The following is a 45418-nucleotide window of genomic DNA, read 5'->3' on the forward strand; positions in this document are numbered from 1 at the left end:
GCCTGTGGTGACCACGCGGACCGCGTCTTGCGCGTTCTCGGACCGGGCGGCAAGAGACGCGATCTGCAGGCGGGAGTGGTCATCGTTGAGTTGAAAGATCGCGACGACCCGTCCGTCCGCGAGCGTCCAGTCCGTTGCATCGATCTGCCAACACTCGTTCGGGCCGCATACCGGAACCGGACGTATGAGGTGCGGGGTCGTTTCTTCGGCTGGGCGGTGACGAGCCCGTTGCGGGTGAAGATCCGTGCCAGAGTCGCACGTGACGGGGAAGCGATTCCGAGCCGGTTCAGCTCGAACCCGACCGAGATGGGGCCATGGTCCCAGCCCGCCGCTTCCAACCGGGCCCGAGCCTCGATCGCAAGCGTTTCGATCGCCTCAGACGTTTTCCGCGGTGAGGTTCGTGGTCTGCTCGAGCGGGGCATCAACGCCTGCGGGAGGGCATCCTCCTGGATGCGTCTCCGCGTCGCATAGAACCATTCCCTGGACACCTTGTTCTCCGCGCAGAATCGGCTCACCGCCCCGCGCGGCGCGTCCTCGGGCCAGGAAGCGATGATCAACCGCAGATCAGTGCGAGAGGGGTCATAAGTCATCCCCTGATCGTGCAAGACGAGGAGAACTGTCAGGCAGGTCCCGAGACACAACTGTCAGAAAAGCACTGAGACTTCACAGCTCGATTTTCGCGTCGTAATGAGCCACAACTACCCACTCGCAAGCGGGGAAAGGGTGCGTTGTTCAGGGGAAAATAAGGAGCGGGAGATTAGCCTGGGGGAGTGACTGAGCCACTGCACTCCTCCGCTGTGCCCGTCGTCGGTGTCGTGATGGGGTCTGACTCCGACTGGCGCGTGATGAGCGACGCATCGCAAGCCCTGACCGAGTTCGGCATCGCGCACGAAGTCGAGGTCGTTTCGGCGCATCGCACACCCGACAAGCTCATGCAGTATGCGCGCGAAGCGCGTGGTCGTGGGATCCGAGTCATCATCGCTGGAGCGGGCGGTGCCGCGCACCTGCCGGGCATGCTCGCGTCGATGACGCCACTGCCTGTCGTTGGCGTGCCCGTGCCTCTTGCATACCTCGATGGGATGGACTCGCTACTCTCGATCGTGCAGATGCCTGCCGGCATTCCTGTCGCCACGGTGTCGATCGGCGGCGCGCGCAACGCGGGAATTCTCGCGGTCCGTATTCTTGGCGCATCGGATGACGCGATCGCGGACCGCATCGAGGGCTACGCGAAGACGCTCGAAGCTCAGGTCGCTGAGAAGAACGAACGGTTGAAGGACTCTCTGTGACCCTCGCCGCGCCACGCGCGACGGGCAGGTCCCGGAATCCGGTGATCGAGACGCGTCCGCTGCGCAACCCGGATGTCGCTGACCGTGCATTCATGGGAAGGCGTGGCTGGTGGCTGGTCGCGATGAACGTGCTGGTGCCTGGTTCCGCACAGGTTCTCGCCGGCGGCAATCGCAAGCTCGGCCGCATCGGCCTGGTCGCGACGCTTTCCAGCTGGTTTCTGGTTGTGCTCGTCGTCGTCTCCGCGGTCTTCTGGCGCCCCACACTCATCACCGTCGCCACGAACTGGTTCGTGCTGACCGCACTTCAGGTGCTCCTGATCGCATTTGCACTGCTGTGGGTCGTGCTCACCATCGACACAGTGCGTCTCGTTCGCATCGTGAGAGTACCGCCCATCTCACGACTGGCGATTCCCTTGGTGGCGCTGATTCTGCTCGGTCTCCTCAGCGGAGGAGCCGGTTACGCCGCGTCCGTCGCAGGGTCCAGCCGTGGCGTGATCAATGACATCTTCGGGCAGAGCGGGCCCAGCGTGGAGCCGAGCAACGGCTACTACAACATTCTCCTTTTGGGGGCGGACAGTGGCGACGGCCGCGATTCCATGCGTTTCGACAGCCTCTCCGTGGTGTCGGTCAACGCCACCACCGGTGCGGTGACGATCGTCGGTATCCCGCGCGAGCTCCCGCACGCGCCGTTCAGCGAGGGCAGCCCCATGCAGGCGCTGTACCCCGACGGCTTCCAGGGGCAGTCATCCTCGACGTGCGGATGGAACAGTTGGATGAACCACGTCCGCTACGCGGCCGAGGTCTGCCGCGACGACGAGGGAACAGGGCTGTATCCGGATGCGGCTTCGCACGGATCAGCGCCAGGAATCGAGGCCACCAAGGATGCGGCAGCGGGAATCCTCGGCATTGAGATCCCGTACTACATCTTCATCGACATGAACGGCTTTGCCGCCATGATCGATGCCCTCGGCGGCGTCGACATCAACGTCACGGAGCGTCTGCCGAAGGGCGGACCGCCCGAGGGCTGGACAGGCACCGACGTCAACGAATGGGCGATCGGCTGGATCGAGCCAGGACAGCAGCACATGAACGGCGACACGGCGCAGTGGTACGCCCGCTCGCGCTACACGACCGACGATTGGGACCGGATGCAGCGCCAGCGTGAGCTGCAGGTCGCGCTCCTGGATCAGTTCACTCCGCAGAACGTGCTGACCCGCTTCAACGAGATTGCGGCGGCCGGAACCGTGCTCATCGACACCGATCTGCCGAAGGACAAGCTTTCGGAGTTCTTCGAGCTGATGCTGAAGGCGAAGGAGCAGCAGGTCACGACGATCGAGCTCGTGCCGGAGTCTGGCATCGACGAGTTCAACCCGGACTATGCGTACGTGCGCGACCTGGTCCAGCAGACGCTGCATCCGCCGACCGAGACGCCGACGCCCACCCCGTGACGTATACACGTGGCGTATAGCCGCCACGTGTAGTCCGTTCCGGCGGCACGCCAATGGCCCACTGCTCCTCACCCCACGTCTGTGGTGGCGAACAGTGGGCCTTCCGGTGTGCACCGGACGGCACCGGACGACGACAGTCGGAGGGGGAGGGACTGCCGTCGCCCGGCGAGCGAACACCGCGAAAGCGGTGACGCGACCTAGGCGCGCTTGCGGCGCGTGGCACCTGCTGCGATGAGTACTCCTCCTGCCGCAAGGGCGACAGCACCGCCCCCGAGAACCCACGGCGAGACTCCGCCGCCGGTGAGAGCGAGCTCGAGTCCGCCACCGGTCAGCGGCAACTCCGTACCCACAGGGGCAACCCCGGGGTCGTGGTAACAGCTCACCGCGGCATCATGGCCTTCAGACACCGTGATCAGCGCGCTGTATGAGCGGCTGGCGGTGAATGCGAGCTCATAAGCTCCGGCGCCATCAGCGGGTGGACGGAACGAGAGCACCATCCCGCCCTCCGTGTTCGCGACGTTGCCCGAGTACGAGGCATTCGCAGCGTTCAGACCAGAGACTCCGACCGCGACGTTCTCACGGGGCTCGAAGTAACCGGAACCGAACACGACGGTCGAAGCTTCGCAGGTATCGACGACAGGAGAGTCGACGGTGACCTTCGGAGGCTCGGTGTACGAGTCGGCAGCGAACGGCGCGAGCTCATTCGGTGCAGCAGAGGCAACAGCAGGTGCGAAAAGCACGAGCGCGCCAGCGGTCAGGCTGATAACAGCCAGTTTCTTCAGCATGATTTCTCCCCCAGAGAGATACACGCGGAATCACATCCGAACACACCCCTGCGTTCGACTGCGTGGACCCTTCCTGCCCCCACGGCAAGATTGTAGAGTCCGATATTCCCCAGTGCTGTTGACATTAGCCCATGACGAAGGCGTTTGTCACTACTGGCAGACGATTTCCGTACGGACGATATCTGGGCTCTCGATCAAAGGCGTGTGTTGCACCCTCGTGAGACGGTCACCGGCGCCGGTTCCAATGTAGGAAACGGTGATTGTGGTCGACTCTCCAGGCGCGAGCAGAACGTCGTGCTGCACGACGCTGCGAGTGCCGAGTCGGGTCGTCTGCACGCCCTCCTCGGCGCCATCACGATCGATGGAGCGCACCTCGGCGCCCTCAGGGCCGTAGACAGCGATCAACGTGCGCACGTCACCGGCATCCACGCCGTAGTATCCGCCAGCAGTGACGTACTCCGGAAGCTCTTCCGCGGCGTTCGCGGGCGCGTTGTTCGTCCACGTCACCTGCACCTGCGTCGTTGGTTCTCCATCGCAGACGCCGACGGCCGTGCTGATGGCGGCATCGGTATAGAAGTTCATCTTGCCGCCGGTCGTGTCGTTGAACAGCACACCGACATAGGTGCCACGTTCGCCGTCCACAGGCAATGCACCACCGAGTGTGGATGCCGCGAGCAGCGACTCCTCCTCAGGATGGGCGCTCCAAATTCTGATCCGATCCTCGCCTGCCGATGCGGCGAGGGCACCGATCAGTTCCTGTGGTTCTGCGCCGCCGAGCGCCGCCGAGAAGAGAGCGTTCGCGGCCTGCGCGAACACCGCATCCTGCTCGACCGGATCGGGGAAGGTGGCGTAGAGCCCGGATAGCAGGATCGGGACGATCGTGTCGGCGTTCGCGGTGAAAGGTCCGAAGGCGATGTCTCCCGTCGCCTCGACCAGATGCTCGGCGACGATGGCGTCAATCGCGATGACTCCGTCGACGCTGTCGCCGAACTGTTGTTCCCAACGCAGAGCGAGTGTGGCGCCGGCTTCGGTGAAGTCCGGGATGCTGGTGATGTTCTGCATGTAGCGCCCAGGGCGGTCTTCGAACAGCGCGGTGGTGGAATCGCTCAGCGGCAGTGGCTCATCGAGTGGTGGGAAATCTCGAGTGGATGCCTGGCGCACAATGCTGATTGAGCCGTTCTCCGCACGAAGCAGTGCGAGCGATCCGACGATGCCGCCGCTGGAGCGGAGTTCTGCGTTGTTCTGCATCGCGACCACGTATGTTCGTGGCCCCTCGCCGCCGAGCATGGGTGGAAGCAACACTGATGCACCGTGCAGTGTTCCCACAACGGTGGCGGCCTCGGTGACGACGTCGCGCATCTTGTGTACGGCATCCGACAGCGGAGGCAGAGTCGCGTTGGCATCGATCTGCTGGGCTTGGGTGTCGGCGGCGCTGAGTACGGCGCTGGCGGCCGCGAGGGGGGCCTCGACAGCGGAGAGGGGAGCGAGGTCAAGAGTGGATCCGGTGAAGCCGAAACTGGCGAGATTCATGCTGCTCGCGACCTCGAGCACCGGGGTCACGGCGTCCGCGGCGATGCTGTCGGCGATCTCTGCAACCTCACGCACCGCCGTGAAGTTCGCGCCCAGCCAGGGGATGAACTCGAAACCGCGCCAGATGGGATCAGTGGTGAGACCGTGCGCTTTCGCGGCATGGCCCGCGATGCGAGGCGCAATACGCTCGGCCTTTTCCAGGTTGCCCTCAGCGATCGCGGTGCGCATCTGCGAGGCCGAGGCCTGGATGTTCTGCAGCTCGCTGACGGCGCTCGCTCCACGGATCACAACCCACCCGATGGCGAGCACCAGAAACGTCACCACTGCGCCGATGGTCCATCGCACCCAGCGTCGCCTGACCGGAAGTCGACCGTCGCTCACCTCAGCATTCAAGCACGAGGGGCGTCAGTCACGGGTTTTTCATATGCCACCGTTACTCTTTGGGTATGGGTGCCCAGTTGCGCGTCGTTCTCGACCAGATCGTGCAGATCGTCGACTCTGATCAGGCTGGTGCGTCTGCTGACCTCGCTGTCGGGCTCATCGCGACCGCGCCCAGAGGGTGTTCGGTCGAAGCGATCGTCCCATCAGGAGGAGCAGTCGACATCGCTGGCCTTGCTGGGGTGCGTTCGCTCGGACTGGCACGGCGTGAACTTGCCGCAACCTGGCAAATGGGCATCGCTCCCGGGGTCGGCGGCGGACTCATCCATGCGCCTACGCTCATGGCGCCGCTGATCAAGCACGACCGTCTGCACGACGATGACCAGGTCGCGGTGACGGTGTGGGATCTGAACGCCTGGGAAGCGCCGCAGACGCTCTCCAAGACGACTGTCGCGTGGCAGCGCGGGATGCTGCGTCGTGCTGTCAAGCACGCAGATGTGGTTGTCGTTCCCTCTCATGCGATGGTCGACCGGATCAGCCGGATCGCGAAGTTGGGCGACCGCGTGCGGGTCATCGCCGGCGCCCCGCCTGAGGGATTCTCCGTCCCTACTGATGCCGTCTCCCGCCGCAACATGCTGTCGCTGCCGGGGCGCTACCTCGTGCTCGCCGGCTCGCCTGAGGACCTGGAGCGTGGCTTCCGAGCGGCCGCTGCTGCCGATCTGGACGCGGTGGTATTGGATGCTGACGATGGTGCGGAACCCCGACTTGCCGAACTTGCCTCGGCTGCGGGACTTCCCGAGCGCCGCGCGCACATCCGCGGTGCGCTGTCGCGCGATGACCGCGCTGCGGTGCTCGGCGGAGCATCCGTATTCGTCGCGCTGAGTGCGCTGTCGGCGTGGCCGTGGCGGGCGATGGAGGCGATGGCGCTGAGCGTGCCGATCGTCGCCGTAGACAGCGGGGTGCACCAAGATGCGATCGCCGAGGGGGGTGCCCTGGTATCGGTCGATGAGATTTCGGATGCGGTGACAGACGCCGTCGGCGCCGGTTCGAAGCGCCTCGGCGTGCTGGCGGGAGACAGGGCGCGAGCCTTCTCGTGGGCAAGCTCCGCCGAACGTGTGTGGTCACTGCACGCCGACCTCTGATCGGCGCGGATCTCGCGGACATGCCGTTCCCCTGCGGGCCCAGTCGTGTCGAACCTGGATAATCGCACAACTTCAGTCACACTGGTTAGATGTCTCGACGCGCCCCCCGCTCTCGAAACGTGCTCAGGATCGCCCGATTCCTCACCGTCCTCGTCGCCGTCACCGCTGTGGTGGTCGGCACCGTGGCGCCGGTGACCGTGGCAACGGCATCCGCTTCGCAGAGCACGTCAGCCAGCCTCTCCCGCACATCGGCCAGCTCCGCACAGCTGAGTATCGTCAAGACCTCGTTGGACGGCTTCACGCCGGGCAACCTCATCAGCGATGCTGTGTTCACCAACGAGAACACGATGACCGAGGCTCAGATTCAGAGCTTCTTCAACAGCAAGGTGTCGAAGTGTCGAGCGGGGTACACCTGCTTGAAGGACTTCAAGATCACCTCTGTGACGCGTGCTGCCGATGCATACTGCAAGGGGTACAAGGGCGCCGCGAACGAGAGTGCTGCCCGCATCATCTATCGCGTCGCGCAGGCCTGCGACATCAATCCGCAGGTGCTGATCGTCATGCTCCAGAAGGAGCAGGGGCTGGTCAACCACACGTGGCCGAGCCAGTGGCGTTACGACATCGCGCTCGGGCAGGGCTGTCCAGACACCGCCGCGTGCGATCCCAAGTATGTCGGCTTCTTCCACCAGATCTATGGCGCCGCTCGCCAGATGCAGACCTACCTGGAGGGGCGGTACTTCACCTGGTATGCGCCGGGGAAGACCTGGAATCTTCGCTACCACCCGAACGCGTCATGCGGATCCTCGCCGGTCTACATCTCGAACAAGGCGACGGCGGCGCTTTACTACTACACGCCGTACCAGCCGAACGCTGCGGCTCTCGCTGCCGGATACGGCGAGGCGAACAACGCGTGCTCCAGCTACGGAAACCGCAACTTCTATAACTACTTCACCGACTGGTTCGGTTCAACGCAGACCGGCAAGCCGACCACACCGACGACGCCACCGGCACCGAAGCCTCCGGCCCCGACGACTCCTGCACCCACGCTCGGATCGATCGACACGTCATCGTTCGCCGTCGCGCTCGGTTCGAACGGGCAAGCGTGGGCGTACCCGTACGCAAAGGGCAAATGGGGCGCGAAGACACCGATAGCCTCCGGCCTCACAGGAGTCAAGAAGCTCATCGGCATCGCAGATCTTGATGGCGACGGGCACCGTGATCTGCTCGCCGTGGCAAAGTCCGGTCAGTTCTCGGTGCTGTACGGCAACGGAACGACGACGTTCGGCAAGCCCGTGTCGTTGTCCGGCGTCGGCGCCGGAGCAGTGCTCACAACCGGAGCAGGCGACTTCGACGGCGATGGGGTGCCCGACTTCTTCACCACGAACTCCGCCCATGATCTTCTGCTCTGGCGCGGCAATGGCTATGGTGCGTTCCTCAAGCCGATCAAGGTCGGTCGCGGTTGGGGCGCGATGAACCTCATCAGTGGCGGTGCTGACCTCTCCGGCGATGGCAAGGTCGATCTTCTCGCGCGAGACAAGAGCGGAAGGCTGTGGCTCTACCTCGGCAATGGATCAGGCAGCTGGGCAGATGGTTACCAGATCGGCAAGGGCTGGGGTTCGTTCCGGGATGTCGTCAGCATCGGAGACTTCACTGGAGATGGCAAGGGCGACCTGATGGGGATCGCCGCAAATGGTGATTCGCTGGTCTACGCCGGCACCGGCGGTGGGCGAATCAAAAACGGCGTGAAGGTCGGCACCGGCTGGGGCGCACTGGCCGTTGCTACCGGCGGCGCTCAGGTGAAATCTGTTCGCCCCCTCCCCACAGGCGTGGGAAACCTCGACAGCAGCGGTGGACGAGACGTGGTCGCCGTTTCTTCGAATAGCGATCTGCTTCTGTACTCAGGCAACGGAGCGGGCGGATGGTCCGGGTCACGTGTGTTGGGATCAGGCGGGTGGCAGAAGGAAGACCGGATGTATCCGATGGGGGATTTCAACGGTGATGGAATAGTCGATCTCGCGCGCATCGACGGATCTGGCAGCTTCCGGCTCCTGAGTGGTAGGGCCGACGGCACTTTCAGTCAGTCTGTTCCGATCGGGAGAGGCTGGACTTCGATCAGGATCATCGCGACCGGAATCGACTTCGATGGCGACCACCAGCCGGACGTGATTGCGAAAGCCTCGAATGGCGATCTGATGCTCTACCGGGGCAACGGCGCTGGCGGATGGGCAGGCAATAGCTCCAAGATCGGCAGCAAATGGTCGAAGATCGACATCGGCTTCTACGCCGGTGACTTTGACGGTGACGGCAAGGGAGACGTCATCGCTCGTGGCAAGGACGGCACATTGTGGCTTTATCCGACCAATGGGAAGGGCAGCTGGGGAACGGCGCGCCAGATCGGGCATGGCTGGGACAAGATGACCGCCATCGTCAGCCCGGGAGACTTCGACGGTGACGGCAAGAACGACGTTCTCGCTCGCACCGCAGATGGTCTGCTCTACCTGTATCGCGGCAATGGTGCAGGCGGATGGATCTCGGGCAGTGTGATCGGCCAAGGCTGGGACGGTATCGTCAGTATCGGATGATGTGCTGTCGATCTCGTCTCACAGCGAGGTGCCGTAAGCTGGTGGAGTTTGTGATGACTGATGTCGTCCCCGAGTGAGCAGGGCTTGTGACTGATACCCGAGATCTTTTCGTCAACGTCCCGCGTTCCGAGTTCGAAACCCCAGGCAAGAGCCGCGGGCTGATCGACATCGTGCGTTGGCGTTACTTGCTGAGCCTGCTCGTCACGACCGGTGTGTCGACGCGCTACCGCAACTCCGTGCTCGGTTGGACCTGGTCCTACGTGCGACCTGCGGCTCAGTTCATGGTCTTCTGGATCGTTCTCGGCGTCTTCATGAACCTCGATCGCGATATCCCGAACTACGCGGTCTACCTGTTCTCCGGCATCGTCGTGATCAACCTCTTCTCCGAAGGGTTCAAGAACGCCACGACCTCGATCGTGGGAAACGCACCACTCGTGCGCAAGGTCTTCCTGCCGCGTCAGTTGTTCGCTGTCTCCGCCGTCATCGTCTCGTTCGTGCACTTCCTCCCTCAGGTCGGACTCCTCCTGGTGGTCTGTCTGCTCATGGGCTGGATCATGCACCTGTCGATGTTCTCGATCCTCGCGATCCTTGCGGCGATGATCATCGTGATGCTGTTCTCGCTCGGTCTCGGATTGTTCTTCGGCGCGATCAACGTGCGGTACCGTGACGCGGAGAACATCGTCGAGCTGCTATTGCTGCTGGCCACCTGGGCGTCTCCGGTGCTCTACTCCTGGACGATGGTGCAGTCCGCTGTGGTTGACAAGCTGCATTGGCCGTCGTGGGTCGTCGATTTCTACCTGTTGAACCCGATCACGCAGAGTGTCGAGCTCTTCCACTATGCGTTCTGGCGACCAGCGACCGAGGGCATCGTCGCTGCCGCAGGTTACGACGGATTCCAGATGATGGAGATTCCTCCTGGGCTGGCATGGAATACGCTCTGGACGTTCCTCATTGCTCTCGCCACGCTGCTGCTGGGCCAGCTGGTGTTCCGGCGTCTCGAAGGAAGGTTCGCGCAAGACCTATGAGCGAGCAGACGATCAATAAGCCCAGCATCATCATCGATGGTGTCAAGAAGCGTTTCACCCTGAACCACGCCTTCTCTCTGAAGGACACCGTGGTCTCTTGGATCAAGCGACGCCAGCTCACCAGCCAGTTCGAAGCGCTCAAAGGCGTGGACCTCGTGATCGGTGAGGGGGAGTCGGTCGCGATTCTCGGACTCAACGGCTCCGGCAAGTCCACGCTCCTCAAACTCGTGTCCGGTGTGATGGAACCTGACGAGGGTCAAGTGCTCACTCGCGGACGCGTCGCCGGCCTGATCGAGGTCGGTGCGGGCTTCCACCCTGAGTTGACGGGGCGTGAGAATGTCTTCCTGAACGCCGCGATCCTCGGGATGAAGCAGCACGAGATCGAAGCGCGCTACGACGACATCGTCGCGTTCAGCGAGATCGAGCAGTTCATCGACCAGGAAGTGAAGCACTACTCCTCGGGAATGTTCATGCGCTTGGCGTTCTCCGTCGCGATCCACGTGGAACTTGACGTCCTTCTCGTCGACGAGATTCTCTCTGTCGGTGACGCGCCGTTCCGTGAGAAGTGCCGCTTGAAGTTCGAGGAGCTCATTTCTCGGGGCAAGACTTTGGTGGTCGTCACCCACGACATGGAGATGGTGCGTGAACTCTGTGTTCGAGGCGTGGTGATCAACAAGGGCAAGCTCATCTACGACGGTGAGATCGAAGGCGCCATCAAACTGGTGGACAAGTGATTCTCGACTGGATCAGCGCTGCTCCGGTCATTCTGGTCGCGGCCCTCGTCGTCTTTGTCCCAGGGCTTGTGTCGCTGGCAGCGGCAGGAATGCGCGGTCTTGCTCTGGTGGGGTTCGCCCCGGTGATGACCACAGCGGTCGCATCTCTTGCCGCCGTCGCTCTCAGCCTGCTGGGAATCGACTGGTCGGTGTGGAGTTTCGCTGCCGTTGTCGCGCTCGTCAGTGTTGCTGCCTGGCTGGTGGGCCGTTTGCTCCCGCTCGGCGGACAGCAGCGGCGTGCGACGCGGACGGCGAATCGCTGGTTGATGCCCACGGCTCTGGCCATCGGGGTCGTCATCGGCATCTGGCGACTGGCGTCGTACGTGTCTGATCCCTCCGCGATCTCCCAGACGAACGACGCGGTCTTCCATCTGAACGCGTTGCGATTCATTCAGGAATCGGGCTCGGCATCGTCTTTGGACGTCAACTCCTTCATCGGCGGTTCGGGCTTCTATCCGGCCGCGTGGCACGCACTTGCCTCCGTCATCGTGATGGCGACGGGTGCGAGCATTCCGCTTGCGGTGAACGCTCTCTCCGTCGTCATCGCGGCGCTGGTCTGGCCGGTGGGGCTGGCCTGGTTCGCCCGCGTCGCGACGGGTTCGACCGCGATCGCGTCCTACACAGCCATTCTGTCCGGTGCGCTGCAGCTGTTTCCACTGCTGTTGCTGCAGTGGGGAGTGCTGTACCCCAACGCGCTGTCAGTCGCTCTCATCCCGGCATCCGTGGCTCTTGTCCTGGTGCTGCCGTCGTGGTCGAGTGCGGAGCGCCCCTGGCGATCCGCACTACAGGGCGTCCTCTTCGTCGCGATCGCGACGAGTGCGCTCGTGTTCGCTCAACCTGCATCGGTTCTCATCTTCGGTCTGCTCTGCATGATCTGGTTTAGCTGGTGGATGCTGACGCGCACCACGGTTCCTCTCGCCATTCGCTTGGTGAGTATCGTCGCAGGCTGGATTGTGCTCGCCGGAGTATGGTTCGTCTTCTCCGGTAGCACGAGCGGATCGCATTGGCCGCCGTTCCGAGGCAAGTTCGACGTCTGGCTCGACATCCTCTTCAACGGCCAGCTGAGGATTCCGTTCGCGTGGGGCGTCAGCGTGCTGATGCTGATCGGGCTGGTCGTGGCACTGCTGCGAACGCGCTGGCGGTGGATCGCGGTCGCGTGGGCCGCAATCTCAGCGCTCTACGTGCTGGCAGCCACATTCGGGATCGCCATCGTTCGCGACGGCATCCTCGGTGCCTGGTATGCCGATCCATACCGGATCGCGGCACTTGCCCCGATCATCGTGATTCCGTTGGCAGCCATGGGCTTCGACGCGATCGTTCGTGTGGTCACAGCCCGCGGGCGGGCCAAGGGATCCGGCGCGGATGAGGCTCGTACGAAGACATCGGTCCTCGCAGTCACGATCATCAGCGTGCTCACCGTCGTTCTTGTGCTCGTGCGCCCGGTCTCGATGCCCGACTACGTCCTGGACCGGTTTGAACCGCAGCCACGCTACGAAGAGTCGGCAGTCAGCTATCTCAGCATGGATGAACGTGAGCTGTTGGAGACCCTCCCGAACTTCGTCGAGGATGGCGCCACAGTGATCAGCAATCCCAGCACCGGTTCCGGCTTCGGCTACATGCTCAGTGGGCTCGATGTGTACCCGCGCACCTGGGCACCGCCGACCACCGCTCACTGGCAGGAACTTGCGTCAGGTCTGCGTGACGCGGCCTCCGACCCGGCTATCTGCGAAGCACTGGTCACGTTCGGAAACCCCGAGTACGTACTCGATTTCGGACTCGGTGAGGCGTACTCCGGGCGCTATGAGATGCCGGGCATGACCGATTTTGCGGGTCAGGACGGGTTCGAACTCGTGACCCAGATCGGTGATGCTTCCCTGTGGCGCATCACCGCCTGCAGCTACTGACGACCAGCGTCGTCCTTTTCGACCGACTCGGCTTCCAACAGGGCGATCTTCCGTGCGAGCACCGTCAGTTGACGCTGCAGGACGGAATTGCGGCGATACTGCGTGTAGACGAAGGCCAGGAAGACGATGACGAGCCCGTAGAGGACCAGGTCTGTGCCTCGTCCGACACCGATCAGTTTGGCAAGCCAGGTGAGCCACTGCGGGAACAAGACCGACAGCACGGCGGCGATGACGAAGAGTCCCATCAGGAGTCGTCGGATCGCCAGGTGGCTGTCTGCTCCTGTGCGGCGCATCATGAAGACAGCGAGCACGACGATTGCTGCGATGAGCAGGATCTGGATCCACATGATCACTTCACCACCAGGTCGACGAGGATGTTCACTGCATTCAACACGCTCTGCCCCTTGGCTTTCGAATAGTCCGTGTAGAGAAGCTCAACCGGATACTCACGCCACGGCAGGTCGGTTCTGCTCAGCTCGAGCACGATTTCCGTTGCGTGCGCCATTCGATCCTGTTTCAGCTCGATGCGCTCAGCGGCGTCTCTACGGATGACGCGCAGTCCATTGTGCGCATCGGTCAATTTCAGGCTGGTCGTCATGTTCGAGACCCAGACGGCCGTTTTCAGGACGATGCGCTTGGCAAGACCGGGATTCGTCCGGTCATCCAGGAATCGCGATCCGAACACGATGGCGAGGTCATCCTTCCTCGCCAGCGCAACCATGGCCAACGCGTCCTCGATCCGATGCTGACCATCCGCATCGAACGTGACGATGAATTCGCAGGTCGGATGCCCCAGCGCAAACGTGATCCCGGTCTGCAGAGAGGCCCCCTGGCCGAGGTTGACCGGATGCTGGACGATTGTCGCGCCAGCGCGACGAGCAACGGCTGCCGACCCATCAGCCGAGCCATCATCGACGCAGACAACATGTGCGAAATGTGCCAGCAGCCCCTTGACGACACCACCGACGACTGACGCTTCGTTGTAGAGCGGAATGACAACCCAGGCATTCTGATCGGGTGAGGTGGATGCCGGGTGGTGCAAAGACATGGAACCATTGTGTCAGGTGTCTGCTTCGAGCCAGCCCTGAAGCCCACCTGACCGAATCTGGAGAATCATGCGCGAACGACGTCCGACCGTGGCGATCGCCACGAGGCTTTATCCCCCGGAAGCGACCGCCGCGAGTTTTCGCATGCGTGCGATCGCCGACGCGCTCTCAGAAGACCATGACGTCACCGTGCTCACCACGATTCCGCCTCACGTCGCTGGTGCGCCGACCATGCACGCCGATGAGCGCGGCGCGGTGACGGTACGCCGAGCTCCGGCCTTGCGCGATCGAAGCGGCGCCATTCGGGGATACTTTCAGTACCTCTCGTTCGACATCCCGGTGTTTTTTCGGCTGCTCGCCACGCGGGCTGATGTGATCGTCGCCGAAGCTCCGCCCACAACGGGTCTGGTTGCGCTTGTGGCGGCGTGGGTCAAGCGCAAGCCACTGGTCTATTACCCCGGCGACGTCTGGACGGACGGCGTCATCGCAATGGGGGCATCGAAACCCGTGATCGCGATCATGCGCTGGCTGGAATCTCGGGTGCTTCGAGGTTCGCGTCGTATTCTCTCGGTCTCGCCAGAGGTGACCCAGAGACTCATCGCCCTGGGAGCGGAGGACGCGCAGATCACTGAAGTCGGCAACGGGATCGATACGCGTGTCTTCAGTGCGGAGGCAGAGCCTCAAGACGCTGAGCGTCCTTATTTCGTCTACACCGGCACGATGTCGGAGTGGCAGGAGCCGGGGATCTTCATCCGTGCACTCGCTCTGTTGGACCATGATGTCGACATCCGTTTCTTCGGACAGGGCTCGGCGGAAGCGGGGCTGCGCGCTCTGGCAGCAGAGCTCGCTCCCGATCGTGTTCATTTCGGCGGAGTCGTCAGCCCGGCGGAATCCGCCTCCTGGATTCGCGGTGCGGCGGCCGCTCTGGTGAGCATCGTCCCCGGTATCGGTTATGACTTTGCACGTCCAACGAAGACCTACGCGGCGGGTGCGTGCGGCACACCGGTGCTCTTCGCCGGCGCCGCCACCGGCGGCCAGGTGGTACGTGACGGTGCGCTGGGAGAGTCTGTCGACTTCGTCACCGAGCAGGTGTCTGCGGCGATGGGACGCCTCATCGAGCAGGCACAATCGGGTCATACCGACCAGCTTCGGCAGACGCGTGCCAGTTGGATCGACGAGAACTATTCGCTGGCTGCAGCTGGCGACCGGGCGGCGCGCGCCGTGCGCGCCGCGACAGGCACCACCACGCGCGGAATCTGAGCGGCGATTCAGGCGCCCAACGATAGACTTGGTGACCGTCGAGCATCCGTGATGTGCGGTGTCGGCACAAGGAGAGTTCTGTGACCACCCCGTCCCGTGTGCGGATTGCCGAGTCGGCTGATGTCTCGCCCGACGCATCTATAGGTGCTGGCTCATCGATCTGGCATCTCGCTCAGGTTCGAGAACAGGCACAGCTGGGTGAGAACTGCATCATCGGTCGCGGCGCCTACGTCGGCACCGGCGTTGTCATGGGCGACAACTGCAAGGTGCAGAACTACGCGCTGGTCTATGAACCGGCGAGACTCGGCGACGGAGTGTTCATCGGACCAGCCGTCGTGCTCACCAACGACACCTACCCGCGTGCGATCAATGAGGACGGCTCGCAGAAGAGCGCTCATGACTGGGAACCGGTCGGGGTGACAATCAAGCGCGGCGCCGCGATCGGTGCACGTTCGACCTGCGTCGCTCCGGTGACGATCGGCGAATGGGCAACTGTCGCCGCAGGCGCGGTCGTCGTAAAAGATGTCCCCGCCTTTGCGCTGGTTGCCGGTGTTCCGGCCAAGCGCATCGGCTGGGTGGGTGAATCCGGTGTGCCTTTGACTGCCGGAGATACAGATGGCGTGTGGGTGTGCCCAAGCAGTGGTGCACGCTACATCGAGACTGACGGAATACTGACCAAGGAGACCGTGTGAGCGATTTCATTCCCCCCGCGAAGCCGATCATCGGTGATGAGGAACGTGAGGCTGTCGATCGCGTTCTTCGCAGCGGCATGGTTGCCCAGGGGCCGGAGGTTGCGGCCTTTGAGCAGGAGTTCTCGGCGCACTTCGTTCCTGGGCGCGCATCGGTTGCCGTGAACTCGGGCACCGCAGGGCTTCACCTGGGTCTGCTGGCCGCTGGTGTGGGCGCGGGAGATGAGGTCATCGTTCCCTCGTTCACGTTCGCCGCGACAGGAAACTCTGTCGCGCTCACCGGCGCAACTCCGGTGTTCGTTGACATCGAGCCGGAGACGTTCTCGCTGGATCCTGAGGCGGTTGCTGCGGCGATCACTCCGAAGACCAAGGGTATCCTTCCGGTGCACCTTTATGGGCACCCCGCACGTATGCGTGAGCTTGAGGTGTTGGCCGGTGCCCGTGGCGTCGCGCTGTACGAAGACGCCGCACAGGCGCACGGTGCTGCCCTTGATGGACGACCGGTGGGCTCGTTCGGCGAGTTCGCGATGTTCAGCCTGTACCCGACGAAGAACATGACCAGCGGTGAAGGTGGCATGGTGACCGCGGCGACGGATGAGATCGCGCGTCGCCTGAGACTGCTGCGCAATCAGGGCATGGAGCGGCAGTACGAGAACGAGATCATCGGGTTCAACGCCCGCATGACCGACATTCATGCGGCGATCGGCCGTGTGCAGTTGACGAAGATCGACGCGTGGACGAAGACCCGTCAGCAAAACGCCGCATTCCTTGACGCGAACCTGCAGGGCGTCGTCGTTCCGGTGGTCGTTGAGGGTGCGGTGCATGTGTATCACCAGTACACGGTCCGGGTGCCGGAAGACCGCGACGGCTTCGTCGCCGCGCTCAAGAGCGAACACAGCGTCGGCGCAGGCGTCTACTACCCGATTCCGAACCACCGTCTGCCGTCATTGGCGCCGTACGCACCCGGTCTTGATCTGCCGGAGACCGAACGGGCTGCACGTGAAGTGGCATCCCTGCCGGTGCACCCCTCGCTCAGTCAGAACGACCTCGAGCGCATCGTCGCCGCGGTGAACACCGTCGCGAAGGCAGGCGCCTGATGGCGCTGCGCGCCGGGCTCCTCGGCGTCGGCATGATGGGCCGCCACCACGCCCGGGTGCTCCGCGAGGTCGAGGGTGTCGATCTCGTGGGTATCGCCGACCCTGGGGGTGACCCACACGGTGTCGCCGGTGATCTGGCGATCCTTCCCGACATCGAAGCGCTGATCGCGGTGGGTATCGATATCGCCGTGGTCGCGGTTCCGACACGTTTCCATGAGGATGCGGCGCTGAAGCTGGCCGCCGCAGGCGTGCATACACTCGTCGAGAAGCCGATCGCGCACACGCTAGAGGCCGGTCAGCGCATGGTCGAGGCCTTCGCTGCTGCGGGACTGGTCGGCGCAGTGGGTCATATCGAGCGCTTCAACCCCGCACTGCAGGAGTTGCGTCGCCGGATCGCTGCGGGGGAGCTCGGCGCTGTCTACCAGGTCGCCACCCGGCGCCAGGGGCCGTTCCCCTCGCGCATCGCGGATGTCGGTGTCGCCAAAGACCTCGCATCCCACGATGTCGACCTCACCGCCTGGGTGGTACAGAGCGACTACGAGCGCATCTTCGCGCAGACGGCGTTCAAGTCGGGCCGCGAGCATGAGGACATGATCACGATCACCGGGCGCACCGCATCCGGTGTCATCGTGAACAACATCGTGAACTGGCTCAGCCCCATGAAGGAACGACTGACCGTGGTGACGGGGGAGAAGGGCGCCTTTGTGGCCGATACCTCTACTGGCGACCTCACCTTCTACGCGAACGGCACCATCCCGCTGGAGTGGGAGTCCGTCTCCAGCTTCCGCGGCGTCTCCGAAGGGAACGTCACCCGCTTCGCCTTCGCCAAGCGCGAGCCGCTGCGCGTTGAGCACGAAGCGTTCCGCGACGCGGTCTTGGGCGAGCAGACCGATGTCGTCACCATGCAGCAGGGGCTGCGCGCTTTGGCCGTCGTCGAAGGTGCGCTGGAGTCGGCGCGCGAAGGCACTGCCGTCACTCTTCTCGCATGAAACATACCGTCCACACTCTCCGTAGGCTGTTGCCGTTTCTGCCCTCATCGGCGCGGACGTTCCTCCTCGTCTTCGGTGTGGTGTCGGCTGTGCTGGCGATCATCGATGTCGTCGCGTTGATGTTCCTTGCGCTCGCCCTTGCATCGACCCTCACCAAAGAGGACATTGTGCTTCCGGTGATTGGTGCGGTTAGTTCCGATCAGCTGATCGGTCTCGTTCTGATTCTCGCTGTGATCGTGATCTTGAAGTCTGCGGCGAATGTGTGGCTGCAATGGATCGCGACGCGTAGATTCGCGTCATACGAACTCGCGATCGGTCAGGAGCTGTTCGGCGCGTATATTCGAGCTTCCTGGACGGATCGGATCTCGCGCAACAGCGCCCAGATCGTAGCGATGTCCGACACCGGCATCGCGAATGTGGTGGCTGGGTTCCTGTTGCCAATCACAACCGTTCCGGGACTGCTGGTCACCTCGGTGGGCGTGGTCGCGGTCATCGTGGTCTCCCAACCGATTACGGCGCTGGTCACGGTCGTGTATCTCGGCGGCATCGCGCTGCTGCAGTACATGGTCCTCAGTGGCAAGACGCGGCAAGCAGCTCGCGTAGCGCGCGACTCGGCGTTGCGTGTTGCCGCATTGATCTCAGGGATGGTTGCGTCGCTCAAGGAGATCACGCTTCGAGCCAAGGCCGACGAGGTGAGCGAAGTAGTGAGAGTCAATCGCGCGCAAACCGCTCAGGCCAGGGCGAACGCGAGCTTCCTCGCTGCCGTGCCGAGGTTCGTCTTTGATGCGGCGATCATCGGTGGGTTCCTGGTCGTCGGCGGCGTAGCTTTCCTGACCGGAGGACAGGATGCGGCGATCTCCGCCGTCGCACTGTTCGGCATCGCGGGGTTCCGCCTCGTTCCATCTCTGACGGGATTCCAATCCGTCATCACGCGGACCATCACGGCCGCGCCATACGTCGACGCGGTGATCGCCGACATCGAGGCCTCCAAGCAGTTCCTTGCCGATCAGGAGGTGCTCGGCAAGCAGCCGCTTCCCGGCGATCCGAGCTTGCTGGAGCTGACGGACGTGGCGTTCACCTTCCCCAGTAGCGACGTGCCTGCGGTGCGTGAACTCAATCTGTCCGTGCCGATGGGGTCAACCATCGGAATCGCCGGTGCGTCCGGTGCGGGAAAATCCACCCTGATCGATCTGCTGCTCGGATTGCTCACTCCCACGAAGGGACAGATTCGCATCGACGGTCTGCCTCTCGAGGACGTGATGGCGGCATGGCGTACCCATGTGGGCTACGTCCCGCAGGAAGTCACCCTGTTCGACGGCACGATCGCGCAGAACATCGCCCTCACCTGGGGCGACGAGATCGATCTCAAGCGCGTGGAGCAGGCGGCTCGTCGTGCTCAGCTCTGGCAGGTCGTCGAGCAACGTGCCGATGGATTGCTCACTCAGGTGGGCGAGCGCGGACTCACCCTCTCAGGCGGCCAACGTCAACGGCTCGGGATCGCGCGTGCGCTCTACAGCGAGCCGCTCATTCTGGTGCTCGACGAGGCGACCAGCGCGTTGGACACCCAGACGGAGTCGGAAGTCGCCGGCGCGATTCGCGAGCTTCGCGGTGACGTCACGGTGATCGCCGTAGCGCACCGACTGAGCACCATTCGGGATTCAGACATCGTTATCTTCATGCAGGACGGCACCGCCGCCGCGCAGGGCACGTTCGACGAAGTCGTTGCTCTGAGTCCGGCATTTGCGGCACAAGCGAGGCTGGCGGGGCTGGCATGACAAGGTCGATCGTGGCGTTGCGCCGTAACGGGCGCTTCGCCCTTCGGCTTCTGCTCGGAGCACTGCCTGATCGCATCGCCGTCCGGCTGCGTCCTGCGGATCGCCGGTTTGCTCTCGCCGATGTCCCGCCGCCGGTGAACGCGCCCCGCGGCGACGTGCGGCTCTACATCGCACCGGCGAATTTCGCTGGGCAAGGATACGGGATCGCGCGCGCAGCCGAGCGACTGCCCGGCGTTGGAGCAGTCAACATGCAGCAGCGTGTGGCGGGAGACTACGGGTTCCCCGCCGACTACACGCTGCCTGAGAAGGTCTTCGCATCATCGGGCGATTGGGGGCGACGCCAACGGGATGCGGTGGCACACGGATTCACGCACGTGCTCGTTGAAGCCGAACGATCCATGTTCGGTGTGGCGTTCGACGGGGTCCTGCGTCGTGAAATCGCATGGCTGCGCAGTCGCGGTCTGTGCGTCGCGCTTTGTAGCCATGGCACTGATCTGCGTCTGCCCAGCCGACACGCACAGATCGACGAATGGTCGCCATTTCGGGATCCGACGCTGGATCAAAATTGGGTCCGGGCATTGGAAGCGCGCACGCTGCGCAATCGTCGAATGGGGGAGAGTCTCGGTCTGCCCCTGTTCGTGACGACGCCCGAGCTTCTCCTCGACTGGCCATCAGCGCGCTGGCTGCCAGTCATCGTAGAGTCTGAGCGCTGGCGGACCGAGAACGAGCCGCTTCGTCGGAAGGTGCCGATCGTGCTGCACGCACCGACGAACCCGCTCGTCAAGGGCACGACGCTGATCGAACCCGTGCTGGAACGAATGGCAGCCGAAGGCCTGTTGGATTATCAGCGCATCATCAAGGTGCCCGCCTCGGAGATGCCAGAACGCTTTGCGGCGGCCGATATCGTACTCGACCAATTCGCGATCGGCAGTTACGGCACGACGTCTATCGAGGCGATGGCGGCGGGGCGTTTGGTGATCGCACATCTCCATGATCAGGTGCGGGAGCACATCCGTACGGTCACCGGCCGAGAGGTTCCCATCGTCGAAGCCACCCCGGCTACCTTGGAACACGTGCTGCGCGACATCATCGCGCGCCCCGAACACTATCGTGAGATCGCGCGTCTGGGCCCTGGCTTCGCCGATGCCGTGCACGACGGGAGACTGTCGGCAGAGGTCCTCGCACCGTTCCTCGGCGGATCCGGTCACCCTGTGAAGGACTCAGCATGACAAAATTGCGGCAGAGGCTTCTGGCGGGAGCCCGTGCCGCCGCCGGCATACTGCCCGACGGCATGCTGGCACGGTTGCTGCCCGGGTCGCTCGGATGGGACTCAGCAGCCATGCGGGTCGCCCACCCTCCACAGGGCAATGCAGTGAGATTGCTTGTCGGCCCGGTGAATTCGGCAGGCCAGGGATATCGCTGGTCACGCGCCGCAGAGGATTTCCTCGTCGATGTCGGAGCCGTCAGCGTGATGACGACGAATGCGGCGAGCGATCGATTTGATTTTCCTGTCGACGTGCGTGTACCCGAGAGTGCTTACGTGTTCGCGCGCGGATGGCAGCGACAGCAGCGAGCCGCGATCCTCGATGAGTGCACCCACGTGTTGCTCGAGTCCGGGCGCTTCGCCTATGGTTCGATCCCAGGTAAGAGCCCCCTGCAGATCGTGGAACAGCTTGCCACTCTGGGACCGGCGGTCGCGCTGCTGTGGCACGGGACCGACATCCGTCTTCCCAGCCAGCACGCCGTTTCCGAACTCGACTCGCCGTTCGGTCCGAATGGTGCGTATCCAGCTGGTTCCACCGAGATCCTTGAGAAGAACGCGATCGAGCGTATGCGGATGGTGACCGAAACCGAACTTCCGGTATTCGTATCCACACCGGGATTGCTGCATGTTCCGCGATCGCTTTGGTTACCCGTGGTGGTGGACGTCGAACGTTGGCGGACGCCGGAGGCGCCGCTGCAGCGAAAGGTCCCCGTGGTGACCTATGTTCCGAGCAACTCGCCGATGAAGGGCGACCCTTCCATCGACACGCAGATGCGTGAGCTTGAGGCATTGGGCCTGATCTCCTATCGGAGGCTGCAGGGGATACCGTCTCATGAGATGCCCGAGGTTTATCGCTCGGCGGACATCGTGCTCGATCAGTTCCGCCTCGGAGACTATGGCGTCGCTGCGTGCGAGGCGCTCGCCGCTGGTCGTGTCGTCATTGGGCACGTCAGCGCAGAGAACCGTGAGCGTGTGCGGCGACTGACCGGCCTTGAGTTGCCCATCGTCGAGTCGCGGTTCCCGGACATCGGCACCACCATCCGCCATATTCTGGAAGATCGTGCACTCTGGGCGCAGCGCGCAGCAGACGGCCCCACGTTCACCCGCGCAATCCACGATGGCGCCGCTTCCGCCCGCGCCCTTTCAGGATTCCTCGGGGCTGAGATTCGCGAATCATGACCGCTTTGAAGGAGCCAGTCCTGTCTGAAATCGTTCGCCCTCGTATCCTGTGCATCTCGTTCTCCGACATCAATTCAGACTCTCGTGTGCTGCGGCAGCTAGCCGTTCTCGCAGAGGCTGGCGACGTGACGACGCTTTCCTACGGCACGCGGCCTCCTGCGGCGAAGGATCACATCGAGATTGATCGGGCGCTGCCGTCGCTTCCGCAGACTCTGACAGGTGTGTTGAAGCTCGGCCTTCGGCGCTATCGCTCGGTTCAGTTGGAAGCGCCTGCGATGCGGATGGCCGCACAGCTGCTGGCCACACGCGAGTTCGACATCGTCGTCGCGAACGAGGCCCGGGCGCTTCCCCTTGCTTTCCACGTGTCCGGGTCGCCCCGGATCTGGTGTGACCTGCACGAGTGGGCCCCCGAGGAACGCACTCACGTCCTCTCGTGGCGTCTGCTGGTGGCGCCTTTCATGCGCTGGATGTGCGCGGAGTACCTGCCGCGCGTCGACGTGTCGACCACGATTAACGGCTCAATCGCCGCGATGTACAGCGACGAATTCGGCATCCAACCGGAGATTGTGCGCAACGCGATCGGATACCGTGACGATCTGAGCCCTTCACCGTTGGATCCCGATGTCGTTCGGCTCGTGCACAGCGGCGGCGCGGTTCCAGGACGAAACATCGAGGCGATCGTGGAGGCGGTGGATCTTCTGGGCGAGGGGTACACGCTCGACCTGTATCTGATCCCCTCGCGTGAGGGTGACAGGTATTGGCGCGATCTGCTGCAGAGCATCGCTGACAGCCCTCACACGACTCTGCACCCCCCAGTCCCGCCGGATCAACTCCCCGACGTGCTGAACGATCACGATCTTGGTGTGTTCGTGCTGCCGCCGCTCACGCCGAATCATCGCCACATGCTTCCCAACAAATTCTTCGACTTTGTGCAGTCGCGACTCGGGATGGTGTTCGGTCCGTCGGTCGAGACAGACCGTCTCATCATGCAGCATCAGTTGGGTGTCGTTACTGGCGGTTACACAGCGCAGGATATCGCGGCGTCGATACGTGGAATCAGTGCTGAGGGCATCGTCAAGTTCAAGAAGAACGCGGATGCGGCGGCGCAAGAGCTCTCATCATCGACAGATCTCGCAACTGAACGAGAGATTCTCCGCCGGCTATCCGCGGTGTGACAGGTCGCGATATTCGGTCAAGTACTGGCGTTTGTGCGCATGGAAGCAAGCACTGCCGCGCCTGGAGCGAGACCGTACACAGCTCGGGTGCTCGTCGAGGCCCAGCGATCGAGTAGGGTCCATGCTGCGAGGATCGAGTCGCGCTCGAGCGCGATGATCACATCTGCCGTCTCGGCAGCTTCCCGTAGGGGCACGCTTTGACGTGCGGCTCGTGCGAAACGACGTCCGCCGTCGAGTGGGCTCAGACGCTTCACGTTGCGCCCGACGACAGAGCTGTTGAGCGCGCGCGCCACTTGGCCGCTTGATGGTCCTGCATTTGGCCCGAGACGGATTTCCTGGGCCGCACCGGGAGCATCCGTCGACGTTGCGAAGACGATTGTCGTCTGGTCCGGACTGTCATCTTGGGTGAGGCCGAGGGTGGTGAGGGCCTCTGCAAAAGCGCCACTGGGGGCGAGGAGGAGGACTCTCATGCGCCTACGACCTCGTCTTGCGCCGTAACGTAGCCACGTAGCTCACTGATGCGCGGTGAAAGTTGGGCCGCGCGAGAGAACCGAGTCGCGAATGTTCTCGCTGCTTCGCGATCATCCTCTGTTTGCGACGCTGCTTCTTCGGCCGTCGCCACGAACGCGTCCGCGATTGCAGTGGGGGTCATCGCTGCTGTTCCATGCCATCCCGGGTACTGGGCGAGGGTCTTAGTCGTCTCATTGATTGGATCATGCACGGAAACGATCGGCAACCCGGTCGACGCGTACTCGTACACCTTGCCGCCGGTGATGTATCGCCCTGCTCCGAAGGTCAGAACCAGCGCATCAAACGTTGCGTACGTCGCGGCGATGTCGGCTCGTCCCACAGGTCCGAGGTATCGAATCTCGTTCTCCGCGAATCTTGCCATCGCCGAAACCATGTTCTCACCAGGGACACCGAGATGGTTGAGATATCCGTATAGATCCATGCGAGCGTCACGAACGAGCGGAGACCGCTCGCGCGCCAATGCCCACCCGTCCACCAGTTCGGTCATCGGGATGGCAGCGGAGATAGTGCCGATGTATCCGAAAACGAGCGATGGGCGAGCCTCAACGGTCACGCGAGGAAGAGCCAGGGAATGGTCATAGCCATTCTCGACAACGAGAAAACGATCTGCGTATTCGGGATACTGCTCGGCATGCCAATCCCGGATTGGTTGGTTCACGAACCACACCTCAGTCGCGCCGCCCACTAAAGCGTGTTCCCACTTGCCCGCCTTGCTGCGCTTATCTACGATTCGGCGCCCGGAGTAGATATCCAACGACCATGCATCGCGATGATCCATGACGTAGGGGACACCGTGCTCACGGTGCAGAACATGCCCCGGTATGAAATCGACGTTCGGGTTCGCGGTCCCGATGGTGAGATTCACCGGCGTCTCGGCGTGGATCTTTCGCGCCGCGTCTTCCAGGACAGGTCGCCACCCTCCATAGTTCCGCTCGGGGAACGCTTTCTGCCCGCGCCGGGCATGGAAACCGTTCCACAACTCCGGGGCCACGGCGCGGAATCGCGACCAGTCACGCAAGTCATTGACGAACGCACCCGACCGGAACGGGACGCGGATGATTCGGATCGACGGATGGATTTTCGCTTCCAAGCTCAAGTCGACACCGGTGGACATCTCGAAGATCTCGCGAGGAACAGTGAGTACCGTCACTCGCCAGCCCGCCTCGGCGAATGCGTTGGCAGTCGCCCAGGCACGGTAGACGCCACTGCCGCGCGAAGGAGGATACCCCCAGGCTACGTAGAGCAGATGCGGCTGGCTGTCATTATTTGGATTCGAAGTCGACTCCCCGTTGCTCACCCTTCGATCGTACCCGGACGGCCCTCACGCGCGTCCCAGCTAGACTTCCCAGGGTGAAGATCGCCAGCGTCGTAGGCGCGCGCCCGCAGTTCGTAAAACTCGCTGCTATCCATAAGGCGGCAAAGGCAGCCGGCGTCGAGCACATCATCGTGCACACGGGTCAGCATTATGATCCGATGCTGTCCGATGTCTTCTTCGAGGAGCTCGGTATCGGTGCCCCAGACGTGCACCTCGGAGTGGGGAGCGGAACGCACGGTGTGCAGACCGGTGCCATGCTCGCTGCTCTTGACGCCGTATTCGAAGAGCATCAGCCTGACTGGGTACTGGTTTACGGCGACACGAACTCGACTGTGGCAGCGACGCTCAGCGCAGTGAAGATGCACATTCCGGTGGCGCATCTCGAGGCGGGGCTGCGTAGCTTCAACAGGCGGATGCCCGAAGAGCATAACCGTGTGATGACCGATCACGCCGCAGATCTGCTGCTCGCACCGACGCAGGTCGCGGTCGAGCACCTCGCGAACGAAGGTCTCGCAGAGCGCACGATTCTGGTCGGAGATGTGATGACCGATGTGCTCTTCGATGTCCGCGATGAACTGGCGGGCCGCCCGTCTGCACTCCTGAAGGAGCTCGACCTGGAGCCGGGAGGCTACTACGTCGCCACCATCCATCGCGCGGAGAACACTGATGACCCTGCACGTCTCGCCACCGTCGCGTTAGCGCTCGCTGGACTCGACAAACCCGTCGTGCTGCTGGCTCATCCGCGTGTCGTCGCAAAGGCTGCCGCGCACGGTGTCGAGCTCACGCAGGGCTCGCTGATCGCGCACGCGCCGTTGGCATACGCCGACCTGATGGCGGCCACGCTGTCCAGTGCTGGCGTCATCACCGACTCCGGTGGCCTGCAGAAAGAGGCATTCCTGCTCGGCGTCCCCTGCACGACCGTGCGCACGGAGACCGAGTGGGTGGAGACGATCGAGCTGGGCTGGAACGTGCTCGCCAATACGGCCGAGGAGATCTCGGCCGGTGTGAGTCGTCCTCGCCCTAAGGTCACCGATGCCGCCCCGTATGGAGACGGGCACGCTGCTGAGCGCGTTATAGACGCCTTGCTCAACGCCGCCAGATAGACCGACGTTCAGTCGGCCAGGGCGTCGCGCACGCTTTTGCGTGCAACGACCTTGCGGTTCTGCCAAGCACGTAGCATCCGTTCGACGGGCCGTTCGATCCACACATGCAGCGTGCCCGCTGCAACGATCGAGCCGACCAGGAGAACCGCGAGCAACAGCAAGCCGGTCGCGCCGCTCACGCGGTGTCCGATGATCGCCAGCGTCAGGTAGATCAGAGTCGCGTGGATCAGATAAAAGGCATATGACCATTCGCCGAGGATCACGATGAAGCGAGAACGGAACGCGAGGGAACGTGCGTTGCTGAGATCGTTGGAAGCCGCAGCGCAGATCAGGAGCGAGAACAGAATGAGCAGTGACTCACTCGTGAACATGGCCATGACCTGCTGCAGGGGCCGAGTGAGGGCAAAGCGGTCAAGAACGCTGACTCCGACGAGGTACGCCAGGATCAGCGATACCGGCACCCACACGGAGACGTGAAGACGCCATCCGGCGCGGAATGCCCAGGCGAGGCACATTCCGACGAGGAACTCATTGAGTCGAAGAACGGGCCACGGTAGCAACGCGAACCAACCGGTCGGATTCGTGATGATGACGATGCGGCCGAGGATGCTCAGAACAGCGACTCCGACTGCGACTACAAGCGCGCCGCGTCCGGTGAGCAACCTCAGCACTTTGGTGATGAATGGATGCAGTGAGTAGAAGAACGCTTCGGCAGTCAGAGTCCAGGAAGCAGGGTTGCCCGCGAACATCACGGTAGCGTCGCGTGACCACCCTTGAAGCATCAACAGGCACAGAAGAAAAATCGCCCAGTCGACAGGCTTGACCCATGTCTGTGCGGGGTCGGGAGTGAAGCTGTAGAACACCGGGATGGCGATAAGCAGCGTCACCAGATGCAAGGGGTAGATGCGCGCGAACCGCCGCCAGTAGAAAGTGCCGATTCCGACGCTTTCTCGCCATGACCAGGTGAGCACGAATCCCGAGAGGATGAAGAAGAACGCGACGCCGAAGTTGCCGAAGCGAACGAAGTCGGCGATCGGGGGCGGCAGAGTGACCAGGTTCCGAATGTGGAACAAGAAGACCGCGAATGCTGCCCACCACCGTAACCCGGTCAGTGAGTCGAGCCGAGGCAGTGATGAGTGCTGCAGCGTACTGACCATAGACGCCCCAGTTTACGATGGTTGTCAGAATTCACCGCTATTGCGCCCGTAGACTGGAATCCATGCGCATTGCTGTCGTGGCCCTCGGAAAGATCGGGCTTCCCCTCGCCGTCCAGTTCGCCTCTTCAGGTCATGACGTGATCGGCGTCGATGTCAACCAGAAGGCTGTCGACACCATCAACGCGGGGCTGGAGCCCTTCCCGGGTGAGGCTCACCTGCAGGAGAAGCTCTCCGAGCTCATCCCGGCCGGAAAGCTGCGCGCGACGACGGACTATGCCGAGGCGATCCCCGGTGCAGACGTTGTCGTGCTCGTCGCCCCAGTGTTCGTCAACGATGAGACGTGGGAACCCGACTTCAAGTACATGGATGCCGCGACCGCGTCGCTAGCCGAGCACCTGACTCCCGGCACCCTGGTCTCCTACGAGACCACTTTGCCGGTCGGCACCACCCGCAACCGCTGGAAGCCGATGATCGAATCCGGCTCCGGGCTTACCGAGGGCGTCGACTTCCACCTCGCATACTCGCCGGAGCGCGTGCTCACCGGTCGGGTCTTCGCCGACCTGCGTAAGTACCCGAAACTCATCGGCGCGCTGTCGGACGAGGGCAACCGTCTTGCTCGTGAGTTCTACGAAGCCGTGCTGCAGTTCGACGAGCGCCCCGACCTTCCCCGCCCGAACGGCGTGTGGGATCTCGGTACCACCGAGGCATCCGAGATGGCCAAGCTCGCGGAGACCACCTACCGTGACGTAAACATCGGTCTGGCGAACCAGTTCGGCTTGTTTGCCGCGGCCAACGGCATTGACGTCTACAAGGTCATCGAGGCGTGCAACTCGCAGCCCTACAGCCACATCCACCGACCGGGCATTGCGGTCGGCGGGCACTGCATCCCGGTGTACCCACGTCTCTATCTGTCGACCGACCCTGACGCCGACATCGTGCGCGTCGCGCGCCAGTTGAACGCCTCAATGCCCGAGCGCCTGGTCGCTCAGGCCGAAGGCATCCTTGGATCGCTCCAGGGCCTGCGCGCCGTCGTGCTGGGGGCGGCATACCGTGGGGGAGTGAAGGAAACTGCGTTCTCCGGTGTCTTCCCGACCGTCAAGGCGCTGAAGGATCGCGGCGCCGAGGTCGTCGTGCACGACCCGCTGTACACCGATGAGGAACTTCGTGGGCTGGGTCTCGAACCCTATGCGCTCGGAGGCAACGTCGACCTTGCTGTGCTGCAGACCGATCACGCCGACTACCGCACGCTGGCACCGGCTCAGCTGCCCGGTGTGAAGCTGCTCGTCGACGGTCGCGCTGCGACGGATGCCGACCTCTGGGCCGGCACGCCACGCATAGTCGTCGGCACCGCAGCCTGAGTCGACGACGTCGGGCGGATTCTCAGCCGCGGCGGCGTCTGGCCCTGGCACCGAAGGCGTCGAGCGCGGCGAGCATCTCGGGCGCTTCCCAAATGCGGTTTCTTCGGCCCGTGCTGATTTTGGTGAGAACCTCGGCGTCGACGAGCCGGTCGATCGCACCCTGCGCGGCCACTTCGCTGATGCCGAGCTCGTCGGCGGTGGTCTTCGTGTTCACGACAGGCTGACGCAGCAGGTACTTCTTTACCACGTGCACCGAAGAGTCGCTCCGAGCAACTATCTGACTGTCCCAGCGTTTCGCTGCCGCCTGGATGTCGCTCACGAGTACGCGACCATTCGTCACAGCGGCGAACGCCGCCTCAGCGACGATCGTAACGATGACGTCCGGGCGCCCCGCCCGATACTCGGTGAGCGCATGGAAATACGTGTCAGTGTCCTGCAAGAGCCCCGCCGACACCGGCACGGTGACGTTGCGAGTCAGGCGGCCGTGACGGAGCGTTCCCTGCAGAAGCGCGCGTCCCGTTCGACCATTGCCGTCAGGGAAGGGATGGATTGTCTCGAACTGCGCATGCGTGATCGCAGCCTGAGCGAGCACTGGAACGTCGGTGCGGCGAGCGAAGGCGACCATGTCAGTGATCAGGGCAGGAACTCTGTCCTGATGCGGTGGTACGAACCTCGCGGTATGCGGAGACTTGCTCCCGCCTCCTATCCAGACCTGCTGGTCGCGCCAACGGCCGACGAACTCCGGCGCTGTGTCACGCAGCAGCGCATCCTGCATGGCGAGGATCGAGTCGACGTCGAGACGATCGGATAGCGCGATGGCTGCGTTCAAAGCGCGAACATTCGCGATGACCAAACCGGCGTTCCCAGATTTCGACTCACCGATCTCCGCAAGGGCAACTTGCTTAGCGCTGGAAGTCAGGTTCTCCACCTCCGAGCTGGAGGCGGACTCGCTGCGTAGCAAGATCGAGGCGAAGTGGGCAGCGATCATTCCCGCTTCGGCATCGAATCGCGTGAGCTCCTGGCTCGCATCGTCAGCCAGTGCGAGTGTCGTTGCTGCCAGTTCTACCGGTGCGGATGCGATGAACGCGGGGATGGCAGCCTGATAGTCACCCCGAGCCTGGAGCAAGGCCCGGCGAGAGCCGATCTCATCGCCGGTGCGTACCCACGGACGTGACTCATAGCCGATCGACGGCCAAGTGCCGGGTGTCGTGGGCTGTTCCACATGTGTGGCCATAACCTGTCCATACCAAAGGTTAGGTACTTAACCTTTGGTATGGACAGGTTTCAGGCGAGGTACGCCGCCAGTGCTTCTGCGCCATCGCGCGGAGTGAACCCGGTGGCGGTGATCTTCGTCAGATCCAGCGCGCTGTTCAACGGGCGTGGTGAGACCGGTGCCGTCGCGTTCGCGAAGTACTCGGCCGTAGTGACGTCGCTGACGCGCGCCGGATCGTTGTCGGTGATCCGGTAGACCTCGCGCGCGATGTCAGCCCAAGAGAGCGCCGCGCCGCTGCTGGTGACGTTGTACGTGCCGTAATCGGACTTCACGTCGAGCAGGTGCACGATCGCAGCGGCGATGTCCTCAGTGAACGACAGCCGCCCGATCTGGTCGCTGACCACGCTCGGGTCGATGCCGCGCTCCGCGAGTGAGGCCATCGTGCGGACGAAGTTCTTGCCCTCACCGATCACCCAGGAGGTGCGCACGATGTAGTGGCGTGCCGCGGTCTGTGCGGCGAGATCGCCCGCGGCCTTGGACTGTCCGTAGACGCCCAGCGGACTGAACGCGGCATCCTCGGCGTACTCGCCCTGGCCGGTTCCGTCGAAGACGTAGTCGCTGGAGACATGCACGAGCGTGATGCCGTGCTTATCGGCGACCCGTGCCAGTGCGGACACCGCGGTGGCATTGGCCTGCCAGGCGGCCTGGCGCCCTTCGGCGGTCTCGGCCACGTCGACGGCCGTGTAGGCAGCGGCGTTGATGATCGTGCCGTAGTCGCGCCAGCGGCGGGCTGTGGGAAGGTCGGGGGAGGTGACATCGAGCTCAGCGCGAGTGACGTACTCGACGTGCGCGGCATCTCCGAGTCTGGCCCGCAGCGCGAGGCCGAGCTGTCCGGCAGCACCGAGCACGAGGGTCTTGCGCGGTGCGATCGGAGTCACACCGGCCAGTCGCGGATGCACCTTGTCCTTGTCCGAGATCTCGACGTCGGACAGCGGGATCGGCCATTCGATGGCCGCGGTCTCGTCGGCGAGGTTCAAGAAGGCGTATTCGGCGGCCGGTGACCAGTGGTCGTTGACGAGATACGCGTATGCGGTGTTCGCCTCGAGTGTCTGGTACGAGTTACCCACGCCCCGCGGTACGAAGATCGCCCGTGACGGGTCGATCTCGGCCGTGAAGGTCACACCGAACGACGGGCCTTCGCGCAGATCTACCCAGGCGCCGAAGATCCGCCCGGTGGCGACAGAGACCCACTTGTCCCACGGCTCGGCGTGGATGCCACGCGTCGTGCCCACCGCGTCGTTAAAGGAGATGTTGTTCTGCACCGGACCGAAGTCTTCCAGGCCCAGCGCGGTCATCTTCTCGCGCTGCCAGTTCTCCTTGAACCAGCCGCGAGAGTCGCCATGCACTGGTAGCTCGAAGAGCACCAACCCGGGGATCGTGGTCTCGATCTGCTGCAGCGGCTTGCCGAAGATGTCGCTCACTGGCCTTTCCCTGCGTAGAAGGCTTCGGTGGTGTCTTTGGAGGGGGCCCACCAGTTCTCGTTGGCCCGGTACCAGTCGATGGTGGCGGCGAGTCCGGATTCGAAGTCGCCGAACGAGGGGGTCCAGCCGAGTTCGGTGCGCAGCTTGGTCGAGTCGATCGCGTAGCGCAGGTCGTGGCCGGCACGATCCGTGACCTGGTCATACGCGTCGGCGGGCTGTCCCATGATGGTCAGGATCAGTTCGACGACGTCTTTGTTGTTCTTCTCGCCGTCCGCACCGATCAGATACGTTTCCCCGTTGACGCCCTGATCGAGGATCGTGAGCACGGCGGAGGAATGGTCGTCTGCGTGGATCCAGTCGCGCACGTTCTCCCCGGCCCCGTAAAGCTTGGGGCGGATGCCGCGGATCACGTTCGTGATCTGACGGGGGATGAACTTCTCCACATGCTGGAACGGGCCGTAGTTGTTCGAACAGTTCGAGATCGTCGCCCGCACCCCGAAGGACCGCACCCACGCCCGCACCAACAGGTCGGATCCGGCCTTGGTCGATGAGTACGGTGACGACGGATTGTACGGGGTGTTCTCGGTGAACCGTTCCGGGTCATCCAACTCCAAATCGCCGTAGACCTCGTCGGTGGAGATGTGATGCAGGCGGGTGTCGTGCTTACGTGCGGCTTCGAGGAGCGTGTACGTGCCGACAATGTTCGTGTCCAGGAACGGACGCGGGTCATCCAGAGAGTTGTCGTTGTGTGACTCGGCGGCGTAATGCACCACCGCATCCGCCTGGGCGAACAGTTCGTCTACCAGGGGTGCGTCGGTGATGCTGCCGTGCACGAACGTGACCCGGTCCTCGGGCAGCCCGGCAAGGGATGCCCGGTTTCCGGCGTAGGTCAACGCGTCCAGCACGGTGACATGGTCGTCGGTGTTCTCGATCACGTGGTGAACAAAGTTCGACCCGATGAACCCGGCCCCGCCGGTCACGAGCAGACGGCTCATGCGTGTCCTCTTTTCAACAGATCCAACAAATACGTCCCATACCCGCTCTTCACAAGCTTCTCCGCACGTTCACGCAGCTCGTCATCGGTGAGATACCCCTGACGCCACGCGACTTCTTCCGGCACGCCGATCTTCAACGCCGTGCGGCGCTCCATCGTGCGCACATAATCCGCGGCATCCGTCATCTGATCAAACGTCCCGGTATCCAACCATGCGGTTCCCCGCGGCAGGACCTCGACCTGTAGCTTGTCGCGCTCCAAATACGCACGGTTGATATCCGTGATCTCATACTCACCCCGCGCGCTCGGCTGCAAATCCCGGGCGATCTGCACGACATCGTTGTCGTAGAAATACAGGCCAGGAACCGCGAAGTTACTCTTCGGCACGGCAGGCTTCTCCTCCAGAGAGATCGCCCGACCCGTGGAATCGAACTCGACCACACCATACGCTTCGGGTTCCGCCACCCAGTACGCGAACACGGCACCACCATCGATGTCCGCGAAACGCTGCAACTTACTGCCCAGACCGGGACCGTAGAGCAAGTTGTCGCCCAGGACGAGGGCGACGTTGTCGTCACCGATGAAATCCGCACCGATCGTGAACGCCTGCGCGAGGCCGTCCGGAGACGGCTGCTGCGCGAATGTCAGGCTGATCCCGAACTGCGAACCATCACCCAACAGGCGCTCAAAATGCTCCGCATCATGCGGCGTCGTGATCACCAAAATGTCGCGAATGCCCGCCAACATCAACGTCGACAACGGGTAATAGACCATCGGCTTGTCATACACCGGAATCAGCTGCTTAGAAACGCCCAACGTGATCGGATGCAACCGCGTACCCGAACCACCAGCGAGAATGATGCCTTTCACGTCTATATCGTGTCACACGACTCGCAGCGCACGCGCGGCGTTCGCTAAGGCTCACCGACTATTCTGAGTGTTTGATCACGGCCTGAAGGGTGCGCACCGCGTGGAGATGCTTGATTTGCTGTGGCCTGCGCTTGTGCTCCTCGGTATCTATGCCGTACTCGGCTGGTCGCTCGCCCTGCTGATGGGCCTGCGGGGGCTCTGGGCTGCGGCGACTGCGCCCATCTTCGCAACCACCGTCATCGGGCTCGGATCCACGATCGCCGGCTGGATCGGAGTCGGCTGGTCGATCTTGCCAGCACTCGCTACCGCGCTGGTGATCGCGGCCGGCATCGTGATCGTCAAACGCGCGACCCGAACGCACAGTACTGTGCGCTTCCCCGCACGCTGGCGCTGGTGGACGGTCGGGGTGCTCGTGGTTACCGCCGTGACCATCGCGTTGCTGGTCTTCCGCGTCATCGGACACGCAGATGCGATATCCCAGTCCTTCGACAACATCTTCCATCTCAACGCGATCCGCTACATCAGTGACACTGGCATCGCCTCGCCACTCGAGATCGGCCAGATGACGAGTCCGGGCGGGGGAGTACCGTTCTACCCGGCCGCCTGGCACGCGACAGCAGCGATCATCGCGCAACTCAGTGGCGCATCGATTCCCATCGTGATCAATGCTCTGAGCCTCACGATCGCCGCGATCATGTGGCCGCTCGGCGCTCTGTTGCTCGCCCGCATGTTGCTCGGCTCGGCGCCGTCCGTGATGGTCGGTGCCGGAATCGTGGCGGCATCCGTCCCCGCCTTCCCGCTGTTGCCGATGGATTACGGCGTGCTCTACCCGTACCAGCTCTCGCTCGCACTGCTGCCGGCGTCTCTCGCAGCGACGGCAGGGCTCCTGGGCATCGGTCATCATGCACGGTGCCTCGCGCCCGGCTGGTGGGGACTGATCGTCGTCGGGTCCGTGCCGGGTCTCGCTCTGGCACATCCGGGCGGCTTCGTCGCGTGGCTGGCCCTCAGCGTGCCGATGGTCGTCGTCTTCGGGGTGCGGCTGTGGCGCACATCGTCCTCGCTCCGGGGTCGCGCCTGGGTCCTCGGCGGCTCCCTCGCCTTCGCCGGCGCAGGAGTGGTGCTGCTCAAAGTCCTGCGCCCGCCGCTCGCTACCCGTCAGTGGGCGACCGAAGCGGGCCTCGGCGAAGCGATTGGAAAAGCGCTGTCCGTGCAGCTGTTCTACCCCGCTGCCGCTTGGCTCGTCGGCATCGCGATCCTCGTGGGGCTGTACTGGGTGATCCGCGAACGCAGCGCCGAGACGATCGTCGCGGCCGCAATGTGGGCGATCGGTGCCGGATTATTCGTGGCCGCCATGTCGTTCACGTGGGGCACGCTTCGCGACGCCCTCACCGGCAGCTGGTACAACAACTGGCCTCGCCTTGCCGCATTGTTCGCCATCGCGCTTCTGCCGCTGGCGACGCTGGGCATTGCACGCACCGCGGATGCTGTGGCCGACCTGCTGCGTCGCCGTCGGGTCTCCGGCGCCATTCGCCTGACCGCGGGGATTGTGGCATCCGTGCTCGCGCTGCTCGCTTTTCACGTGCAGGCGACGCCGCGCGCCGAATCCTGGGCCGGTGCGACATACGACGAGGATGCCGATGCGCTGCTGCTGACAGACGACGAGACCGCGCTGTTGGAACGACTGGGTGACATCGTTCCCGAAGACGCCGTCATCGCGGGCAGCGCCTACACAGGTGCGGGCCTCGCCTATGCCCTAGCAGATCGCCAGGTGCTGATGCCTCACGCGCTCATGGACATCTCACCCGATCTGGAGCTGATCAACGACCACCTCGCTGACGCAGACATCATGCCAGAGGTGTGCGAGGCGATCGAGGCGCTCGGCGTCGACTACGTGCTGGACTTCGGTACTGTCGAGGTACACGAAGACGTCGTGCACCCGCTTCCCGGCGTTCAGGATCTTCAGGAATCCTCCGCACTCCGTCTGGTCGACAGCGAGGGCGACGCGAAATTGTACGAGGTGATCGCCTGTGGGCGGAACTGAGCTGAAACGAGAGGCCGAACGCATGACGCAGGCGGAGGATCGCATCCTCGTCCTGGTGCCCGCATGGAACGAGAGCCGCAACGTCGGCAACACCGTGCGCGAGATCCGTGGCGCATCCGATGACTTCGATGTCGTCGTGATCGACGACGGCTCCACCGACGAGACCGCGGATGTCGCACGACAGGCCGGCGCCGTCGTCCTGACGCTGCCGTTCAACCTCGGAGTCGGTGGCGCGATGCGAACCGGCTTCACCTACGCCGCTCGACACGGTTACCAGCGCGTCATCCAGGTGGATGCCGACGGGCAGCACGATCCGGCCGACATTATGCGCGTGGTCGAGGGCCTTCAGAGCGCAGACATCTCCATCGGAGCCCGTTTCGCTGAGGTAGGCGACTACACCGTCCGCGGCCCGCGTCGCTGGGCGATGCTGGTGCTCGCGAGCGTCGTGTCGAAGATCGCGCGGACCCGGCTGACCGATGTCACCAGCGGATTCCGGGCAGCGAACCGTCGTGCGATCGAGCAGTATGTGCGCTATTATCCGGCCGAGTATCTCGGTGACACGGTCGACTCGCTCGTCGCAGCCGTCCATGCCGGACTCAGCGTGACTCAGATCCCGGTGGCGATGCGTGCACGCGTGCACGGCACGCCCAGCCAGCATCCGATAGGCGCCGCCGTGTATCTGTTCCGCTCCGGTTTCGCGCTGCTGCTTGCTGTTATGCGCAATCCCATGCGGCGCCCCGAATCGAATGCGAGCCCCGCATGATCGCCGTTGCCGGAATCGTCCTCGCCGTTGTCATTCTCTCGGTCGTGCTCTGGATGCTGCTGACCAGGCGCCTGCGTGAGAAGTATGCGGTGCTCTGGCTCGTCATTGCGCTGGTCGTGCTTGTGGTCGGGATCTTCCCAGGGCTCTGGGAAGGGCTCACGCGCCTGCTCGGGGTGCAATTGCCGTCGAACCTGCTCTTCGCAGCGGCTCTGCTGTTGCTGCTCGGTGTCGCATTCCACTTGTCATGGGAGCTCAGTCGCGCCGAGGACGAAGGGCGCAGGCTCGCCGAGGAATCGGCGCTGATGCGTGCAGAGACCGAACATCTTCGCGAGCGAGTGCAGCGACTCGAAGACCGCGCTGATGGGCCTCAGAACGAACGCTGAGCGATGCCGCTGGCGGCCGCCCGGCCGCCGCTGAGAGCACCTGCCAGCCAGCTCGCGCGGTACTCCAGCGCGAAGCGCGAGGGGACGGCATCTGAGCGCGTCGCCATACGCAACAGGGCGTTCAACGCTGGCCAGCGGCGTGCGGCTCCGAAGGCGGCATCGATCCGCTCATCGGGCAGCGCGCGCCGGGCACGCAGCGTGTCGACCATGACCTGCCGCCATCCGACGTAGGTCCAGAAGGTCATGCGCAGCAGCGCCTTCGGAGAGCGCGAGCCTTCGTGGCGTTCGGCGAGTCCGAGGACATTTTGCACCGACGCTGCAATCCCCGCCTTCTCAAGCCGGCTGGGGTCGCCGAACACGTTGGCATCGTGCTGCACGTAATCCTGCACGACATTGTTGACGATCCGGGTGCCGCGATGTGCGCCGGCGACGACCGCGAGCCAGTGGTCGTGCGTAGCCACACGGGTCGACACCTGGGGGAAAGGGATCGCGGTGTCGAGGATCTCCCGCTCGAACACGCACAGCGACCCAGTGAACTGGTTCGACAGCAGCGTGAGCGCGGCCCCGCGATCGACGCGGTCGGTCACGCCGGTGACCTCGCCGGAGGGATGGCGCACCAGGCGCGCCTGGCCGGAGATCATCGACACATCATCGAGGTGGGGGATCAGCGTCGCGATCTTGTCCTCGTCCCAGCGGTCGTCCTGGTCGCACAGGGCGACCCAGGCGGCATCAGCGCCGACGGCTCGCAGGCCGTGCTCGAAGTTCAGGTAGAAGCCACGCCGGGAGTCGTCACCGATCACCCGGAAGCGGTCGTCGCCTGCGACGATCTCTGCGACAAGATCGGCCACGGGCGCACGCTCGCCGTCGACCGAGATGATGCATTCCCAATCGCGGATGCTCTGGTTCTTCAGCGACAGCAGCTGCACGCGGAAGAGCTCGGGATCCGGGGAGTATGCGGCCAGGACAATGGCGCCGCGGCCGCGTTCGGAGGTCATCGGCACTCTTCCCTGTCTAAGGTTCGCATCAGCGAATGAGGCTAGTCTAGGTGCGCGATGAAACCGAATCTTCCAGCCGCGTGGGCGGTCTTCTCGACCTTCCGTCCCGGCTCCGGCGCTGAGGAGGCTGTGTCCTCGGTGGCAGGTCAGGTCGACGGGGTGATCGTCGTCGATGACGGCTCCGGACCGGTCGCCGATGACGTCCTGGAGCGGCTCGCTGCCAGTGGCGTTCTCGTGCACCGCCAGAGCGAGAACAGCGGCATCGCCGCGGCGCTTAACACCGGCATCCGTCTCGCCCGCGAACAGGGTGCAGCGAACGTGGTCACCTTCGACCAGGACTCGCTCGTTCCGAGCGGCTTCGTCGAGGCTCTGCGCGTCGCGCAGGATGCCGCCACTGCAGATGGCGTGCAGGTCGGCGTCGTCGTGCCGGAGTACTTCGCCGCGGTGCGTCAGGCGCGCGGGGAGATGTCTGCGTACGGGCCCGCGGCCAACGTAATCCAGTCCGGCATGCTCCTGCCGTTGAGCGTGGTGGATGCGATCGGTGAACTGCGCGCGGACTTCTTCATCGACCTCGTCGATACCGAGTTCGAGCTGCGCCTTCGCCGCGAAGGCTATGCGGTGCTCGCAGCCCCCGGGCTCAGGCTTGGTCATGCGCTCGGCACGCAGTACCGCCGCGAACTGTTCGGCCGTCAGGTGTGCCTGCCAGGCATCCCTCCGGAGATCACTCTGAGCACGCCCTTCCGCTACTTCTATCGGGTGCGCAACCGGATCGTCCTCAACGGTGAGTATCTGCGGGCGGCGCCCAAGCAGATCATCCGTGACACGATCCTCGACGGCATCCATTTCGTCAACGCCCTGTGGGTGGCGCGCCCGCGCCGAGCGCTGTGGCGGCTCTACCGTGCCGCGATCAACGCGGCAGTTCGCGGACGCATGGGGCGAATGCCGGAGGCGCTGCAGCCTATCGCTGCCCGCATCCGCTGGAATGCTCCGGTATTCGAGAGGGAGCAGACGTGAGCTCGGCCGGGGTGCGCCGTACGGCGGGACGATTGAGCGGCTTCACGGTCTCGGTCCTGCTGGTCACGCTGCTCGGCGTCGTCTCCATCCCCCTGCTGACCGCAGCCGTGGGTCGCGACACCTGGGGCACGCTGGCACTCGTCCAGACCGTCGCCCAGTTCGGCGGAATCCTCGTCGCCTTCGGCTGGGGAGCGGTGGGGGCTGCCACGGTTGCAGGCATTCCTGAGGCGCGGCGCCCGGCGTTCTTCCGCCGGTCTCTGCAGGCCCGCGTCGGACTCTACGCCTGCGTCTTCCCGGTGCTCGCGCTGCTGCTGATCGTCATCACCCACGGTCAGGTCCTCATCTCGATCGTCGGCGCCGCCGTCTACCTGCTGCCGTACCTCGGCGCGAGCTGGTATTTCACGGGCGAAGGTCGACCCAAGCGCCTGCTGCTCTTTGACACCGTGCCCACCGTCATCGGCGCTGTAGTCGGCCTCATCGGTACCTGGGCGACCGGCGAGCTGTGGGTGTACCTGCTGTTCCAAGGGCTCGGCTACATCGCCGCGGTAAGCATTTCGGCCTTGATCGTGCGGCAGTCGCCGCAGGACGCAGGTTTCGTAGACCGCACCCCGCTGAAGACGCTGCTCTCCTCGCAGCGGCATGCCGTCTCCGCGACACTCGTCAGCGGGCTGTACGTCACCCTGCCGATGGTCGCTGTGGCGTCATTCCTGCCGGGACTCGTGCCGATGTACGCGATGGCTGATCGCCTGTTCAAGTACGCCTCGATCGCGTTCCTGCCCATCCAGCAGTTCTTCCAGAGCTGGGTCCCCGTCGATGACGGCGGCAGGCCCCGGCGGATGCGCATCGCGACGCGCGCGGCCATCGGCATCGGCGTCGTCGCCGGCACCCTGATCGCCGTGCTCAGCCCGTGGGCGTCGACGCTGCTGTCGGTCGGCGAGATCTTGGTGCCGCTGTCCGTGTCGCTGCCGCTGGGCGTCGCCTTCGTCGGCATCGCCGTCGCCGCAGTGGTCGGCTATGCGTGCCTGGTGAGCCTCGGACGCGTGCGCGCGCTCGCCGTGTCGACCGCCATCGGCGCGGCCGTCGGTGCACCGCTGATCGTCCTGTTCGCCGTACTCGGTTCCGTGCCGGCCGTCGCCTGGGCCGTTGCGATCTCCGAGATGTGCGTCGCGGGATACCAGATCTCTGTCCTGCGGCGCGCGCTGCGCGAGCAGCCCACGAAGGAGACGGCATGACCGACGTGCGCGTCAGCGTGTGCATGGCGACCTACAACGGCGAGGCCTACCTGGGTGAGCAGCTGGACTCGATCCTCGCCGAGCTCGCACCGCACGACGAGTTGATCATCGTCGACGATGCATCCGCCGACGGCACCGTCGCGCTGCTCGCCACCGTCGAGGACGCCCGCGTGCGCGTCTTCCCGCGCGATCACAACCGCGGTTACGTTCGCACGTTCGAAGAGGCGCTGCAGTATGCCACCGGTGATGTGCTCATGCTCGCCGACCAGGACGATGTGTGGATCCCCGGCCGGCGTGCGCTCTTCGTCGCGGCTCTCCAGAACGATGCGGTGGCCGCGTCGAACCTCGTTCTGCTCGGATCGGATGCTCCGCTCGTCCCGCCGATTCCCGGGATCTCCTGGCGTTTGAACGCGTCGCAGTCCGGGCACTCCGTGCGCAACGAGCTGCGGATTCTTGCCGGCATCATCCCGTATTTCGGATGCGCCATGGCGATCCGACGAGACGCGGTCGACCGCATCCTGCCGTTCCCGGATTTCCTCACCGAGTCTCATGATCTGTGGATCGCGACCTTCGCGAACGCGCACCGCACGATGCGTCATCTCGACGAGCCGACACTCCGTCGACGGCTGCACGAGGAGAACGTCTCGACGGCGCGTCCGCGTGGGATCGTCCCGGTGCTGCGAGCGCGGTGGATGCTGCTGCGCGCCTGGCTCGCCGCCAAGAAACGCTGACGCGAGAGCCAGCTCTCAGCCGAAGATGTGGTGCCACAGCGCCTTGCGTCCCTCCGGCGTGCCGTGGCGCAGGACGCGCGGTGCCTCGGTGACAGCGTGCAGCCGCGCCAGCAGACGTGTGCGCGCAGCGCTCGCCGTGCTGCGCCAGCCGCGCGCGGTGGCACGCTCGACGATCTCGCGGTAGAAGCGGCGGTCGTCGGTGAAGCGCCTGCCGTCCAGCAGAGTCTGCTGGGACGCGCTGCCGCTGTGCCGACGGTAGAAGAACACGCGCTCGGGGATTGCGACCAGGCGTCCACCGTCGAAGACGATGTCGAGCAGGATCGCCAGATCCAACGCGATCGGCAGGTCGTCTCGGAAGTCGTGTCGGCGGATCGTCTCGGTGCGGAAAACCAGCGACGGCCAGTACAGCCAGTCGCCCTTCACCAGGCTGGTGGCCAGCGGCTCACCGGTGAGAACGACATCGCCCCCTGTGGTATCGGGTGCGAGCATCCGCTGTTTGACGCGATCGGCGAGCGGCATACTCGGCTGATCGTTCTGATCGATCACGTCGACGCCGGGCTGGATGATGTCGGCATCCGGGTGCGCGGCGATGGCGCGCCGCACCGCGGCGACATAACCGCGCCCGAGTAGATCGTCGCTGCCGAGGATGACGAGGTGGTCGGCGCTCGCGCGCTGGACGCTTGCACGGAAGTTCGCAATGATGCCGGCGTTGCGCTCATTGCGTGTGTACACGATGCGGTCATCGTCGAGTTCCGCGAACCACGCGGCGACGCTGTCATCTGGGTAGGCGTCGTCGATGACCGTCATCCGCCACGCCGGGTCGGACTGGGCCTGCACCGAGGCGACGGTCTGGAACAGCATCCGGGGCTCGCCCCAGAACGGGAGCATGATTTCGATGGTCATCCCTCCCAGCATACGAAGTCCACAGGCGAGCGCCGATACGATAGAGATCATGGATCTTCTCGTCGTAGGCTCTGGTTTCTTTGGCCTCACCATCGCTGAGCGTGCCGCGGCTGCGGGCCGCAAGGTGACCGTTATCGAACGTCGCTCTCACATTGGCGGCAACGCGTACAGCGAAGCGGAGCCGGAGACGGGTATCGAGGTGCACCGTTACGGTGCGCACTTGTTCCACACATCCAATGAGACGGTGTGGGAGTACGTGAACCGGTTCACGACGTTCACGAACTACGAGCATCGCGTGTACACGAACCACAAGAATGTTGTGTACCCGCTGCCGGTGAACCTCGGCACGATCAACCAGTTCTTCCAGGCCGCGTACACGCCAGACGAAGCGCGTGCGCTCATCAAGGAGCAGGCTGGCGAGTTCGACGTCAAGTCGGCTGCGAACTTTGAAGAGAAGGGCATCGCTCTCGTCGGGCGCCCGCTGTTCGAAGCGTTCTACCGGGACTACACAGCCAAGCAGTGGCAGACCGACCCGCACAAGCTTTCCGGTGACATCATCAGCCGGCTCCCCGTGCGGTACAACTACGACAACCGGTACTTCAACGACACCTGGGAAGGTCTGCCGACCGATGGCTACACCGCGTGGATTGAGCGGATGGCAGATCACCCCAACATCGAGGTGAAGCTCGGCGTCGACTTCTTCGACGAGTCGCAGCCGTTGAACCGCAAGGCGCTCGTCGGGCAGGTTCCGATCATCTACACCGGCCCGGTAGATCGCTACTTCGACTACGCCGAGGGTGAGCTCAGCTGGCGCACCCTCGACTTCGAGCAGGAAGTGCTGAACATCGGCGACTTCCAGGGCACCCCGGTGATGAACTACCCGGATGCCGGCATCCCGTACACCCGCATTCACGAGTTCAAGCACTTCCACCCGGAGCGCAAGGACGTTTACCCGACGGATAAGACCGTCATCATGCGCGAGTTCTCCCGTTTCGCAGAGAAGACCGACGAGCCGTACTACCCGGTGAACACTCCTGCAGACCGCGAGGGCTTGCTGGCCTACCGGGAACTGCAAAAGGGTGAGAGCGGTGTCCACTTCGGTGGTCGCCTTGGCACTTACCAGTACCTCGATATGCATATGGCGATCGGCTCGGCGCTGACCATGTGGAACAACACCCTCGCCTAAGCTCGGAACGTGAGTCACGCTGCTGTCGGGGCGCCGGGTACGCCCCGGCGATACCTGCATTCGCTGTGGTTGCTTTCTGCCCGCGACTTGAAGGTCCGGTACTCGACGAGCTTCCTCGGCTATCTATGGTCGGTGCTGGACCCACTGGTGATGAGTGCGATCTACTGGTTCGTCTTCACTCAGGTGTTCAAACGTGACGTCGGCGAAGACCCGTACATCATCTTCCTCATCACCGCCTTGCTGCCCTGGGTATGGTTCAACTCTTCCGTGCTGGATTTCACCAAGGCATTCAAGAGAGACTCGCGCCTGGTCCGCTCGACGAACATCCCTCGCACGATCTGGGTAAACCGAATCGTGCTGAGCAAGGGCATGGAGTTTCTGTTCTCGCTCCCCGTTCTTGCACTGTTCGTGATCGGCAACGCGCTGATCGAGACGGACCCGGACAAAGTCGTTCACATCGGCTGGGGGATTCTGTGGTTCCCGGTAGCCATGCTGTTGCAGGTGATTCTGCTCGTGGGGCTCGGGATGCTGGTCGCCCCGCTGTGCGCGCTGTACACGGATCTAGAGCGCACTACCGGGCTGATCCTTCGGGCGCTTTTTTATGCGACCCCCATCATCTACAGTGTCTCGAACCTCCCCGGTCCGTTCGAGACGATCGGCTCCTTCAATCCCCTGGCAGGAATCTTCACGCTCTACCGGATGGCGTTCTTCCCCGATCTGTGGAACTTGAGCACGGTGCTGATCAGCGTCGTGATGACCCTCGTGATCTTCGTTCTGGGTTCATGGGTGTTCCGCGTACTTGAGCGCCCTGTGCTGAAGGAGCTGTGATGGCTGCCGCGATCGAAGTCCAGGGACTGGGCGTAAATTTCCGCCGCAACCGGCGTGGACGGCGGAGCTTCAAGGACCTCTTCGCCGGCGCATCACGACGTAGCCGTCCGGGGCAGTTCTGGGCGCTGCGCAATGTTTCTTTCACCGTGCAACCGGGAGAGTCGATCGGTGTCGTCGGTCGCAACGGACAGGGTAAGTCGACGTTGCTGCGGCTCGTCGCCGGCGTCCTGCTCGCGGACGAAGGCTCGGTGACCGTCAATGGCGGCGTCGCGCCGCTGATCGAGCTCACCGGCGGATTCGTCGGCGACCTCACGGTGCGCGAGAACGTTCGTCTCACGGCTGGCCTGCACGGCATGTCGCGCGACGAGATCTCCCGCCGCTACGACGGGATCATCGCGTTCGCGGAGCTCGAGGAGTTCCAGGAGACGCCGTACAAGCATCTCTCTAACGGCATGAAGGTGCGCTTGGCATTCTCGGTCGTATCGCAGCTGGATGAGCCGATCCTGCTCGTCGATGAGGTGCTTGCGGTCGGCGACAAGGGCTTCCGAGACAAATGCTACAAGCGCATCGACGAACTGCTCGCCGAGGGACGCACGCTGTTCTTTGTCAGCCACAACGAGCGGGACCTGCGACGCTTCTGCACGCGCGGCCTGTATCTCGACAAGGGTGCCCTGGTTCTGGATGCCGACATCAAAGAGGTCCTAGACCGCTACAACGCCGACTCCGCCGCCCGCTAGCCCCCGGTTGTCCCGGCTGCGCCGGTTGCGAGTGGCCACTTGTGGCTCCTTTCTGGCGAAGAAGTGAGCCACAACTACCCACTCGCAAGGAGTGCCGGGGGCATCACGCTGCGAGGAGGGTACGAACCTGGCGGAGGAGCGCGCGCGAGCGGATCGGGTCGTTGAGGTCGTCCTTATTGACGCGGATGATCGTCCAGCCTGCCTCCTGCAGGGCGCGAACCCGCTCGAAGTCGCGACGCCACTGCACGTCATCGGTTCGATGGTGGTCTCCCTCGTATTCGAAGGCGATGCGGAGTTCGGGATATGACAGATCAGGATGTAGAAGCCCTAGGCGCGTTTCGACCGGAAACCCAATCACCGGCTCGGGGAAGTCAGCAAAGACGAAAAGCAGACGCAGACGAGTTTCCTGAGGAGAATCCACGCCGACGCGGACCAGTCGCTTCGCCTCGGACAACATGAGCGCCCCACGTCTGCCGGCATGAGCGCGTACCGCGGTGCGCAGTTCCTGTTCTGTGCACAGCGGTGGAATGCGCGGCTCATCCGGGACGACGCGGCCGGAGATCAGAAAATCTCCGACGGACACGATCTCCTCGAGGCCGAGTCGATGCGCGCGCTGCGCCCCGTACTCGGCGAGCTGGCACCACGCAGTCGCCGGCGCGACGATCGGAATGCCGTCTTCGGTGAGGATGATGGACGGCGTGGCATCGAGCCGATGCGAGATCACGCCGTCGCGCCTTTTGCGTCGTGATCCGGTGCTGCTGATGTGCAGGTCGGCATCCGCTCGCTCGAGCGCGGACGGCAGCGGTGCTCCGGACAGCACGAGCGCGGTGCTGTGGCTGACCGCCTGATCCGGGCCGAGCAAAGGAACGAGGGCGATGCATCGTCCGCGAAGGGTCGACAGGTCGACGCCCTGTGAGCGGATGCCGCGGAACGGTTTGTCCACGTCACGTCCGCGGAGGCGGCCTCGCGCCGCGATGTCCGGAGCACCGTGGCGGCCGCTGACGAACGCGGTTGCGAGGGCGTGGTCGGGGAGAGGATCTCTGGCAGTCATGCTGAGCGAGTCTGCAGGATCCCGCATCCGCTCGTCCGCGTTATCCACAACCCAAACGTGCGTCGAGTGGGCGCGTGTGGCGCGAGATTCCGCGGTGTGATGTCTCATGACGTGCCTGACAGTTCATGTCTCAGTGGGATCTGACACTTCGTAGCGTGCGAGGAAGCCGCGGGGTTTGCCGTTGGGGATGTAGGTCCCCGCGGGT

At 63.7% G+C, this 45418-nt stretch carries 41 protein-coding genes; 27 read left to right on the forward strand and 14 right to left on the reverse strand.

Features of this window, described 5'->3' with window-relative positions:
• The 3 genes from ACSU1G_RS34150 to ACSU1G_RS34160 form a co-directional block, all read left to right on the forward strand.
• A partial coding sequence (locus ACSU1G_RS34150) for a hypothetical protein (RefSeq protein WP_439286044.1) occupies positions 1-471 on the forward strand: 471 nt, incomplete at its 5' end.
• Positions 472-818: 347 nt separating this feature from the next.
• On the forward strand, positions 819-1286 hold the full coding sequence (purE, locus tag ACSU1G_RS34155; RefSeq protein ID WP_439286115.1) for a 5-(carboxyamino)imidazole ribonucleotide mutase: 468 nt from the start codon (positions 819-821) through the stop codon (positions 1284-1286).
• Positions 1283-2734, forward strand: coding sequence for an LCP family protein (locus tag ACSU1G_RS34160; protein ID WP_439286045.1), 1452 nt, complete (start codon positions 1283-1285; stop codon positions 2732-2734). Before purE ends, ACSU1G_RS34160 begins: the two co-directional genes overlap by 4 nt.
• 197 nt (positions 2735-2931) lie before the next feature.
• Here the strand turns inward: ACSU1G_RS34160 and ACSU1G_RS34165 are convergent, their stop codons facing one another.
• Together ACSU1G_RS34165 and ACSU1G_RS34170 are read right to left on the reverse strand one after the other, a co-directional pair.
• On the reverse strand, positions 2932-3519 hold the full coding sequence (locus tag ACSU1G_RS34165; protein WP_439286047.1) for a hypothetical protein: 588 nt from the start codon (positions 3517-3519) through the stop codon (positions 2932-2934).
• Between the two features lie 150 nt (positions 3520-3669).
• The gene (locus ACSU1G_RS34170) at positions 3670-5430 is read right to left on the reverse strand and encodes a DUF4012 domain-containing protein (protein ID WP_439286049.1); all 1761 of its coding nucleotides are present in this window, start codon (positions 5428-5430) and stop codon (positions 3670-3672) included.
• A 65-nt stretch (positions 5431-5495) separates the two neighbouring features.
• Here ACSU1G_RS34170 and ACSU1G_RS34175 point away from each other — a divergent pair, with 65 nt between their 5' ends.
• From ACSU1G_RS34175 to ACSU1G_RS34195, 5 genes are all read left to right on the forward strand, one after another.
• Positions 5496-6569: a glycosyltransferase gene (locus ACSU1G_RS34175; protein ID WP_439286050.1), complete on the forward strand. Its 1074-nt coding sequence runs from the start codon at positions 5496-5498 to the stop codon at positions 6567-6569.
• An 89-nt stretch (positions 6570-6658) separates the two neighbouring features.
• Entirely contained in the window at positions 6659-9151 is a 2493-nt protein-coding gene (locus tag ACSU1G_RS34180) for an FG-GAP repeat domain-containing protein (protein WP_439286052.1), read from the forward strand.
• An 86-nt stretch (positions 9152-9237) separates the two neighbouring features.
• Complete coding sequence (locus ACSU1G_RS34185) at positions 9238-10176, forward strand: ABC transporter permease (RefSeq protein ID WP_439286054.1); 939 nt, start codon at positions 9238-9240, stop codon at positions 10174-10176.
• The gene (locus tag ACSU1G_RS34190; RefSeq protein WP_439286056.1) at positions 10173-10910 is read left to right on the forward strand and encodes an ABC transporter ATP-binding protein; all 738 of its coding nucleotides are present in this window, start codon (positions 10173-10175) and stop codon (positions 10908-10910) included. The genes ACSU1G_RS34185 and ACSU1G_RS34190 overlap by 4 nt, the downstream gene beginning before the upstream one ends.
• Positions 10907-12853 (forward strand): DUF6541 family protein, encoded by a 1947-nt coding sequence (locus ACSU1G_RS34195; RefSeq protein ID WP_439286058.1) that lies wholly within the window; start codon positions 10907-10909, stop codon positions 12851-12853. Before ACSU1G_RS34190 ends, ACSU1G_RS34195 begins: the two co-directional genes overlap by 4 nt.
• On the opposite strand, the gene ACSU1G_RS34200 is transcribed toward ACSU1G_RS34195, so the two are convergent.
• Complete coding sequence (locus tag ACSU1G_RS34200) at positions 12847-13200, reverse strand: DUF2304 domain-containing protein (protein WP_439286059.1); 354 nt, start codon at positions 13198-13200, stop codon at positions 12847-12849. The two genes, ACSU1G_RS34195 and ACSU1G_RS34200, sit on opposite strands and share 7 nt — an antisense overlap.
• A 2-nt stretch (positions 13201-13202) precedes the next feature.
• Complete coding sequence (locus ACSU1G_RS34205; protein ID WP_439286061.1) at positions 13203-13901, reverse strand: glycosyltransferase family 2 protein; 699 nt, start codon at positions 13899-13901, stop codon at positions 13203-13205.
• A gap of 67 nt (positions 13902-13968) precedes the next feature.
• Here ACSU1G_RS34205 and ACSU1G_RS34210 point away from each other — a divergent pair, with 67 nt between their 5' ends.
• From ACSU1G_RS34210 to ACSU1G_RS34245, 8 genes are all read left to right on the forward strand, one after another.
• Positions 13969-15159 (forward strand): glycosyltransferase family 4 protein, encoded by a 1191-nt coding sequence (locus tag ACSU1G_RS34210; protein WP_439286063.1) that lies wholly within the window; start codon positions 13969-13971, stop codon positions 15157-15159.
• 80 nt (positions 15160-15239) lie between these two features.
• On the forward strand, positions 15240-15851 hold the full coding sequence (locus ACSU1G_RS34215) for a DapH/DapD/GlmU-related protein (RefSeq protein WP_439286065.1): 612 nt from the start codon (positions 15240-15242) through the stop codon (positions 15849-15851).
• On the forward strand, positions 15848-16945 hold the full coding sequence (locus ACSU1G_RS34220) for a DegT/DnrJ/EryC1/StrS family aminotransferase (protein ID WP_439286067.1): 1098 nt from the start codon (positions 15848-15850) through the stop codon (positions 16943-16945). The genes ACSU1G_RS34215 and ACSU1G_RS34220 overlap by 4 nt, the downstream gene beginning before the upstream one ends.
• Complete coding sequence (locus ACSU1G_RS34225; protein ID WP_439286117.1) at positions 16942-17934, forward strand: Gfo/Idh/MocA family oxidoreductase; 993 nt, start codon at positions 16942-16944, stop codon at positions 17932-17934. Before ACSU1G_RS34220 ends, ACSU1G_RS34225 begins: the two co-directional genes overlap by 4 nt.
• On the forward strand, positions 17931-19709 hold the full coding sequence (locus ACSU1G_RS34230; protein ID WP_439286069.1) for an ABC transporter ATP-binding protein: 1779 nt from the start codon (positions 17931-17933) through the stop codon (positions 19707-19709). The genes ACSU1G_RS34225 and ACSU1G_RS34230 overlap by 4 nt, the downstream gene beginning before the upstream one ends.
• Before the next feature lie 248 nt (positions 19710-19957).
• Positions 19958-20938 carry a hypothetical protein gene (locus ACSU1G_RS34235; RefSeq protein WP_439286071.1) on the forward strand — a complete coding sequence of 327 codons (981 nt, stop codon included), beginning with the start codon at positions 19958-19960 and terminating at the stop codon, positions 20936-20938.
• Complete coding sequence (locus ACSU1G_RS34240; protein WP_439286073.1) at positions 20935-22152, forward strand: glycosyltransferase; 1218 nt, start codon at positions 20935-20937, stop codon at positions 22150-22152. The genes ACSU1G_RS34235 and ACSU1G_RS34240 overlap by 4 nt, the downstream gene beginning before the upstream one ends.
• Positions 22153-22277: 125 nt before the next feature.
• The gene (locus ACSU1G_RS34245; protein ID WP_439286075.1) at positions 22278-23327 is read left to right on the forward strand and encodes a hypothetical protein; all 1050 of its coding nucleotides are present in this window, start codon (positions 22278-22280) and stop codon (positions 23325-23327) included.
• Positions 23328-23344: 17 nt separating this feature from the next.
• On the opposite strand, the gene ACSU1G_RS34250 is transcribed toward ACSU1G_RS34245, so the two are convergent.
• Both ACSU1G_RS34250 and ACSU1G_RS34255 read right to left on the reverse strand, forming a co-directional pair.
• The gene (locus tag ACSU1G_RS34250) at positions 23345-23797 is read right to left on the reverse strand and encodes a hypothetical protein (RefSeq protein ID WP_439286077.1); all 453 of its coding nucleotides are present in this window, start codon (positions 23795-23797) and stop codon (positions 23345-23347) included.
• Entirely contained in the window at positions 23794-25155 is a 1362-nt protein-coding gene (locus ACSU1G_RS34255) for a glycosyl transferase (RefSeq protein WP_439286079.1), read from the reverse strand. The genes ACSU1G_RS34250 and ACSU1G_RS34255 overlap by 4 nt, the downstream gene beginning before the upstream one ends.
• A 53-nt stretch (positions 25156-25208) precedes the next feature.
• On the opposite strand from ACSU1G_RS34255, the gene wecB reads away from it, so the two are divergent.
• Complete coding sequence (gene wecB / locus ACSU1G_RS34260; RefSeq protein WP_439286081.1) at positions 25209-26276, forward strand: non-hydrolyzing UDP-N-acetylglucosamine 2-epimerase; 1068 nt, start codon at positions 25209-25211, stop codon at positions 26274-26276.
• A gap of 8 nt (positions 26277-26284) precedes the next feature.
• On the opposite strand, the gene ACSU1G_RS34265 is transcribed toward wecB, so the two are convergent.
• The gene (locus tag ACSU1G_RS34265; RefSeq protein WP_439286083.1) at positions 26285-27433 is read right to left on the reverse strand and encodes an acyltransferase family protein; all 1149 of its coding nucleotides are present in this window, start codon (positions 27431-27433) and stop codon (positions 26285-26287) included.
• 62 nt (positions 27434-27495) lie between these two features.
• Between ACSU1G_RS34265 and ACSU1G_RS34270 the strand changes: the two genes are divergently transcribed.
• Positions 27496-28791, forward strand: a complete 1296-nt coding sequence (locus tag ACSU1G_RS34270) for a nucleotide sugar dehydrogenase (RefSeq protein WP_439286085.1) — start codon at positions 27496-27498, stop codon at positions 28789-28791.
• 22 nt (positions 28792-28813) lie between these two features.
• Here the strand turns inward: ACSU1G_RS34270 and ACSU1G_RS34275 are convergent, their stop codons facing one another.
• The 4 genes from ACSU1G_RS34275 to rfbA are packed head-to-tail and all read right to left on the reverse strand — an operon-like array spanning position 28814 to position 33349.
• A complete protein-coding gene (locus tag ACSU1G_RS34275; RefSeq protein ID WP_439286087.1) occupies positions 28814-30025 on the reverse strand; it encodes a Fic family protein in 1212 nt (403 codons plus the stop codon).
• 50 nt (positions 30026-30075) lie between these two features.
• Positions 30076-31485 (reverse strand): sugar nucleotide-binding protein, encoded by a 1410-nt coding sequence (locus ACSU1G_RS34280; protein ID WP_439286089.1) that lies wholly within the window; start codon positions 31483-31485, stop codon positions 30076-30078.
• Positions 31482-32480 (reverse strand): dTDP-glucose 4,6-dehydratase, encoded by a 999-nt coding sequence (gene rfbB / locus ACSU1G_RS34285; RefSeq protein ID WP_439286091.1) that lies wholly within the window; start codon positions 32478-32480, stop codon positions 31482-31484. The genes ACSU1G_RS34280 and rfbB overlap by 4 nt, the downstream gene beginning before the upstream one ends.
• Complete coding sequence (rfbA, locus tag ACSU1G_RS34290; protein ID WP_439286093.1) at positions 32477-33349, reverse strand: glucose-1-phosphate thymidylyltransferase RfbA; 873 nt, start codon at positions 33347-33349, stop codon at positions 32477-32479. The genes rfbB and rfbA overlap by 4 nt, the downstream gene beginning before the upstream one ends.
• Positions 33350-33455: 106 nt before the next feature.
• On the opposite strand from rfbA, the gene ACSU1G_RS34295 reads away from it, so the two are divergent.
• The 3 genes from ACSU1G_RS34295 to ACSU1G_RS34305 are packed head-to-tail and all read left to right on the forward strand — an operon-like array spanning position 33456 to position 36536.
• The gene (locus ACSU1G_RS34295; RefSeq protein WP_439286119.1) at positions 33456-35390 is read left to right on the forward strand and encodes a DUF6541 family protein; all 1935 of its coding nucleotides are present in this window, start codon (positions 33456-33458) and stop codon (positions 35388-35390) included.
• 22 nt (positions 35391-35412) lie between these two features.
• Complete coding sequence (locus ACSU1G_RS34300; RefSeq protein ID WP_439286095.1) at positions 35413-36153, forward strand: glycosyltransferase family 2 protein; 741 nt, start codon at positions 35413-35415, stop codon at positions 36151-36153.
• Positions 36150-36536, forward strand: a complete 387-nt coding sequence (locus tag ACSU1G_RS34305) for a DUF2304 domain-containing protein (protein WP_439286096.1) — start codon at positions 36150-36152, stop codon at positions 36534-36536. Before ACSU1G_RS34300 ends, ACSU1G_RS34305 begins: the two co-directional genes overlap by 4 nt.
• Here ACSU1G_RS34305 and ACSU1G_RS34310 read toward each other — a convergent pair.
• Complete coding sequence (locus ACSU1G_RS34310) at positions 36521-37531, reverse strand: glycosyltransferase (protein ID WP_439286098.1); 1011 nt, start codon at positions 37529-37531, stop codon at positions 36521-36523. The genes ACSU1G_RS34305 and ACSU1G_RS34310 overlap by 16 nt on opposite strands.
• Before the next feature lie 57 nt (positions 37532-37588).
• Between ACSU1G_RS34310 and ACSU1G_RS34315 the strand changes: the two genes are divergently transcribed.
• Genes ACSU1G_RS34315 through ACSU1G_RS34325 form a run of 3 tightly spaced genes read left to right on the forward strand, consistent with a single transcriptional unit; the run spans position 37589 to position 40508 of the window.
• Complete coding sequence (locus ACSU1G_RS34315) at positions 37589-38545, forward strand: glycosyltransferase (RefSeq protein ID WP_439286100.1); 957 nt, start codon at positions 37589-37591, stop codon at positions 38543-38545.
• The gene (locus ACSU1G_RS34320) at positions 38542-39777 is read left to right on the forward strand and encodes a lipopolysaccharide biosynthesis protein (RefSeq protein WP_439286102.1); all 1236 of its coding nucleotides are present in this window, start codon (positions 38542-38544) and stop codon (positions 39775-39777) included. The genes ACSU1G_RS34315 and ACSU1G_RS34320 overlap by 4 nt, the downstream gene beginning before the upstream one ends.
• Positions 39774-40508, forward strand: a complete 735-nt coding sequence (locus tag ACSU1G_RS34325; protein WP_439286104.1) for a glycosyltransferase — start codon at positions 39774-39776, stop codon at positions 40506-40508. Before ACSU1G_RS34320 ends, ACSU1G_RS34325 begins: the two co-directional genes overlap by 4 nt.
• A gap of 15 nt (positions 40509-40523) precedes the next feature.
• Here the strand turns inward: ACSU1G_RS34325 and ACSU1G_RS34330 are convergent, their stop codons facing one another.
• Positions 40524-41411 carry a glycosyltransferase family 2 protein gene (locus ACSU1G_RS34330; protein ID WP_439286106.1) on the reverse strand — a complete coding sequence of 296 codons (888 nt, stop codon included), beginning with the start codon at positions 41409-41411 and terminating at the stop codon, positions 40524-40526.
• Positions 41412-41460: 49 nt separating this feature from the next.
• On the opposite strand from ACSU1G_RS34330, the gene glf reads away from it, so the two are divergent.
• From glf to ACSU1G_RS34345, 3 genes are read left to right on the forward strand one after another with little or no spacing between them, the layout of a single operon-like run.
• Positions 41461-42597, forward strand: coding sequence for a UDP-galactopyranose mutase (gene glf / locus ACSU1G_RS34335; protein WP_439286108.1), 1137 nt, complete (start codon positions 41461-41463; stop codon positions 42595-42597).
• 9 nt (positions 42598-42606) lie between these two features.
• The gene (locus ACSU1G_RS34340) at positions 42607-43425 is read left to right on the forward strand and encodes an ABC transporter permease (protein ID WP_439286110.1); all 819 of its coding nucleotides are present in this window, start codon (positions 42607-42609) and stop codon (positions 43423-43425) included.
• Positions 43425-44162 carry an ABC transporter ATP-binding protein gene (locus ACSU1G_RS34345; RefSeq protein WP_439286112.1) on the forward strand — a complete coding sequence of 246 codons (738 nt, stop codon included), beginning with the start codon at positions 43425-43427 and terminating at the stop codon, positions 44160-44162. Before ACSU1G_RS34340 ends, ACSU1G_RS34345 begins: the two co-directional genes overlap by 1 nt.
• A 103-nt stretch (positions 44163-44265) precedes the next feature.
• On the opposite strand, the gene ACSU1G_RS34350 is transcribed toward ACSU1G_RS34345, so the two are convergent.
• Positions 44266-45024 (reverse strand): hypothetical protein, encoded by a 759-nt coding sequence (locus ACSU1G_RS34350; RefSeq protein WP_439286114.1) that lies wholly within the window; start codon positions 45022-45024, stop codon positions 44266-44268.
• Between the last annotated feature and the right edge of the window lie 394 nt (positions 45025-45418).

This window comes from Microbacterium sp. A93, from assembly GCF_051842835.1.

Coding starts and splice junctions, on each gene's coding strand:
- purE (WP_439286115.1), top strand. CDS start 819: ATGGGGTCTGACTCCGACTGGCGCGTGATGAGCGACGCATCGCAAGCC.
- ACSU1G_RS34165 (WP_439286047.1), bottom strand. CDS start 3,519: ATGCTGAAGAAACTGGCTGTTATCAGCCTGACCGCTGGCGCGCTCGTG.
- ACSU1G_RS34175 (WP_439286050.1), top strand. CDS start 5,496: ATGGGTGCCCAGTTGCGCGTCGTTCTCGACCAGATCGTGCAGATCGTC.
- ACSU1G_RS34180 (WP_439286052.1), top strand. CDS start 6,659: ATGTCTCGACGCGCCCCCCGCTCTCGAAACGTGCTCAGGATCGCCCGA.
- ACSU1G_RS34190 (WP_439286056.1), top strand. CDS start 10,173: ATGAGCGAGCAGACGATCAATAAGCCCAGCATCATCATCGATGGTGTC.
- ACSU1G_RS34200 (WP_439286059.1), bottom strand. CDS start 13,200: ATGTGGATCCAGATCCTGCTCATCGCAGCAATCGTCGTGCTCGCTGTC.
- ACSU1G_RS34205 (WP_439286061.1), bottom strand. CDS start 13,901: ATGTCTTTGCACCACCCGGCATCCACCTCACCCGATCAGAATGCCTGG.
- ACSU1G_RS34210 (WP_439286063.1), top strand. CDS start 13,969: ATGCGCGAACGACGTCCGACCGTGGCGATCGCCACGAGGCTTTATCCC.
- ACSU1G_RS34230 (WP_439286069.1), top strand. CDS start 17,931: ATGAAACATACCGTCCACACTCTCCGTAGGCTGTTGCCGTTTCTGCCC.
- ACSU1G_RS34235 (WP_439286071.1), top strand. CDS start 19,958: ATGCAGCAGCGTGTGGCGGGAGACTACGGGTTCCCCGCCGACTACACG.
- ACSU1G_RS34240 (WP_439286073.1), top strand. CDS start 20,935: ATGACAAAATTGCGGCAGAGGCTTCTGGCGGGAGCCCGTGCCGCCGCC.
- ACSU1G_RS34250 (WP_439286077.1), bottom strand. CDS start 23,797: ATGAGAGTCCTCCTCCTCGCCCCCAGTGGCGCTTTTGCAGAGGCCCTC.
- ACSU1G_RS34265 (WP_439286083.1), bottom strand. CDS start 27,433: ATGGTCAGTACGCTGCAGCACTCATCACTGCCTCGGCTCGACTCACTG.
- ACSU1G_RS34270 (WP_439286085.1), top strand. CDS start 27,496: ATGCGCATTGCTGTCGTGGCCCTCGGAAAGATCGGGCTTCCCCTCGCC.
- ACSU1G_RS34275 (WP_439286087.1), bottom strand. CDS start 30,025: ATGGCCACACATGTGGAACAGCCCACGACACCCGGCACTTGGCCGTCG.
- rfbB (WP_439286091.1), bottom strand. CDS start 32,480: ATGAGCCGTCTGCTCGTGACCGGCGGGGCCGGGTTCATCGGGTCGAAC.
- ACSU1G_RS34295 (WP_439286119.1), top strand. CDS start 33,456: ATGCTTGATTTGCTGTGGCCTGCGCTTGTGCTCCTCGGTATCTATGCC.
- ACSU1G_RS34300 (WP_439286095.1), top strand. CDS start 35,413: ATGACGCAGGCGGAGGATCGCATCCTCGTCCTGGTGCCCGCATGGAAC.
- ACSU1G_RS34305 (WP_439286096.1), top strand. CDS start 36,150: ATGATCGCCGTTGCCGGAATCGTCCTCGCCGTTGTCATTCTCTCGGTC.
- ACSU1G_RS34310 (WP_439286098.1), bottom strand. CDS start 37,531: ATGACCTCCGAACGCGGCCGCGGCGCCATTGTCCTGGCCGCATACTCC.
- ACSU1G_RS34315 (WP_439286100.1), top strand. CDS start 37,589: ATGAAACCGAATCTTCCAGCCGCGTGGGCGGTCTTCTCGACCTTCCGT.
- ACSU1G_RS34325 (WP_439286104.1), top strand. CDS start 39,774: ATGACCGACGTGCGCGTCAGCGTGTGCATGGCGACCTACAACGGCGAG.
- ACSU1G_RS34330 (WP_439286106.1), bottom strand. CDS start 41,411: ATGACCATCGAAATCATGCTCCCGTTCTGGGGCGAGCCCCGGATGCTG.
- glf (WP_439286108.1), top strand. CDS start 41,461: ATGGATCTTCTCGTCGTAGGCTCTGGTTTCTTTGGCCTCACCATCGCT.
- ACSU1G_RS34345 (WP_439286112.1), top strand. CDS start 43,425: ATGGCTGCCGCGATCGAAGTCCAGGGACTGGGCGTAAATTTCCGCCGC.